The sequence below is a fragment of the Streptomyces sp. NPDC005784 genome, assembly GCF_042871525.1.
In the GTDB taxonomy this organism is placed as follows: Bacteria; Actinomycetota; Actinomycetes; order Streptomycetales; family Streptomycetaceae; genus Streptomyces.
In genome coordinates, this window is record NZ_JBIAIQ010000011.1 from 1 (window position 1) to 56731 (window position 56731).

At 70.5% G+C, this 56731-nt stretch carries 51 protein-coding genes, 1 rRNA gene and 1 pseudogene (1 of these 53 cut by a window edge); 28 read left to right on the forward strand and 25 right to left on the reverse strand.

Annotated elements, in window-relative coordinates; translation table 11 throughout:
* Positions 1-160: 160 nt before the first annotated feature.
* The 10 genes from rrf to ACFYR3_RS19365 all read left to right on the forward strand — a co-directional run bounded on the left by rrf (position 161) and on the right by ACFYR3_RS19365 (position 8527).
* Positions 161-277, forward strand: a 5S ribosomal RNA gene (rrf, locus tag ACFYR3_RS19320).
* Between the two features lie 68 nt (positions 278-345).
* On the forward strand, positions 346-990 hold the full coding sequence (locus tag ACFYR3_RS19325; protein ID WP_389283985.1) for an HAD family hydrolase: 645 nt from the start codon (positions 346-348) through the stop codon (positions 988-990).
* 134 nt (positions 991-1124) lie between these two features.
* Complete coding sequence (locus ACFYR3_RS19330; RefSeq protein ID WP_355840980.1) at positions 1125-1868, forward strand: VC0807 family protein; 744 nt, start codon at positions 1125-1127, stop codon at positions 1866-1868.
* 83 nt (positions 1869-1951) lie between these two features.
* The gene (locus tag ACFYR3_RS19335) at positions 1952-3175 is read left to right on the forward strand and encodes an MFS transporter (protein WP_355840978.1); all 1224 of its coding nucleotides are present in this window, start codon (positions 1952-1954) and stop codon (positions 3173-3175) included.
* Positions 3126-4298, forward strand: coding sequence for an acetoin utilization protein AcuC (locus ACFYR3_RS19340; protein ID WP_355840976.1), 1173 nt, complete (start codon positions 3126-3128; stop codon positions 4296-4298). The genes ACFYR3_RS19335 and ACFYR3_RS19340 overlap by 50 nt, the downstream gene beginning before the upstream one ends.
* Before the next feature lie 221 nt (positions 4299-4519).
* Positions 4520-5335, forward strand: a complete 816-nt coding sequence (locus ACFYR3_RS19345; RefSeq protein ID WP_355840974.1) for a phosphatase — start codon at positions 4520-4522, stop codon at positions 5333-5335.
* Between the two features lie 129 nt (positions 5336-5464).
* Positions 5465-5674 carry a helix-turn-helix domain-containing protein gene (locus tag ACFYR3_RS19350; RefSeq protein WP_093781815.1) on the forward strand — a complete coding sequence of 70 codons (210 nt, stop codon included), beginning with the start codon at positions 5465-5467 and terminating at the stop codon, positions 5672-5674.
* A gap of 142 nt (positions 5675-5816) precedes the next feature.
* Positions 5817-5915: a 30S ribosomal protein bS22 gene (locus tag ACFYR3_RS19355; RefSeq protein WP_003948845.1), complete on the forward strand. Its 99-nt coding sequence runs from the start codon at positions 5817-5819 to the stop codon at positions 5913-5915.
* Between the two features lie 483 nt (positions 5916-6398).
* Positions 6399-7460 carry an NAD-dependent epimerase/dehydratase family protein gene (locus tag ACFYR3_RS19360; RefSeq protein ID WP_261704804.1) on the forward strand — a complete coding sequence of 354 codons (1062 nt, stop codon included), beginning with the start codon at positions 6399-6401 and terminating at the stop codon, positions 7458-7460.
* A 14-nt stretch (positions 7461-7474) separates the two neighbouring features.
* On the forward strand, positions 7475-8527 hold the full coding sequence (locus ACFYR3_RS19365) for a lysophospholipid acyltransferase family protein (protein WP_355840972.1): 1053 nt from the start codon (positions 7475-7477) through the stop codon (positions 8525-8527).
* Positions 8528-8631: 104 nt separating this feature from the next.
* Here ACFYR3_RS19365 and ACFYR3_RS19370 read toward each other — a convergent pair whose 3' ends face one another.
* The 3 genes from ACFYR3_RS19370 to ACFYR3_RS19380 all read right to left on the reverse strand — a co-directional run bounded on the left by ACFYR3_RS19370 (position 8632) and on the right by ACFYR3_RS19380 (position 12500).
* Positions 8632-9861, reverse strand: a complete 1230-nt coding sequence (locus ACFYR3_RS19370) for a DUF5667 domain-containing protein (protein WP_389283989.1) — start codon at positions 9859-9861, stop codon at positions 8632-8634.
* A 254-nt stretch (positions 9862-10115) separates the two neighbouring features.
* Entirely contained in the window at positions 10116-10886 is a 771-nt protein-coding gene (locus tag ACFYR3_RS19375) for an ECF subfamily RNA polymerase sigma factor, BldN family (protein WP_355840968.1), read from the reverse strand.
* A gap of 672 nt (positions 10887-11558) precedes the next feature.
* A complete protein-coding gene (locus tag ACFYR3_RS19380) occupies positions 11559-12500 on the reverse strand; it encodes an HAD-IB family hydrolase (RefSeq protein WP_355840966.1) in 942 nt (313 codons plus the stop codon).
* Positions 12501-12686: 186 nt separating this feature from the next.
* On the opposite strand from ACFYR3_RS19380, the gene ACFYR3_RS19385 reads away from it, so the two are divergent.
* The 5 genes from ACFYR3_RS19385 to ACFYR3_RS19405 all read left to right on the forward strand — a co-directional run bounded on the left by ACFYR3_RS19385 (position 12687) and on the right by ACFYR3_RS19405 (position 18455).
* On the forward strand, positions 12687-12986 hold the full coding sequence (locus ACFYR3_RS19385; RefSeq protein ID WP_355840964.1) for a glutaredoxin family protein: 300 nt from the start codon (positions 12687-12689) through the stop codon (positions 12984-12986).
* Between the two features lie 342 nt (positions 12987-13328).
* Positions 13329-14087, forward strand: a complete 759-nt coding sequence (locus ACFYR3_RS19390) for a redox-sensing transcriptional repressor Rex (protein WP_328554170.1) — start codon at positions 13329-13331, stop codon at positions 14085-14087.
* A complete protein-coding gene (locus ACFYR3_RS19395) occupies positions 14084-15799 on the forward strand; it encodes a glutamyl-tRNA reductase (protein WP_355840962.1) in 1716 nt (571 codons plus the stop codon). Before ACFYR3_RS19390 ends, ACFYR3_RS19395 begins: the two co-directional genes overlap by 4 nt.
* Positions 15796-16755, forward strand: coding sequence for a hydroxymethylbilane synthase (hemC, locus tag ACFYR3_RS19400; RefSeq protein ID WP_355840960.1), 960 nt, complete (start codon positions 15796-15798; stop codon positions 16753-16755). The genes ACFYR3_RS19395 and hemC overlap by 4 nt, the downstream gene beginning before the upstream one ends.
* Entirely contained in the window at positions 16752-18455 is a 1704-nt protein-coding gene (locus tag ACFYR3_RS19405) for a uroporphyrinogen-III synthase (protein ID WP_389283993.1), read from the forward strand. Before hemC ends, ACFYR3_RS19405 begins: the two co-directional genes overlap by 4 nt.
* Before the next feature lie 65 nt (positions 18456-18520).
* Here the strand turns inward: ACFYR3_RS19405 and ACFYR3_RS19410 are convergent, their stop codons facing one another.
* Both ACFYR3_RS19410 and ACFYR3_RS19415 read right to left on the reverse strand, forming a co-directional pair.
* A complete protein-coding gene (locus ACFYR3_RS19410) occupies positions 18521-18772 on the reverse strand; it encodes a DUF397 domain-containing protein (RefSeq protein WP_355840956.1) in 252 nt (83 codons plus the stop codon).
* A pseudogene (locus ACFYR3_RS19415) lies at positions 18769-19602 on the reverse strand (helix-turn-helix transcriptional regulator). The gene ACFYR3_RS19410 and the pseudogene ACFYR3_RS19415 overlap by 4 nt, the downstream one beginning before the upstream one ends.
* A 151-nt stretch (positions 19603-19753) precedes the next feature.
* On the opposite strand from ACFYR3_RS19415, the gene ACFYR3_RS19420 reads away from it, so the two are divergent.
* The 4 genes from ACFYR3_RS19420 (at position 19754) to hemB (ending at position 23056) form a co-directional block, all read left to right on the forward strand.
* Entirely contained in the window at positions 19754-20188 is a 435-nt protein-coding gene (locus ACFYR3_RS19420) for an ATP-binding protein (protein WP_389284184.1), read from the forward strand.
* Positions 20189-20476: 288 nt separating this feature from the next.
* A complete protein-coding gene (locus ACFYR3_RS19425; RefSeq protein WP_389283995.1) occupies positions 20477-21508 on the forward strand; it encodes a helix-turn-helix domain-containing protein in 1032 nt (343 codons plus the stop codon).
* 20 nt (positions 21509-21528) lie between these two features.
* Positions 21529-21879 carry a hypothetical protein gene (locus ACFYR3_RS19430; protein WP_389283997.1) on the forward strand — a complete coding sequence of 117 codons (351 nt, stop codon included), beginning with the start codon at positions 21529-21531 and terminating at the stop codon, positions 21877-21879.
* A 184-nt stretch (positions 21880-22063) separates the two neighbouring features.
* Positions 22064-23056 (forward strand): porphobilinogen synthase, encoded by a 993-nt coding sequence (gene hemB, locus ACFYR3_RS19435; protein WP_389283999.1) that lies wholly within the window; start codon positions 22064-22066, stop codon positions 23054-23056.
* Positions 23057-23147: 91 nt separating this feature from the next.
* Here the strand turns inward: hemB and ACFYR3_RS19440 are convergent, their stop codons facing one another.
* The 4 genes from ACFYR3_RS19440 to ACFYR3_RS19455 all read right to left on the reverse strand — a co-directional run bounded on the left by ACFYR3_RS19440 (position 23148) and on the right by ACFYR3_RS19455 (position 26241).
* The gene (locus ACFYR3_RS19440; RefSeq protein ID WP_355840942.1) at positions 23148-23531 is read right to left on the reverse strand and encodes a hypothetical protein; all 384 of its coding nucleotides are present in this window, start codon (positions 23529-23531) and stop codon (positions 23148-23150) included.
* Between the two features lie 17 nt (positions 23532-23548).
* Entirely contained in the window at positions 23549-24412 is an 864-nt protein-coding gene (locus ACFYR3_RS19445) for a heavy metal-binding domain-containing protein (protein ID WP_389284001.1), read from the reverse strand.
* 1 nt (position 24413) lies between these two features.
* Positions 24414-25145, reverse strand: a complete 732-nt coding sequence (locus tag ACFYR3_RS19450) for a heavy metal-binding domain-containing protein (protein WP_355840938.1) — start codon at positions 25143-25145, stop codon at positions 24414-24416.
* A gap of 349 nt (positions 25146-25494) precedes the next feature.
* On the reverse strand, positions 25495-26241 hold the full coding sequence (locus ACFYR3_RS19455) for a DUF4232 domain-containing protein (protein WP_355840936.1): 747 nt from the start codon (positions 26239-26241) through the stop codon (positions 25495-25497).
* 209 nt (positions 26242-26450) lie between these two features.
* Between ACFYR3_RS19455 and ACFYR3_RS19460 the strand changes: the two genes are divergently transcribed.
* From ACFYR3_RS19460 to ACFYR3_RS19470, 3 genes are all read left to right on the forward strand, one after another.
* The gene (locus tag ACFYR3_RS19460) at positions 26451-27929 is read left to right on the forward strand and encodes a helix-turn-helix domain-containing protein (RefSeq protein WP_389284004.1); all 1479 of its coding nucleotides are present in this window, start codon (positions 26451-26453) and stop codon (positions 27927-27929) included.
* A gap of 75 nt (positions 27930-28004) precedes the next feature.
* A complete protein-coding gene (locus ACFYR3_RS19465; protein WP_355840932.1) occupies positions 28005-28907 on the forward strand; it encodes an SAM-dependent methyltransferase in 903 nt (300 codons plus the stop codon).
* Between the two features lie 141 nt (positions 28908-29048).
* Complete coding sequence (locus ACFYR3_RS19470; protein ID WP_389284006.1) at positions 29049-30257, forward strand: PLP-dependent aminotransferase family protein; 1209 nt, start codon at positions 29049-29051, stop codon at positions 30255-30257.
* A 39-nt stretch (positions 30258-30296) separates the two neighbouring features.
* Here ACFYR3_RS19470 and ACFYR3_RS19475 read toward each other — a convergent pair whose 3' ends face one another.
* Both ACFYR3_RS19475 and argS read right to left on the reverse strand, forming a co-directional pair.
* Positions 30297-31187: a DUF4253 domain-containing protein gene (locus ACFYR3_RS19475; protein ID WP_389284186.1), complete on the reverse strand. Its 891-nt coding sequence runs from the start codon at positions 31185-31187 to the stop codon at positions 30297-30299.
* 155 nt (positions 31188-31342) lie between these two features.
* Positions 31343-33112, reverse strand: a complete 1770-nt coding sequence (gene argS / locus ACFYR3_RS19480; RefSeq protein WP_355841002.1) for an arginine--tRNA ligase — start codon at positions 33110-33112, stop codon at positions 31343-31345.
* Positions 33113-33269: 157 nt separating this feature from the next.
* Between argS and lysS the strand changes: the two genes are divergently transcribed.
* The gene (gene lysS / locus ACFYR3_RS19485) at positions 33270-35033 is read left to right on the forward strand and encodes a lysine--tRNA ligase (protein ID WP_355840926.1); all 1764 of its coding nucleotides are present in this window, start codon (positions 33270-33272) and stop codon (positions 35031-35033) included.
* Between the two features lie 110 nt (positions 35034-35143).
* Here lysS and ACFYR3_RS19490 read toward each other — a convergent pair whose 3' ends face one another.
* The 3 genes from ACFYR3_RS19490 to ACFYR3_RS19500 form a co-directional block, all read right to left on the reverse strand.
* Positions 35144-36535: a DUF2637 domain-containing protein gene (locus ACFYR3_RS19490; RefSeq protein ID WP_389284008.1), complete on the reverse strand. Its 1392-nt coding sequence runs from the start codon at positions 36533-36535 to the stop codon at positions 35144-35146.
* Between the two features lie 190 nt (positions 36536-36725).
* Positions 36726-37646, reverse strand: coding sequence for a DUF3558 family protein (locus tag ACFYR3_RS19495; protein WP_355840922.1), 921 nt, complete (start codon positions 37644-37646; stop codon positions 36726-36728).
* Between the two features lie 146 nt (positions 37647-37792).
* Positions 37793-38653 carry a DUF3558 domain-containing protein gene (locus ACFYR3_RS19500; protein WP_389284010.1) on the reverse strand — a complete coding sequence of 287 codons (861 nt, stop codon included), beginning with the start codon at positions 38651-38653 and terminating at the stop codon, positions 37793-37795.
* A gap of 201 nt (positions 38654-38854) precedes the next feature.
* Between ACFYR3_RS19500 and ACFYR3_RS19505 the strand changes: the two genes are divergently transcribed.
* Positions 38855-40048: an RtcB family protein gene (locus ACFYR3_RS19505; protein WP_355840918.1), complete on the forward strand. Its 1194-nt coding sequence runs from the start codon at positions 38855-38857 to the stop codon at positions 40046-40048.
* 107 nt (positions 40049-40155) lie between these two features.
* Here ACFYR3_RS19505 and ACFYR3_RS19510 read toward each other — a convergent pair whose 3' ends face one another.
* The 3 genes from ACFYR3_RS19510 to ACFYR3_RS19520 all read right to left on the reverse strand — a co-directional run bounded on the left by ACFYR3_RS19510 (position 40156) and on the right by ACFYR3_RS19520 (position 41606).
* A complete protein-coding gene (locus tag ACFYR3_RS19510; protein WP_355840916.1) occupies positions 40156-40329 on the reverse strand; it encodes a hypothetical protein in 174 nt (57 codons plus the stop codon).
* Positions 40329-41096 (reverse strand): SDR family NAD(P)-dependent oxidoreductase, encoded by a 768-nt coding sequence (locus tag ACFYR3_RS19515; protein WP_355840914.1) that lies wholly within the window; start codon positions 41094-41096, stop codon positions 40329-40331. Before ACFYR3_RS19515 ends, ACFYR3_RS19510 begins: the two co-directional genes overlap by 1 nt.
* Before the next feature lie 171 nt (positions 41097-41267).
* A complete protein-coding gene (locus ACFYR3_RS19520) occupies positions 41268-41606 on the reverse strand; it encodes a YnfA family protein (protein WP_389284013.1) in 339 nt (112 codons plus the stop codon).
* A 345-nt stretch (positions 41607-41951) separates the two neighbouring features.
* Here ACFYR3_RS19520 and ACFYR3_RS19525 point away from each other — a divergent pair, with 345 nt between their 5' ends.
* Entirely contained in the window at positions 41952-42455 is a 504-nt protein-coding gene (locus tag ACFYR3_RS19525) for a MarR family winged helix-turn-helix transcriptional regulator (protein ID WP_389284015.1), read from the forward strand.
* On the opposite strand, the gene ACFYR3_RS19530 is transcribed toward ACFYR3_RS19525, so the two are convergent.
* Positions 42428-42841 carry a helix-turn-helix domain-containing protein gene (locus tag ACFYR3_RS19530; protein WP_355840908.1) on the reverse strand — a complete coding sequence of 138 codons (414 nt, stop codon included), beginning with the start codon at positions 42839-42841 and terminating at the stop codon, positions 42428-42430. The genes ACFYR3_RS19525 and ACFYR3_RS19530 overlap by 28 nt on opposite strands.
* A 122-nt stretch (positions 42842-42963) precedes the next feature.
* On the opposite strand from ACFYR3_RS19530, the gene ACFYR3_RS19535 reads away from it, so the two are divergent.
* Positions 42964-43854: an NADP-dependent oxidoreductase gene (locus tag ACFYR3_RS19535; protein ID WP_355840906.1), complete on the forward strand. Its 891-nt coding sequence runs from the start codon at positions 42964-42966 to the stop codon at positions 43852-43854.
* 574 nt (positions 43855-44428) lie between these two features.
* On the opposite strand, the gene ACFYR3_RS19540 is transcribed toward ACFYR3_RS19535, so the two are convergent.
* Entirely contained in the window at positions 44429-45847 is a 1419-nt protein-coding gene (locus tag ACFYR3_RS19540) for an MFS transporter (RefSeq protein WP_389284018.1), read from the reverse strand.
* 115 nt (positions 45848-45962) lie between these two features.
* Between ACFYR3_RS19540 and ACFYR3_RS19545 the strand changes: the two genes are divergently transcribed.
* Together ACFYR3_RS19545 and ACFYR3_RS19550 are read left to right on the forward strand one after the other, a co-directional pair.
* Entirely contained in the window at positions 45963-47054 is a 1092-nt protein-coding gene (locus ACFYR3_RS19545; protein ID WP_355840902.1) for an LLM class flavin-dependent oxidoreductase, read from the forward strand.
* Entirely contained in the window at positions 47051-47743 is a 693-nt protein-coding gene (locus ACFYR3_RS19550) for an FMN reductase (protein WP_355840900.1), read from the forward strand. Before ACFYR3_RS19545 ends, ACFYR3_RS19550 begins: the two co-directional genes overlap by 4 nt.
* A 166-nt stretch (positions 47744-47909) precedes the next feature.
* Here ACFYR3_RS19550 and ACFYR3_RS19555 read toward each other — a convergent pair whose 3' ends face one another.
* The 6 genes from ACFYR3_RS19555 to ACFYR3_RS19580 all read right to left on the reverse strand — a co-directional run.
* The gene (locus tag ACFYR3_RS19555) at positions 47910-49370 is read right to left on the reverse strand and encodes an ATP-binding protein (RefSeq protein ID WP_389284021.1); all 1461 of its coding nucleotides are present in this window, start codon (positions 49368-49370) and stop codon (positions 47910-47912) included.
* Positions 49371-50093, reverse strand: a complete 723-nt coding sequence (locus tag ACFYR3_RS19560; protein ID WP_355840896.1) for a response regulator transcription factor — start codon at positions 50091-50093, stop codon at positions 49371-49373.
* 203 nt (positions 50094-50296) lie between these two features.
* Positions 50297-52255, reverse strand: a complete 1959-nt coding sequence (locus tag ACFYR3_RS19565) for an amino acid transporter (protein ID WP_355840894.1) — start codon at positions 52253-52255, stop codon at positions 50297-50299.
* A 184-nt stretch (positions 52256-52439) separates the two neighbouring features.
* Complete coding sequence (locus ACFYR3_RS19570; protein ID WP_355840892.1) at positions 52440-54005, reverse strand: Na+/H+ antiporter; 1566 nt, start codon at positions 54003-54005, stop codon at positions 52440-52442.
* A gap of 205 nt (positions 54006-54210) precedes the next feature.
* Positions 54211-56190 (reverse strand): APC family permease, encoded by a 1980-nt coding sequence (locus ACFYR3_RS19575; RefSeq protein ID WP_355841000.1) that lies wholly within the window; start codon positions 56188-56190, stop codon positions 54211-54213.
* A gap of 93 nt (positions 56191-56283) precedes the next feature.
* Positions 56284-56731 carry the 3' portion of a hypothetical protein gene (locus ACFYR3_RS19580; protein WP_355840890.1) on the reverse strand. 104 nt of this gene lie beyond the right edge of the window, so 448 of the gene's 552 nt are visible here — the last part of the coding sequence; its start codon lies off the right edge, out of view; the stop codon is at positions 56284-56286.

Here is a 56731-nt window from a genome sequence, read left to right on the forward strand (position 1 = left end):
GGTTGATAGGCCAGATCTGGAAGGCGGGTAACCGCTGGAGGTGACTGGTACTAATAGGCCGAGGGCTTGTCCTCAGTTGCTCGCGTCCACTGTGTTGGTTCTGAAACCACGAACAACCGTCGTAGCTATGCCACGGCTCCGGTTGACAGTTTCATAGTGTTTCGGTGGTCATAGCGTGAGGGAAACGCCCGGTTACATTCCGAACCCGGAAGCTAAGCCTCACAGCGCCGATGGTACTGCAGGGGGGACCCTGTGGGAGAGTAGGACGCCGCCGAACAAATTTTGAAGAAAACCCCCGTACCGGGAAACCGGTAACGGGGGTTTTCTGCGTTTAGGCTCTTTGTTATGCGCTACGAACTGATTATTTTCGACAACGACGGTGTCCTCGTGGACAGTGAGCCGATCTCCAACACTCTTCTGGCCGCATATCTCACCGAGCTGGGACACCCCACTTCGTACGAGGACTCCCTGCGTGACTACATGGGCTCCGCCATGCACCGCATCCACGACCTGGTCCTGGAACGCACGGGTGAGCGACTGCCGGACGACTTCGACGACGTGTTCCACGCGCGGGTCTTCACGGCCTTCGAGCGGGAGCTGAAGCCGGTCCCCGGCGCCGGGCAGGTCCTGGAGAAGCTGGCCGCGGACGGCGTGCCGTACTGCGTGGCCTCCTCCGGGAGTCATGAGCGGATCCGGGTCGGACACCGGACGACCGGGCTCGACCGATGGTTCGACGACAGCCGGATCTTCAGCTCGCAGGATGTCGGGCGCGGCAAGCCGGCACCCGATCTGTTCCTCCACGCGGCCGAGCGCATGGGCGTCCGACCGGAGAAGTGTGCCGTCGTCGAGGACAGTCCGCTGGGAGTGCGGGCGGCCAACGCGGCGGGGATGGACGTGTACGGGTTCACGGCCATGACGCCGCCGGACAGGTTGGCCGGCGCCACCCAACTCTTCTCCGACATGGGGCAGTTGACTGACCTGCTGGTATGACGGCACCCATCGGCGGACGCTGACATTTGTCATGCCGAGCTCCGGACGATCGTTTCTGTCGGCGGGTGGGGTCCGACCGCGAAGCTGAGTACATCGAAACGGGACGTACACAGTGACGACGGAGGGACCCGATCATGAGCATCACCACCACCGGGATCAGCACCGGAGAGACCGCCACCGCTGCCGCGACGGTCACCACGAAGGCCACGGCCGCACCGGCGCGGACCGCCGGTCCCCGGCCGAGCTTCCTGCCGCTGATCGTGGACGTGGCGGTGCCCGTCGGGTCGTACTACCTGCTCAAGAACGGGTTCGGGATGAGCACGATGGCGGCACTCGGCTGGAGCAGCGTCGTGCCGGCCGTCCGGACCGTGTGGAGCGTGGTGAAGGAGCGCAAGGTCAACGCCCTGGCCGGGGTGATCCTGTTCGTCAACATCGTCGGGCTCGCCCTCAGCCTGGTCGCCGGTGACCCGCGGCTGATGCTGGCGAAGGACAGCGGGGTCAGCAGCGCGATCGGGATCGGTGTCCTGGTGTCCGTGAAGCTGGGGCGGCCGATGATGACGCAGGGGATGAAGCCGTTCCTCGTGAAGGGCGACGCGGCGCGGGCCGCGGCCTGGGACCGGCTGGTGGCCGGCTCCGAGCGGTTCCGGAAGGCCGAGCGGACCTTCTCGATGGTGTGGGGCACGGTGCTGCTCGGTGAGTGCGTCGCGCGGGTCGTGGGCGCCTACACGCTGCCGATCGACACCATGGTCTGGCTCGGCACGGTCGTCATGGTCGCCTCGATGGTCCTCGCCTTCCTGATCAGCGGGCGCTTCGCGGTCGTCCCGATGGAGAAGATGCTGGAGCGTGAGCTCGCCGCCGGGGCCCGGACGGACGGCTGAACGGCCCTTCTCCGAAGAGCTGAGCGAAATTCATCTTCGGCTTGATCTACCCACCGGTAAGCCGGGGCCCTACGCTCGCCGCCATGACAGATGTGCTGCGGCGCGGTAGGGCCTCTTTGGCGTTCAGCTTTTTCGCTCAGGGTGCCGCCTTCGCGCTGCTCGTGACGCGTATCCCGGCCATCCAGGACCGCTACGGGATCTCCGATGCCCTGCTGCCGGCGTTCCTGGCGGCCGTCCCGGTCCTCGCCGGGCTGGGCAGCGTCACCACCGAGCATCTGGTCAAGCGCATACGCCCCAGCCGCATCCTGCGGTGGTCGCAGCCGGTCGTGCTGCTGGCCCTGCTCGGTGTCGGCGCCGGTGACCAGCTCGTCGAGGTGGCGGTCGCCCTGGCCGCGTTCGGCCTCGCGGTCGGCGGTCTCGACGCCTCGATGAACATGCTCGGGGTGAGCCTCCAGCGGTCGTACGGGCGCAGCATCATGCTCGGTTTCCATGCCACGTACAGCCTGGGCGGGATCGTGGGCGCCTCGCTCGCGTGGGCCGGGGCGCACTGGCACATGCCGCTCTTCGTGTCGTATCTGCCGGTCGTGCTGGTGCTGCTGCCGCTCGCTCTGGTGGGGAGCCGGTGGTACGTCGACGGCGGCGGGGCCGCGGACGGCAAGGAGGACGTGGCAGCCGGCGCCGGTGCGGGTCCGCTCGTCTTCAAGCTGCTGCTGCCCCTGTGCCTGGTGATGACGTTCGCGTACATCGGTGACTCGACGGTCTCCAACTGGAGCGCGAAGTACCTGAAGGACGTGCTGGGCAGTTCGGAGCAGACGGCGACCGTTCCGTACAACGTCTACATGGTGATGACGCTGGTGGGACGGGCTGTCGGGGACTTCGGGGTGCGGCGGTTCGGGGCCGTCGCGGTGGTGCGGCTGGGTGCCGTGGTCGCCGCGCTCGGGTTCGGGGTGGTGGCTCTCGCGCCGGGGGCCGGGGTGGGCATGCTGGGGTTCACGCTGCTGGGGCTCGGGCTGTGCGTGATCGTGCCGCAGACCTTCGCGGCCGCGGGGAGGCTCTTCCCGGGGGCGTCGGACACGGCGATCGCGAGGCTGAACATCTTCAACTACGTCGGGTTCCTGATCGGGTCCCCGCTGGTGGGCGCGCTGGGTGACGCGTGGAACTACCGCGGGGCCATGCTCGTACCGATGGTGCTGGTCCTGGCGACCCTCGGGTATGCCCGTTCGTTCGCTCCCGAACCCGAGCGATACGGTGACGTGCATGAGCGGCCGCGGACAGCTGATGTGGGACGAGGCAGTAACGGGATATGACTTCGGTCCGGACCATCCGATGGATCCGGTCCGGCTCGCCCTGACCCGGGGACTCGTCGACGCCTTCGGGCTCGACCGGGACGTCGACGTCGTCGCGGCGAAGCCCGCAGGGGATTCGACCCTGCGGCTGGTGCACCGCGAGGACTATGTGGAGGCGGTCAGGGCCGCGTCCGCCGATCCCGAGTCGGCGGACCCGTCGTACGGCCTCGGAACCATGGACGATCCCGCGTTCACCGGGATGCACGAGGTGTCCGCCATGATCGCCGGGCAGTCCGTGGGGGCCGCGGAGGCGGTGTGGCGCGGGGAGGCGCTGCACGCGGTGAACTTCGCGGGCGGGCTGCATCACGCGATGCCCGGCGGCGCCTCCGGGTTCTGCATCTACAACGACGCGGCGCTGGCCATCGCCCGGCTGCTGGAGCTGGGTGCCGAGCGGGTCGCGTACATCGATGTCGACGTGCACCACGGTGACGGCGTCCAGGCGGCCTTCTGGGAGGACCCGAGAGTCCTGACGATCTCGCTGCACGAGCATCCGCGGACGCTGTTCCCGGGAACCGGGTGGCCCGAGGAGACCGGGGCCGGCAGCGCGGAGGGCACGGCCGTCAATGTCGCGCTGCCGGCCGGCACCGGGGACGCGGGCTGGCTGCGGGCCTTCCACTCCGTGGTGCCCGAGCTGATCGCCGACTTCAGGCCGCAGGTGCTGGTCACGCAGCATGGCGCGGACACCCACTTCGAGGACCCGCTCGCGCACCTCGCCGTCTCGCTCGACGCGCAGCGGGCCGTGCAGGTCGCCTGTCACGACCTGGCGCACGAGTACGCCGACGGGCGCTGGGTCGCGCTGGGGGGTGGCGGATACGCGGTGGTGGAGGTGGTGCCGCGCTCGTGGACGCATCTCGTGGCCGTGGCGGCCGGCCGTCCCATCGAGCCCGCGACGGCGATCCCGGAGAGCTGGCGGCAGGAGGTCTTCGCCCGCACCCGGCAACTGGCGCCGATGCGGATGACGGACGGGCGTTGGCCGGTGTCCTGGAAGGACTGGGAGTCGGGGTACGACCCGGCGGACCGCCTCGACCAGGCGATCGTGGCGACGCGCCGGGCGGTGTACCCGCTGCGGGGGATGCTGCCATAGACCCGACGGCGCGGGCTGCTGTTGGTAGCACCCCACGGTGGGGACTGCTGCCGTAGTTCCCAGGGCGGGGGCTGCTTTCATGGCCCCGAGGCTGGCGTTGTTCTCGTACCCCCAAGTGGGCGTTGCCGCCTGGCCCTACGGCCGGGGAACATTAGGCCAACTGTGGGGCATACTTCCCGTTTTGCGCATACGGTACGGCTGGATGCGTCAGCATCGCTGACGTGTTGAGCACCGGAGCTTTGCGTGCACATCTGCTGGCCGCCCGGCTGGCCGGGCCCGTGGCCACCTCGCGCGAGGAGAGCCTGCGCAGCTATCGGCTCTTCGCCGCCCGCGACCCCCGGCTGCTGCTCGGACTCGATCCCGAATGGACCTGGGGCCAGCGGGATTTGATCGAGTTGATGGCCGACAAATGTGGAGTTTCGGCCGACCTCTCGAACACTTCGGGGCATGATGTGATCGACCCTGAGCTGACGCTGGCGGCTCTCGACGCCTTCGCGGAACGGCTCGGCGAAGCCGCCCGCCATCGTCACCCTGTGCTTCTGGGTACGGGTCACCCGCACCGGCTGATCACCTTCTACGCCGCACTCGCGGACGCGCTGTCGTCGGCGGGATGTGCCGTTCTCACCCCCGCGCAGGGTAGCTCTATCGACATAACGACCCGGTTCGGTCTACGCACGTACAACCTTGACTACGTACAAGGTGTCGCGCTGGTGCGCGAACCCGAGGCTGGAGCCGCCGGTCGTGCGACCGGCGCACACACCCACTCGCCGCTCCCGGTTCGGACCGTTCTGGCGGCCGCGGCCGAGTCCGGAGGGCCCCTCCCGGAACTGGTCATCGGGGACCACGGATGGGTCTGCGGAGCAGGTCAGCTGGGGTTCGAGGCCATCGGTCTGGCCGATACGGACGATCCCGCGCTGTTCGTGGGAGAGGCAGAGGGGCGGGTGTCCGTCGTCGTTCCGCTTGATGACGCTGTGCGGTCTGATTACTACCGACCGCTTACTCGCTATGTACTCAATCGAGCGTGTCTGTCACAGTAGGCGGCCGATGGCATCCCCTCTTCCTCACTCGCATCACCCGCCCCTACATTGGGGAGTGAGCACGCAACGACGAAGAGTCACCGGAAGGGGAAGCCGGTGACCGTCGAGTGCGGAAGGTTCAGGTGTGTCATGGCTGCAGGCGAGAGGCCTCTGAACGAGGTTCAGTTCCTTACCGTGGCGGAAGTCGCCTCGGTGATGCGAGTGTCGAAGATGACCGTGTACCGCTTGGTGCACAGCGGTCATCTGCCGGCGATCCGGGTGGGGAGGTCCTTCCGGGTGCCGGAGCAAGCGGTTCACGAGTACCTCCGTGAGAGCTATGTGGGGGTGGAGACCGCCTGACGGCGTTCCGGGAGACCGTTCGCGATCTCCCGGAAACACCTCGATTACGACCTCGGCTCTCGGACGGGTAGGCTGGCCCCTCATAGGTCGTGTGGGCCCATGCAGCCCAGCACCGAGTAAAGAGAAGTGAGCGAGGGTAGTCGTGGGCTCTGTTATCAAGAAGCGGCGCAAGCGGATGGCGAAGAAGAAGCACCGCAAGCTGCTCAAGCGCACTCGCGTTCAGCGTCGCAACAAGAAGTAAGCGACGCCGCGGAAACGCGTACTGTGGCCTCTCACCAGCAGGTGGGGGGCCACAGGCATATCCGGCCGAGAAAAGCGAGAAAAGGCCACTCGACGGGTCGGCCGAGGAGCCGGCCGGGAGGGCGAGGAGCCGGCCGGGAGGGCGAGGAGCCGGCCGGGAGGTCGAGGAGCCGGCCGCGGGTCTGCCGGGGCCGCGACGGAGGTCTCGGCCGAGGCGTCGCGGCGACGACGGAGGACTCCGCCGCGACGGTGTCCGAGAAGAAGTACACCGAAAACCCGCTCGAATGTCGAACGTGTTCGGCCATGTGTGCCGCGTACGTCTGTGGGCCGAATGGCTGGGTCTGGTCGTACGTCCACGGCTGTCGTCACTTCGTGCATCGGGCGGTCATCACAGCGCAACATCGACCCGCTAAGTTGGCCGCACACGGGGAACGCGGCAGGTACGAGCGGAGCTACGTCCAGTTCTGGAAGGAAGGCGCTGATCTTGGGGAAGGTCGTGCTCGTGACCGGGGTGGCCCGGCAGCTGGGGGGCCGGTTCGTACGACGGATCCAGCGTGACCCGCAAGTGGACCGGGTGATCGCCGTGGACGCGGTGCCGCCCGAGCATCACATCGGGGGCGCCGACTTCGTACAGGCCGACATCCGGCAGCCCACCATCGCGCGGGTGCTCGCCGAGTACTCCGTCGACACGGTCGTGCACATGGATGTGACGGGCACGGCGCTGGGCTCCGGCAGCCGGACCACGGTCAAGGAGACCAACGTCATCGGCACCATGCAGCTGCTCGGTGCCTGCCAGAAGTCCCCGACGGTCAAGCGGCTCGTCGTGAAGTCCAGTACGAACGTCTACGGCTCGGCGCCGCGCGACCCCGCCGTCTTCACCGAGACCACCTCGCCCAAGTCGCTGCCCAGCGGGGGCTTCGCGAAGGACACGGTCGAGGTTGAGGGCTACGTTCGCGGCTTCGCGCGCCGCAGGCCCGATGTCGCCGTGTGCGTACTGCGGTTCGCCAACATCCTCGGCCCGAGCGCGGACTCGCCGCTCGCCTCGTACTTCTCGCTGCCGGTGCTGCCGACGGTGTTCGGCTACGACCCCCGGCTCCAGTTCGTCCACGAGGGCGACGTCATCGAGGTGCTGCGGCTGGCCTCGCACGAGCCGCAGCGGGGCACGCTCAACAGCGGCACGTTCAACATCGCCGGCGACGGCGTGCTGCTGCTCTCGCAGTGCGCGCGGCGGCTGGGGCGGCCCACGGTCCCGCTGCTGCTGCCGGCCCTCAGCTGGGCCGGTACGGCCGTGCGTACCCTGGGTGTGACGGACTTCTCGCCGGAGCAGCTGCGGCTGCTCACGCACGGCAGGGTGGTAGCGACGGTCCAGATGCGCGAAACCCTGGGTTACCAGCCGAAGTACACGACGGCGGAGACCTTCGCGGACTTCGCCCACAGCAGGGGCCCCGGACTTCTGCCCCCGGAGGCCGTTGCGGGGGTCGTGGACCGGATCGCCGCACTGTCTCTTCCGGGTGGCGGTCACCCCCCGACGCAGAGCGCCAACTGAGGAGCGCATCAACGATGGCGGACGCCAAGGTCATTCCGTTCGACGACGACCGCTCGCGCGGGGCTGCTGCGCAGCGCCCGCCGCGGCGCCGGGCCGCGGGGAGCCGGCGCAAGGGTGAGCCCGTGGTGGTACGCGAGGTCCAGCCCATGCCCGGACGGATCCTGCCGCAGGATGATGTTCCTGTGACGCATGAGGAACAGCCGCCCCAACAGCCCCAGCAGGGCGGTACGAGCCTGGAGAAGCGCATCGCGGGAGGCCTGGCCTTCCTGCGCCGCAGGCTCACGGGCGACTACGAGATCGACGAGTTCGGGTACGACCAGGAGCTGACCGACCAGGTCCTGATGTCGCTGATCCGGCCGATGTACGAGAAGTACTTCCGCGTCGAGGTGAAGGGCATCGAGAACATTCCGTCCGAGGGCGGCGCCCTGATCGTCGCCAACCACTCGGGCACCCTTCCGCTGGACGGCCTGATGATGCAGGTCGCCGTCCACGACAACCACCCCGAGAACCGTCACCTCCGGCTGCTCGCCGCCGACCTGGTCTTCATGCTGCCGGTCGTCAACGAGCTGGCCCGCAAGGCCGGTCACACCCTGGCCTGCGCCGAGGACGCCGAGCGGCTGCTGGAGCGGGGCGAACTGGTCGGTGTGATGCCGGAGGGCTTCAAGGGCATCGGCAAGCCGTTCAGCGAGCGCTACAAGCTCCAGCGGTTCGGCCGGGGCGGCTTCGTCTCGACGGCGCTGCGCGCGGGCACCCCGATCATTCCGTGCTCGATCGTCGGCGCGGAGGAGATCTACCCGATGATCGGCAACGCGAAGACCCTCGCGCGGCTGCTCGGATTCCCGTACTTCCCGATCACCCCGACGTTCCCCTGGCTGGGCCCGCTCGGCGCGATCCCGCTGCCCACCAAGTGGACGATCCAGTTCGGCGAGCCGATCCGTACGGACGGCTATCCGCCGGAGGCGGCCGAGGACCCGATGCTGATGTTCAACCTGACCGACCAGGTCAGGGAGCAGATCCAGCACACCCTGTACAAGCTGCTGGTGCAGCGCAGGTCCGTGTTCTTCTGATCATGCAGTTACGGTTCTGTTGATCATGTCCTGAAATGCCTGTACGTCGATGGGGGCGCCCTTCCCGAGGAGGGCGCCCCCATCGACGTACCGCGGTGGCCTGGTTAGTCGCTGTCCTGTGTGTCGATGCCGAGGCCCGGCAGGAGACCCGGCAGCAGGGGCGGCAGGGTGACGTCGGGTTCGCTCGTAGCGCTGCCCTTGCCGCTGCTGTTGGACGACGGGGAGGAGCTGGTGTCGTCCTGCGGCGGGTCGAGCAGGCCGCCGGTGTTGCCACCGAGCAGGCCCTCGGCGCTGCTGCCCGAACTGGACGGCCTGGGCTTGCCGCTGCCGTGGCTTCCGCTCGCGGAGCCACTGGTGGCGCTGGGCGCCGGGGTGTCCGTACCCGGCGAGCCGGTGGACTCCTCGCTCCTGCCCCGGTGACGGCCGGTGCCCTCGGGGGCGGGCGTCCTGGGCAGCAGCGAGCGCAGCGGGTCGACCTCTTCGTCTATGGCCTCGAAGACCGACGAGACCTGGTCACTGACGTCACCGAGCTGCACGGGCAGTCGGTCGCGCAGTGCGCCCCAGGCCTGGCGATGCGCCTGGGCGAAGGCGGACAGGGCCTGGATGGGGCCCAGCGAGCCGTCCCGCTCGTACGCCTCGTGCAGCAGCCGGTGGCCCTCGGAGGCGTCGTGCTGCATGCCGGACAGGGCTCGGCGGACCTCGCCCAGGGACTCGTGGTCGAGGTGTCCCGAGCGGCCCCGCTCCATCAGCCGACGGGCCTCGCTCATGCGGGTCGAGGCCTGGTCGAGATAGAGCTCGCCCCGGTCGCTGTCGCCGTGGGCGAGATCGAGCTTGATGTCCTCCATCCCGCGCTTGAGCCCGTAGAGCGAGTCGCCGGGCAGGGCGTCGGAGCTCGCGGCGGCCACACCGCCGAAGGCTCCGGCCGCCACACCGACGGTGAGCCCGCCCGCGGCGAGCCCCTTGGACAGCCGGGACCGGGGCCGCAGCTTCCCCAGTCCGGTCGCCCGGTGCGACCCCTTGGCCCGGGACCGCTCCCCGGGCAGAGCACGGTCCGGACCCTCGCCTCCGGCGGCGGTGCCTTCCAGCAGCATGGCCTCCATCGCGGCGACGAGCTGGGCTCGCTGCACGATCTTGACCTCGGGGTCCAGCTCCGGTTTGGGCAGCTCGCCGAGACCGGTGGCGAGGGCCAACAGCAGCCCTTGCCCGGTCTGTTCCGCAGCAGCCCGGGACGGTGCCGACCCATCGGGCTGCTCGGCCGCCGTGCCCTGGTCGAACTCCTCCAGGGCCTGGGCGAAGGCGTCCGCCCGCCGGTGTGCCGATACGTTCGCGATCACTGGCGGCACCTCCTCTCGTCATGACGGTCGACTCCCCAGGGGGTTCTGAGGGTTGCACCCCCTGGCCGTATCCACACGATCGGGTGATCGGCGATGGCCAAGGCGTGACCGCAGGGAGCCTGTATCCCGCACAACGAGCGTCACGGCACTTGGGTTACGGACGACGGATGATCGGACCGCGAAGTCAACAGACTTTTACAGAAGGTGAGTTGGGCGTCGCTGAACGTGTGGGACCACTGCGGTCGGTGGCGGGTTCAGCGGACGTCGTCGGGCAGGAGCCGGGCCAGGGTGCGGACGGCCCGGTACTGGAGGGTCTTGATTGCGCCCTCGTTCTTGCCCATCACCCGGGCGGTCTCGGCGACCGAGAGCCCCTGGAGGAAGCGGAGCGTCACACACTCCTGCTGCTGAGGGTTGAGCCGTTTCACGGCGTCAAGGAGCGCGGCGTTGGAAAGGGACTCCAGGACGGAGTCCTCGGGGGAGCGCTCGACCTCATTGGCGTCGAGCATCTCGCCGGTGGTCACTTCCAGCCGGAAGCGGCTGGACTTGAAATGGTCGGCCACCAGATTCCGGGCGATTGTCACGAGCCAGGCGCCGAAGTCGCGCCCCTGCCAGGTGAAGGTGCCGATCCGCCGCAGCGCCCGCAGAAAGGTCTCACTGGTGAGGTCCTCGGCGGTCGCCTTACCTCCAACCCGGTAGTAGATGTAGCGGTACACGGTGTCGCTGTACTGGTCGTAGAGCCGTCCGAAGGCGTCGGCCTCGCCGGCCTGGGCGCGCTCCACGAGATCCATCATCCGGGCGCTGTCACTGTCCGCGGCCGGACGGCGTGCGGTGGTGGCCGAGCCTGAGCGGCCCCGCCTGCCGACCGCCGCGTTGCCGTCGGCCAGGGCATAGCAAGGTCCGACGGGCGCGGGGAGGGCGAAGGCGGGGACGGCGTACGCGGTGGGGACGAAGCCGCGCAGACGGTCCAGGACCGTTGCGCGCAGCGTAGCCAGGCCCGAGGCGTCAACCCCGACGTGTGAGTACACGGGACTCCCAGAGGCAGAGCTTCCATCACGTGCAGTGCGGGACCTTTCTCCCGTCGTAGCGACGGAGGGGTACCGGTTTGCGTCTGAGGAGAATAACGCTTCGTACAGGCAGCACTACACCCAGTTGCTAAAATCATCGATTACGTCGCTTCCGATGCGAATCGATGTCTCTTCAAGTACCGCACAGTGACCGCTTGTTGATCGGATCGGTTCCGGTTCCGTCTGAGTGCGGAGCGTGTTGTGCCCGCGTGCGGAGGGGGTGACTGAGTCGCCCACGGCGTGGGTAAGACCATGTGATTGCCTCGCGGAGCAGCGCTCCCGCCCCAGGTCCGGACGGGTTTTCGCCCCCTCCGCCCCTACCCTCCCCCAAGGTCTCGGCTTCGCTCGGCCAGGGGGACCCCCATCGTCCCCGGGGCTCCGCCCCGGACCCCGCTCCTCGAACGCCGGAGGGGCTGAATTTCCCCGGCCGGGGGAAATAGCGGGCCGCCACGATGCGCCCGCGGCCGGGTACGCACGGGAGGGGACGTGCCGGTACGTCAGATGCCCGCAGGTCGGACGGATCATCACCGACGCCCACGTCGCAACGCCGGTGGGATCCGTTCGGATGCGGGCGGATGTACCGGCGCGGCCCCGACCCGCCCACCGGCCGGACCCGCGAAGGCCAGAGGCGAGCTAGCGGCGGCGACGGTGCAGCGCGATCGCGGCGGCCGTGCCGCCGGCCACCGCACCCACCCCGGCCGCGGCGGGAATCCCGACCTTCGCGGCCTTGCGCGCCGTGCGGTAGTCCCGCAGCCGCCAGTCGAAGTCCCGCGCGTGCCTGCGCAGTTTCGAGTCCGGGTTGATCGCGTACGGGTGCCCGACCAGCGAGAGCATCGGGATGTCGTTGTGCGAGTCGCTGTACGCGGCGCAGCGGGACAGGTCCAGGCTCTCCGCGGACGCCAGCGCCCGTACGGCCTCCGCCTTCGCCGGACCGTGCAGGGGTTCGCCGACCAGCTTGCCGGTGTAGATCCCGTCCACCGATTCCGCGACCGTGCCCAGGGCGCCCGTGAGGCCGAGCCGCCGTGCGATCACCGTGGCGATCTCCACCGGCGCCGCCGTGACGAGCCACACCTTCTGGCCTGCGTCCAGGTGCGCCTGGGCGAGCGCGCGGGTGCCGGGCCAGATCCGTTCGGCCATGTACTCGTCGTAGATCTCCTCGCCGATCGACATCAGCTCGGAGACCCGGTGGCCCTTCACGATCGACAACGCGGAGTCACGTGCTTCCTGCATGTGCTCCGGGTCCTCGACACCGGCCAGCCTGAACCACGCCTGCTGCCAGGCGAACCGTGCGAGGTCGCGGGTCTCGAAGAACTTCCGCTTGTACAGCCCCCGTCCGAAGTGGAAGAGGGCAGCACCTTGCATCACGGTGTTGTCCAGGTCGAAGAACGCGGCGGCCTTGTCGTCGCCGAGCACCGGGAAGTCGGGTTCGTCCGCGGCGTCCGGGGGCGCCAGTTCTTCCAGTTCCTGCAGTTCCTGCGAGGACTTGCGCGCTGCCTCTGCCGAGGCCTCGCCTGCCAACACGCTCCGCGCGGTGGCGGAGCGCCTACGGGGAGTGAGCCATCCGAGAGCCGCCATGTCGTGAGCATAGCCAGTCTGTTCGGTGCTTCCGGAGTCGAGAGGATTCGGCGCTGTGAACTCTCCGCGACCACGCCGTTAAAGGACCGGTCCGATTCGTCGTCGCCGCGGCGCGTCGGCCCCGTGCGAGGGCCTGTTGTCACGTAAAGCGCGGAGCGCGCCCACCCTGGCGTCCGGGGCGGGAGAATGGCGCGTATGAGCCCCATGTTCCGGCGCAGCGACCGCCGTACGGAGAGGAAGGCGCCCGAGGAGCGTCTGGTCACGTTGATCAGGAAGCCCGGGTGTCATCTGTGTGATGACGCACAGGAAGTGATCGAGAAGGTGTGTGCCGATCTCGGGGTCCCCTGGGAGGGGAAGGACATCACCGAGGACGAGGAGCTGCACCGCCAGTACTGGGAGCAGATCCCGGTCGTGCTGGTGGACGGCGCGCAGCACACCTTCTGGCGCGTGAACGAGGAACGCCTTCGCAAAGCCCTCACGCGGTGAGTTGTGCGCGGGGACGCCCACCGCGTCCGTGATGTGTCCCGACTTGTGACCTGACCGAGCAGCCCAAGGGGCCGGGAAAGTCGCCTAGGATCGGCGGCGATTGGTCTCGGGGGTGGGATTCGTTGAGGAGAGTGTGCGGTTTTGCCCCCTTCAAGTACGGAACAAAGCCGTCTGCGCGCCGGTTCCATACGGGCGCGCCGGGCATGCGTGACCCCGGTCACGTTGGCCGGGCAAATCGGACACTGTCTTTGTGCACGCGTTCACAAAGACATAGCCTGCATGCGACGGGGCGGTCTAGGTACGTGTGACCGCCTAAAGCCCCGCTCTACCCGCAGGAGCACCGTGGCAACTGGCCGAACTCACCGACCGGCGACCCGCAGCCGAGGAATTCCCGAGGCCACCGTCGCCCGGCTTCCGCTGTACCTCCGAGCCCTCACCGCACTGTCGGAGCGCTCGGTACCCACGGTCTCATCCGAGGAACTCGCGGCCGCGGCGGGGGTCAACTCCGCGAAGCTGCGCAAGGACTTCTCCTACCTCGGCTCCTACGGGACGCGTGGTGTGGGCTACGACGTCGAGTATCTCGTGTACCAGATCTCCCGCGAACTGGGGCTCACCCAGGACTGGCCGGTCGTCATCGTCGGTATCGGCAACCTCGGTGCGGCACTGGCCAATTACGGAGGGTTCGCCTCCCGCGGATTCCGGGTGGCGGCGCTCATCGACGCCGATCCCGCGATGGCCGGCAAGCCCGTCGCCGGGATCCCGGTCCAGCACACGGACGAGCTGGAAAAGATCATCGACGAGAACGGTGTCTCGATCGGTGTCATCGCCACCCCGGCCGGAGCCGCCCAGCAGGTCTGCGACCGCCTGGTGGCCGCCGGGGTCACCTCCATCCTGAACTTCGCGCCGACCGTCCTGACCGTCCCGGACGGCGTCGACGTGCGCAAGGTCGATCTCTCCATCGAGCTCCAGATCCTCGCCTTCCACGAGCAGCGCAAGGCCGGCGAGGAGGCCGAGGCGCAGGCCGGTGCCGCCGCCCCGGCCGAGCGGGAGAACAACGGCAAAGGGCCCGACGGGGATGTTCCCGCCGTGATGCCGGCATGAGTCTCCTCGTCGTCGGACTGAGCCACCGCAGCGCCCCGGTCAGCGTCCTCGAGCGGGCCGCGCTCTCCCCGGACGCCCAGGTCAAGCTGCTCCAGGACACCCTCGCCGCCGAGCCGGCCGCCGAGGGTGCGGTGCTCGCCACCTGCAACCGCATCGAGCTGTACGCCGACGTGGACAAGTTCCACGCGGGCGTCGCCGAGCTGTCCACGCTCCTCGCCCAGCACAGCGGCGTCGGCCTGGAGGAGCTCACCCCCTACTTGTACGTGCACTACGAGGACCGGGCCGTCCACCACCTCTTCTCGGTGGCCTGCGGCCTGGACTCGATGGTCGTCGGCGAGGGCCAGATCCTCGGCCAGATCAAGGACGGGCTCGCCACCGCGCAGGAACTGCACACCGCGGGCCGTCTCCTCAACGATCTCTTCCAGCAGGCACTGCGGGTCGGCAAGCGCGCCCACTCCGAGACCGGTATCGACCGCGCCGGACAGTCCCTGGTCACCTTCGGCCTGGAGCAGCTGTCCGCCGGACGGGCGGTCGAGGCCTGGGCCAAGGGCAAGAAGGCCCTCGTCATCGGCGCGGGCTCGATGTCCTCGCTGGCCGCCGCGACGCTCGCGCGTGTCGGCGTCGGCGAGATCGTGATCGCCAACCGCACCCCCGACCGCGCCGAGCGCCTCGCCGAGATCCTCAACGGCGGCGACGACACGGACGTGCTGGCCCGCGCGGTACCGATGGCCTCGGTGCCGGTCGAGCTGACACGTGCCGACATCGCCGTCTCCTGCACCGGAGCGACCGGGATCGTCCTGACGGCCGAGACCGTCGCGGCCGCCGTCGAAGGACGTACGGGAACACCCGCGGCGCTGCGCGAGACGTCGGCCGGTCCGGCCGGTCACCTCGCTCCCGCAGGTGCCGGTACCGAGGACGCCTGCCCGCTGGACCTGTCCGCCGTGCAGGGCGCCACCGGCTTCTCCGTGATGGGCGAGGCGGCCGTCGCCGGCATGGACGCCGCCACCCTGGAGCAGCACGCTGCCTGGGTGGACAAGGGCACCGGAACCGTCGAGCGCCGCGACAGCCGTCGTACGCCCGATGAAGAGGCCGGCGCCGACGCCGACCTCATCGCCGCGCTGGCCGCCACCGTCGCCACGGTCGGCCGCATCCCCGAGCGTCGCAGGCCCGAACCCGTCGCCGAGGCCCCGCGCCCCGCGCCGGTGCTGGCGCTGCTCGACCTCGCGATGCCCCGTGACATCGACGCAGCCGTGCACCGGCTGCTCGGTGTGCGGCTCGTCGACCTCGAATCGCTGGCCGAGGCCTCCGCGGACGCGCCGATGGCCGCCGACGTGGACCAGGTCCGCCGGATCGTCTCCGACGAGGTGGCCGCGTTCGGCGCCGCCCAGCGCGCCGCGCACATCACCCCCACCGTCGTGGCGCTGCGCGCCATGGCCGCCGACGTCGTCGCGAACGAGATCTCCCGGCTGGACGGACGGCTGCCGGACCTCGACGACAAGCAGCGCGGCGAGATCACCCAGACCGTGCGGCGCGTCGTCGACAAGCTGCTGCACGCGCCGACCGTACGGGTCAAGCAACTCGCCGCCGAGCCCGGCGGTGCCGGGTACGCGGACGCGCTGCGGACCCTGTTCGACCTGGACCCGGAGACGGTCGCCGCCGTCTCGCGGGCCGAGAACAACACCGAGAACGCCAAGAACCGAGGGCGAGCATGAGTGAGCAGGCTTTGAGGCTCGGGACCAGGCGCAGCAAACTCGCCATGGCCCAGTCCGGGCAGGTGGCGGATGCCGTGAGCAAGGTGACCGGACGGCCCGTCGAGCTCGTTGAGATCACGACGTACGGCGACGTTTCCCGCGAGAACCTCGCGCAGATCGGCGGCACGGGCGTCTTCGTGACCGCGCTGCGGGAGGCATTGTTGCGCGGGGAGGTCGACTTCGCCGTGCACTCCCTCAAGGATCTGCCGACCGCGCAGCCGGAGGGCCTCGCGCTGGCCGCCGTGCCGGTGCGCGAGGACGCGCGCGACGTACTCGTCGCCCGCGACGGGCTGACCTTCGAGGAGCTGCCGGACGGCGCCCGCGTCGGCACCGGCTCGCCGCGCCGTATGGCCCAGCTGAACGCGTACGCGCGCAACCACGGCATGACGATCGAGACGGTCGCCATCCGGGGGAACGTCGACACCCGCATCGGGTACGTCCACGCCGGGGAGCTCGACGCCGTCGTGCTCGCCGCCGCCGGACTCAACCGGATCGGCCGGATCGACGAGGTCACCGACTTCCTGTCGGTCGACACCGTTTTGCCCGCCCCCGGCCAGGGGGCACTGGCGATCGAGTGTGCCGCGTCCAACGCGGACCTCGTCGCCGCGCTCGGAGAGCTCGACGACCCGTTCACCCGGGCCGCCGTGACCGCCGAGCGATCCCTGCTTGCCGCCCTGGAGGCCGGCTGCAGCGCACCTGTGGGCGCGTTCGCCGACCTTCTGGCCGACGAGCAGGTTGTCAAGGAGATGCGCCTGCGCGGCGTCGTCGGTACGACCGACGGCTCGACGCTGGTGCAGCTGTCCACCACCGGTCCCGTGCCCGAGACACATGACCAAGCGATGACGCTCGGCCGTGAACTCGCCGCCGAGATGCTTGCCAAGGGCGCGGCCGGTCTGATGGGGGAGCGAGCACTGTGAGCCCCACCAACTTTCCCGCCGGTCCGGTCCACGGGCACGTCACCTTCCTGGGTGCCGGACCCGGAGATCCAGGGCTGCTGACACTGCGCGCCGTCGAGGCGCTGGCGAACGCGGACGTCCTCGTCGCCGAGCACGATGTGCTCGACGTAGTACGTGTTCATGCCAGACAAGGCGTCGCCGTTCTGAACACGGATCCGGACACTTCGCCGGCTCCGTACCAGGGCACAGGCACGCCTCAGCTGACGGTTGTTGACAGCACGTCAACAACCGTTGGTGACCCCGCGTCGAGGGACGCTGCCAATCTTGTCATGACGGCCGCGCGGGGCGGCAAGCGGGTCGTGCGTGCCGTGTCCGGTGACCCCGGGCTCGACACGTACGCGGCCGAGGAGATGCTGGCCTGCGCCCGCGCGGGTGTTCCGTTCGAGGTGGTGCCCGGCATCGCGGCCGCCGTCGGTGTGCCCGCGTACGCGGGTGTGCCGCTGCGGGACGCGCAGGGCGCGGACGTACGGTTCGTCGACGCGCGGACCGCGTCGAACCGCTGCTGGAGCGAGGTCGGCGCCTCCGACGGCACCGTCGTGGTGTCGGCGACGCTCGACTCCGTGGCAGCGGCCGCGGGTGAGCTGGTGGCCTCCGGCCGCAAGCCCGACACCCCGATGTCGGTGACGATCGCCGGTACGACGACCCGTCAGCGCACCTGGTCGGCGACCCTCGGCACGATCGCGCAGACGCTGAAGCAGGCGAAGGTGCTGCCGTCCCCGGACGGTGGCCGCCCGGTGATAGCCGTGGTCGGTGAGCGTTCCGCCGCCGCCCAGCGCGACCAGTTGTCGTGGTTCGAGTCCAAGCCGCTGTTCGGCTGGAAGGTGCTCGTGCCGCGTACGAAGGAGCAGGCGGCGTCGCTCTCCGACCAGCTGCGGTCGTACGGGGCCGTGCCGTACGAGGTGCCGACGATCGCCGTCGAACCTCCGCGCACACCCCAGCAGATGGAGCGCGCGGTCAAGGGCCTGGTGACGGGCCGCTACGAGTGGATCGCCTTCACCTCGGTGAACGCGGTCAAGGCCGTGCGGGAGAAGTTCGAGGAGTACGGGCTCGACGCCCGTGCCTTCGCGGGCATCAAGGTCGCGGCGGTCGGCGAGTCGACCGCGAAGGCGCTCATCGCCTTCGGCGTGAAGCCGGACCTGGTGCCGAGCGGCGAGCAGTCGGCCGCGGGTCTCCTGGACGACTGGCCGCCCTACGACCCGGTCTTCGACCCGATCGACCGTGTCTTCCTGCCCCGGGCCGACATCGCCACGGAGACCCTCGTCGCCGGGCTCATCGAGCTGGGCTGGGAGGTCGACGACGTCACGGCGTACCGCACCGTGCGCGCGTCGCCGCCGCCGGCGGACACCCGCGAGGCGATCAAGGGCGGCGGCTTCGACGCGGTGCTCTTCACCTCGTCGTCGACCGTGCGGAACCTGGTCGGTATCGCCGGCAAGCCGCACAACGTGACGGTGATCGCCTGCATCGGTCCCGCGACGGCCAAGACGGCCGAGGAGCACGGGCTGCGGGTCGACGTGATGGCTCCGGAGCCTTCCGTGCACAAGCTGGCGGAGGCCCTGGCGGACTTCGGTCTGCGCCGCCGCGCCGCCGCGCTGGACGCCGGTGACCCGGTCACCCGGCCGAGCGAGCGGCGTCCGGGATCGCGCAGGCGCCGGACCACCTGAAACAGGTGAGCACGCCCCGCCGCCTCCTACGGGAGACGGCGGGGCGTTCTTCGTCGTACGCCCGGTCAGACGGACGGCAGGAAGGCCGCCCAGGCGGTCGGGGTGAGGGCGAGGCGGGGGCCGGCGGGGTTCTTCGAGTCACGGATGAGGATGCGGACGTGGGCCGCGGCCACCTCGACGCAGTCGGGACCATCAGCCGTGCTGTAGCTGCTCTTCCTCCAGGCCACTTCGACGCAGTCGGGGCCGTCAGGAGTGCTGTAGCTGCTCTTTATCCACTCCAGAGCCGGTCCGTCTTCCTGTGCAGGTTTGCGGGTCATGTCTCTCCCAGCACCGTTTCGATGAAGGCCACTGAATCCCGAGGGGCGAGAGCCTGTGCCCGGATGATTCCATAGCGAATGTCCAGGATCTGAACCTCCTTGGGGTCGGTGATCACCCGGCTGATGAGCTGAACCTCGTTGTGGCCGACGGTGCTTCCGTCCCGCAGCCTGAGCAGTCTGAACGAGCCTGCCAAGCCGGCGTTGTCCTCGCGATTCAGCGGCAGTACTTGCAGGTCGACGTTGCTCAACTTGGCTACCGCCAGCAGGTGTTCGAGCTGCCTTCGCATCACCATTCTGCCGCTGATAGGACGTCGTAGCGTCGATTCGCACTGTACGAAACTGAAGACGCGCGGTGTCTGCTCGCTGAAGATGCCCTGGCGGGCCACACGGGCGGCCACGTGCAGGTCAAGGGCGTCCTCCGAGAACGGAGGGCGCCGGGTGGCGACCGAGGCCCGGATGTAGTCCTCGGTCTGCAACAACCCATGAATCACGGAGTTGTTGTAGGCGCCGAGCTCGATCGCGTCCGCCTCAAGCCGCTTCAGGTCTCGTACCTTCTTCGGGTAGCGGACCTCCGCCAAGTCCTCCTTCAGGGCCGCGAGTCGGCCGCCCGCCGACAGGATCTCGTCCGCGCGGTCCAGTTATTCGGGCCGGGGGATGCGCCGCCCCCGTTCGACGGAGGAGACCAGTTCCTCCCCGTACCCGATGGCCGCGCCGAACTCGGCCTGGGTGAGGCCGGCGGACTCCCGCCACAGCTTCAACTGGCGCTGGACGGTTCTCATCACCGCCCCGGCCTCTTCGTCGTCCTCCGGCCCCGCGTCCCATGCGCTCATGCCCGTCGCCCTCCAGCCGCGCACTTCCCCGCCCAACCCCGCCACCGGCTCCCCGGTCACCCCGTACAGCCGGGACAGAACCGGACGCCACCCGGACAGACACCGTCCGCACGGGCTGCCGCACTTCACAGGGTACGTACGACCGAACACGCTGAGTGACGTGAATCAACGAACTGCGCACGCTCCGCTCCATCACTTCTCGGTGCCGCTGTCCGCCACGCGGAGAGGTGCTCGCCTGGCGCGACTGCTCGCGGCGGAGCAACTGCACGCCTGGGGGCTGCCGTTGGACCCGGCCCGGCTCGTCGTCGCCGAACTCGCCATGAATGCAGTCCTGCACGGACGCGTCCCCGGCCGGAGTTTCCGTCTCACCCTCTCCGTCCTCGCTCCCCGGGCACTGTGCGTGGAGGTCGCCGACGCCCGGGGCGAACGGTGGCCCACCCGGGTGAGGGGCGGGGCTGAGACGCGGTCCGAATCGGGCTACGGGCTGCTGCTGGTGGAGGAGTTCGCGGACCGCTGGGGTGTTCGGCAGGGGCCGGTGCCGTGCAAGACGGTGTGGGCGGAACTCGATCTCGGGCCTTGCCGGTGACGTCCGAACCGGAGCCCGGTGAGGCGTCCTTCGGTGACGCGAGGCCCGGGGCGGCGGGCGGTAAGAGGAGTAAAGAACCCGGGGAAATCCCTTCCAACCAACCAAACCGGGCCCATGTCACACGGGCGGGTGAATCGGGCCGGTACGGGTGGCGCGCGGGCGGTCCGGACCTGCACGCTCGCCGCAGGCAACGTCCACAACTCCACATGCCCACACATGCTTCGGCCCCCGCCGGGACGGCAATCCCAGTGCGAGGGCCTGACCAACGAGGAAGCAGAGACCTTCCCCATGGCTGTGACCCAGCTTATCGATGCGCTGCTCCCGAAGCAGCGAGTACGGCGCAACGCCACCCACTCCGGTGTCACGCACGTACGTGAGTACCAGCCCGACCGGTACACGATCGTCGGCAACCATCTCGCCCAGCACCGAGGGCTCTCCGCGACCGCGATCGGGATCGCCGTGCACATCCTGTCGCTGCCCGAGGGTGCGCGGGTCGACATCCGCAGCCTTGCCGAGCGGTTCCCCGAGGGGCGGGCCCGGATCGCCTGCGCACTACGGGAGTTGGAGGCTCGCGGCTATGTCGAGCGGGTCCGGGAACGGCTCCCCTCCGGGCAGATGATCACCCGTACGTACGCCTTCCACGCCCCCGCGCTCACCCGGGCCCGGCGGGAGGGAGAACCGGAAACGGCCGCCGCCCCGGCAACCCCGCCGATGAAGGCTGCCCCGCCCCCGAACCGAGCGGCCCCGGACCTCCCCGCCTCCGGCGGCTTGCCCTGCGACACCGTGCCCGAGCCGCTCATGGCACCCGACGTCGTACCCGACACCGCACACGTCGGCGCATCGGCCACCGAAGCCGAGAACGCCGAGCCCTCGAAGCCGTCCCGCGACGAGCACCACGACAAGGCGGAGGCGCTGCTCGCCGGGCTGCGCCGGACCGACACCCGGTTGACGCTGTCCGGGCGGGAGGTACGGCGGCTGGCTCCGCTGGTCGTCGCCTGGTTCGAGAACGGTCTCGGCGGAGCGTCGGTGGTCTACGCCCTGACCGAGGATCTTCCCCTTCATGTGCGGCACCCGGCCGGCTTCCTCCGCAACCGTCTGCTGGATTTGCTCCCACCGGCGCTGCCGTCCCCTCCGGGGGCCGGTGAGGGCGGGCCGTTCCCGAGTCGGCCGCTGCCCCCTCCGCCCGCCATGGTGACCTGCGAAGGCGGCTGCGACAGGGGCTTCAGAGCACCGTTCCAGGGAGCGTGGTGCCGTGACTGCCGTGCCGCCCGGCCCGGCGAAGCTCCCGTGGCTCCGGTGGACGTGCCGGCCCTCGTCTGAGTCTCCCGAGAGGAACGACCATGCACGTACATGCGACCCACTCCGCCTACGTGGACGTCTACCACGACCTGCTCCGGGCCTCCAGCGCCCTCGACGCCCTGCGAAATGCCGGTACCGGTGACGACCCAGGCGTCGAGCCGTACGCGGGGGCTGCCATGTGGGGAGTCCGGTTCGCCCTGGCCATGCTCCACCGCGAGCTGCCCTGTCAGCCATCCCCGCCCGACGGCAACCGGACCCCCGAGGAGCTTCTGGCCCTCTGCGCCAATTGGCGCGAGGCCGCCCTGGAGATCGGCCAGTTGGCACCGGAGCCCGACCTGCGGCTCGTCACTGGGGAGACGGGAGCGGCGGCCGCTCCCACGCGGGAGGCGTAGGAGGGGCGGGGTCACATCGAGCAGGCGCGGCTTCGGCGATTCGCCTGGGATGTCTGCCTGTCGCGCCCCTGGAGTCACGGCTGACGGACTCCGATCGCCCGGCGCGGCCTCCGCCCCGGAGGCCCGTCGGGCTCCGACGCCGAGTCGGTAAAGGTGCCCCCGTGACGGGCGTAGCGTAGACGGTATGACGAAGTACGGATCCTTCCCCGGTACGCGTCCGCGGCGGTTGCGCACCACGCCCGCCATGCGCCGGATGGTCGCCGAGACCCGGCTGCACCCGGCCGACTTCATCCTCCCCGCGTTCGTCCGCGAGGGTGTGAGCGAGCCGGTGCCGATCAGCTCGATGCCCGGGGTCGTGCAGCACACGCGGGACAGCCTGAAGAAGGCGGCCGTGGAGGCGCTGGAGGCCGGGGTCGCCGGGATCATGCTGTTCGGGGTTCCCGAGGAGGCGAAGAAGGACGCCTTCGGGACGCCCGGCACCGACCCCGACGGGATTCTGCAGGTCGCCCTGCGCGACGTCCGCGCCGAGGTCGGCGACGAACTGCTCGTGATGTCCGACCTGTGCCTCGACGAGACCACCGACCACGGACACTGCGGTGTGCTCGACGACCAGGGGCGGGTCGACAACGACGCGACCCTGGAGCGGTACGCCGAGATGGCCCAGGTGCAGGCCGACGCGGGCGCCCACATCGTGGGCCCCAGCGGGATGATGGACGGCCAGATCGGCGTCATCCGGGACGCCCTCGACCAGATCGGCCGCGAGGACGTGGCCATCCTGGCGTACACCGTCAAGTACTCCTCCGCCTTCTTCGGCCCCTTCCGGGAGGCCGTCGGCTCCTCGCTCAAGGGCGACCGCAAGACGTACCAGCAGGACCCGGCCAACGCCCGGGAGTCCCTGCGGGAGTTGGCGCTCGACCTGGAGGAGGGTGCCGACATGGTCATGGTGAAGCCCGCGGGCCCCTACCTCGACATCCTCGCCCGCGTCGCCGACGCGTCGGACGTGCCGGTCGCCGCCTACCAGATCTCCGGCGAGTACTCGATGATCGAGGCCGCCGCCGAGAAGGGCTGGATCGACCGCGACAAGGCGATCCTGGAGACGCTGACCGGCATCAAGCGCGCCGGCGCGCAGAACATCCTCACGTACTGGGCGACCGAGGTCGCGCGGAACCTGCGCTAGCGACCGGCCCGGGCTGTCCGCCGGTGTCGGTCCCGGCAGTCGGCCCGGCGCTGCGTCGGACCGGCCGCCGAGTGTGCGGTGGCCGGGCCGGTCAGCCCAGGAAGCGTTCGACGGCCGCGCGGGCGCGGGCGTTCGAGGCCGCGGCGTCGGCCAGCGACTGGGCCAGGGCGTCGACCCATTCGTCCAGGCCCACCGTGCGCCGCGAGAGCACGATGCCCCGGACCTCGTGGCGGATCTCCCCGGTCACCGGACCCCGGTCCATCCGCAGCGAGAGCCGCTGCTCTCCGAGCGCGATGTCCAGCTCGGCGACCGTACCCTCGCGCCCGGCCAGCCGGTCGGCGACGGAACGCCTGCGCCCCACCCGGACGGCGCCGGGCGGCAGCGAGTCCGTCAGGGTCTCCGACAGGACCCGGGCGTACAGGTTCAGGTCCGCGCTGTCCCGGCGCAGCGCCGCCGCGAGCAGTTCCACATCCATCTCAGGCATCTTCCGTCTCAGGCATCGAGGCTCAGCACCATCGTCGGACGTTCGATGACGTGGTCGTCGCGGAGCGGGCGCACCGCCGTCCCGATGGCGAAGAACTCGGTGGTGTGCGATCCCCAGGTGTGCGAGTGCTGGGTCAGCTGGACCGCCACGATCCCCTCGGCCTCCAGGGCCTGACCCTCCGCCTGCATACGGCTCATCGCCAGCTCGCGTGCGGAGTAGAGAGCCTGGGTGAACTGCTCGATCTCGACGTTGCGGCCCGCGGTGCTGAGCACCTGACCGAAGCGCTGGTGGGCCACGTGGTAGACGCACGAGCCCATGACCATGTCCAGCGGCGCGTAGCCGGCCCGGATCAGGGTCCAGAAATCCTGGCCGGACAGGTCCGAGGTGAAGGGCTTGCCCTTGTTGTTGAGCCAGGTTCCGCCCGGTCCCGGGTCCGCGCCGTCGGCCTTCACCGCCGTGCCGACCGCGATGAACTCGGCGATGTCCGACCCGAACTCCTTGAACTCGATGTCCAGCCGTACACCCACGATCCCGTCCGCCCCCAGCGCGCTCGCCTCCGCCTCCATCCGGCTCATCGCCAGCTCACGCGCGCTGTACATGGCCTGGGACAGCTTCGTCAGTTCCTGGTTGCTCGACCAGCGGCCGAGCTGGATGCCGACGTGGTACACGGAGGAGCCGAGAACCAGTCCGAGCGGACGGAAGCCGGCCTCGCGGACCAGCACAAACTCGTTCACCGTCAGGTCCGAGGTGAAGAGCGAGCCTTTCTCCCCGGGTGCGAGCCGGGCAAGTCGCCGCATCGCGTCCTCGGGCAGACTCCCGGCGGTCGGTTGTGCGGCCTGTCCGGTCGGCTGCCGCCCTGTTCGCTCGGTCATGTCAGCGCTCGCGCTCCAGTCTCATGATGGTCAGGGGCCGGGGCCCGGTGGATCGCCGCGGGCGGTCGAACCGGACGACGGAGGTGCCGACGAAGACCGCCTCCGCGTCGAGGTCGCGGGTCTCTCCGTAGGTGGTGGTGCACTCGCTCTCACGCACCCGCAGTTCGATCCTGTCGACGACCACCCCGTCACCGCCCTGCTTCGCGGCGTCGAGGGCCAGCTGGTTCCGGGCCTCCTGGCGGACATGGCCGATCAGTTGGGTGTAGCCGTCGACCTCCTGGTTCCCCGCGGTCCAGGAGATCCGGCGTGAGGTCCGCCAGTCGTCGTGCCGGGTGGCGAGCGCGATACCGAAGGCGAGTCCGGCGGGAACCCATCCGGCGTGGATGAGCTTGGCGAAGTCCTGGCCGTTCAGGTGCGACGTGAACGGCTGGCGCGGGCGGATCCGCGAGCGGGCCCGGACCGCGGTGCCCAGCAGGGTGAACTCCAGTCCCCCCGCGGGGAATTCGTCGACCCGCAGTCGCACCGCGACGATTCCGTCGCCGGCGAGCGCGCGGCACTCGGCCACCGCCCGGGACAGTGCCAGCCTGCGCGCCGCGTACATCGTCCTCACCAACGGCGCGAACGACGACGACCACGGTGAGGACGGTACGGGCTTGCCGTCGGTGACCGACCACGCGCCCGGGCAGCCCCAGACGCCGGTGTATCCGATGTTGAAGACGGCCGTGCCGAGCACCTTTCCGACCGGTTCGAACCCGGCACCCTTGATCGCGGCGAACTCCTCCGACGACAGTCCCGAGTTCCACGTGTCAGCGGGCCTGACATCTGCCGACCTGTCGCCAGGAGCGCCGGCCGGACCGGCATCTCGTCGGTGTGACGTCGGTTCCTGTGCCATCGACCTCTCGGCTCACGGTGCGGTTCGGCTCATTGCGTCGCCTTTCGGCAGCGTATGCCATGGGAAGGATCGGCGAAACGGTGATCACCGGCACCAACGACTCTGCTCGGCGAAGGCCTTTGGGCATGGGAACCCAGCCGCTGGGGGCGTCGTGCCCACGTCCGCGGCTGGGTCCGCCTGCGTGCCGCGCTCAGTAGGAGAGCGCGGTGTCCAGGTCCTGCTGCCAGTACGTCACCGTGAGCTTGTCGTCGACGTAGACGCCCTTCGCGGGGAGGGCCGGGGTCGCGCCGCGGCCCTTGTCGAAGCCGACCTCCAGGGTCTTGGCGGTGTAGCCGTTGCCCCCGCTGCCGTCGGCCGCCGACAGCAGCACACCCGCGTAGCCGGACTCGCCGGGAGCGAGGGTGACGACCGCCTGCGGGTGGGTCTCCTCCGCGACCGGCGGGACGGACTGGGCCTCGCCGAAGCGGGCGATCGGATAGCCGGTCAGGTCGCAGTTCCTCGTGCCGGTGTTGGTGACGGTGAGCAGCAGGTGGTTGAGCGGACGGGACACCGCGGTCGCGGTCGTCTTGGTCGTGGAGCCGTCGCAGGCCACGTTCCTGGAGCCGGTCCCCCCGGTGGAACCGGTCTTGGAGCCGGTGCCGTTCTTCTTGCCGGAGCCCTGTGTGGACCCGGCGGCCGTGGACGTGCTCTTCGAGCCGCCCGTCGAGCCGCCCGTGGAGCTCGCGGTGCCGTTGGCCGCGGGCTTCGCCGTCGTGCTCGCGTCGGCCGCCGGTCCGCTCTGCTGTGCCGAGGAAGCGGACGTGTCGGACGGGCCTTCGCCGCGTACGCCGTTGCCGTCGTTGCACGCCGTCAGAGTCAGCGCGGCGAGTGCGACCGCCGTGGCGGCGAGGAAGCGGGTACGGGCAGTACGGGTGGTCCGGGTGGTGCGTGCGGACATGGTGATCCCCCTGGGGTGTCGCTGGTTGGTCGGCCGCTCGACCGGTCGGCGGGAGCGGCGTGCTTGGATGACCGAAGCTTGTGCGGTGTTCCGTCCCGGCCACCACCATCGCCGGGGTATTCGGGAAGCCGGAACGTTCGCACAGGGTCTGAGCTGGGAAAACAGTGTCGGCCTGGAACGCGGTCCGGGACGCGGGGGATGGAGGAACGGTGGCGGGGGACGAGTTCGCGGGACTGCTGAGGGAGTTGAAGGCACGGTCCGGGCTCAGTTACGGGGCGCTCGCCAAACGGCTGCACGTGAGTACGTCCACGTTGCACCGGTACGTCAACGGGGATGCCGTACCGACTGATTACGCGCCCGTGGAGCGCCTCGCGCGCATGTGCCGGGCGACTCCGGAGGAGCTGATCGAGCTGCACCGGAGCTGGGTCCTCGCGGACGCGCTGCGGAGGCAGAAGACCCCGGGCGCGGGGACCCCGCCGGGAGCGGCGGGCGCAGCGGTAGTGAGATCGGCGGCGGTGACGGTCGCGGTCGCGGAAGGTGACAGTGACCGTGACGGCGCCGAGACGGTGGGCGGGAGCGCGGGGGCCGACTCCGGTCCGGGTGGCGGGGCGGCCGGGAGCCCGACGGGGGCCGGGAACCTGCCGGGTTCGGTGTCGAGGGCGGGGCAGGAGGCCGTGGGTTCGGCTGCGGCTGCGGCTCCGGCTCCGGCTTCGGTGCCCGAGCCGGTGCCGGTGCCGGTACCGGTATCGGGGCCGGTGAAGCGGAGCCGACGGGCTCTGCTGCTCGCCGGTGCCGTCGCTGTCGTGGTGACCGCGATCGTGTCCACCACGCTGGCCTTGCACTTCGGGTCCGACGGAGGTGACGACGCCTCCAAGGGAAAGGCCGTGGCCCTGGGAATACCGCCCGCGACGGGCACGCGTGGCACCGGTACGACACCCGCCCACCACGGGTCGGCCTCGCCGTCCGCCTCGCACAGCGGCAGGCCCAAGGTGTCCAGCTCGACGATCGGCGGTGCCGTCGACGGGAACGGTGTGGTCGGGAGCGGTGCGGCCGGGAAGGCCGGGGACGGCACGGCCGAGGACGGCGCCGGAGCGCCGGCCGTCGTCGCCGACGGGTACAAGTGGGACGGACCGTGCGGCCAGCACTACTTGGTCAACCGGGACGCCGCACAGGTGCCCCCGCCGCCGCCGAACGAGTCGGACGCGCGCGGCTGGGTCACCGCGCTCGGCGGGGTCGCGAGCGGGGAACAGATGGTCGCGCTGACCGTGCAGGGCACCGGCAGGGCGACCGTCGTCCTGGAGGCGCTGCACGTGCGGGTGGTGCAGAAGGACGTGCCGCTCCTCTGGAACGACTACGCGATGGGCGTGGGCTGCGGCAGCGGGATGCAGACGAAGGCGTTCACCGTGGATCTCGACGCGGGGCAGCCCGTGACCGCGCTCAAGAACGGGCAGCGGGACTTCCCGTACAAGGTCAGCGAGTCCGACCCCGAGGTCTTCTACGTGGTCGCGGACGCACGGGCGCACGACGTGAGCTGGTACCTGGAACTCGACTGGTCCAGCGGGACGAAGAGCGGCACGGTCCGCGTCGACGACCACGGGAAGCCGTTCCGGACGAGCGGGAACACGGGCCGACCCGCCTACGACCATCCGCTGGGCGGCAGCGAGTGGGTATCGGCTCCCACCGGGTGATCGGGGCACGATCAAGTCCCTTCAGGAGTTAGGTTGTTGGCCGTTGAATGACGCGACCCTCCAGGGAGATGCCCCATGTCCGGTGACGCCCTCAGCCAGGACCCCGCGGAGCTGAGAAGGAGGATCGACACCACCAAGGCGCACCCCGCCCGGGTCTACGACGTCCTGCTCGGCGGCAAGGACCACTACCCGGTCGACCGGAACGCGGCCGCCGCCGCGCTCGCCGCCAACCCCCGGGGCTACCTCGACGTCCGGCACAACCGCGACTTCCTGCGCCGTGCCGTGACCGCGCTGACCGCCGAGAACGGCATCCGGCAGTTCCTGGACATCGGCACCGGACTGCCCACGCAGGAGAACGTCCACCAGATCGCCCAGCGGATCACCCCGGACGCGCGGGTCGTGTACGTCGACAACGACCCGGTGGTCCTCGCCCACGCGCGCGCCCTGCTCACCAGCGGGCCCGAGGGCCGTACGGACTACATCGACGCGGACCTGAAGGAACCCGGGCAGATCCTCGAACAGGCCGCCAAGACCATCGACTTCGACCAGCCGCTCGCCCTGGTGCTGGTCGCGGTTCTGCACTTCGTCGAGGACGCGGAGGCGTACCCGATCGTGCGGGGACTCGTCGACGCGCTGCCGTCCGGCAGTCGGCTCGTCCTCAGCCACCTCACCGAGGACCTGAACGCAGAGAACATCCGCGCGGTCCAACGGACCTTCACCGAGCGGGGGTTCACCTTCGTCCTGCGCTCGAAGGCGGAGGTCGAGCGCTTCTTCACGGAGAACGGCCTGGTACTGGACGGGCCCGGTGTCGTCCCCGCGCACCACTGGCGCCCCGACGGCAACGCCCCGGCCCCCGAGGCCGCCGACCCCGCCTTCCTGGCCACGTTCGACGACATCGAAAAGGTCCGCTACCGCGACATCAACGACGTCACGGACGCGGACATCAACGTGTACGTCGCGACGGGCGTCAAACCCTAGACGCCGTCGGCGAGTTGCTGTCCGTCCGTATGTCCGTATCCCGGAATTGACGGGTGTGGGCGACACACACCGGCCTAGGGTGCGGGCACGAGCCGGCCCCTGCGCGACGGGGCCCCCCGCAAGGACAAGGAGCCGTCACCCGTGACCGTCACCGACCGTGCAGCCGCGACCGCCCCCGTGCCCCCGCTCGCCGCGAGGGCCACCGCGATCGGCGGTTCGCCGGTACGGGACATCCTCGCGGTCACGGCCCGCCCCGAGGTCATCAACTTCGCGGGCGGCCTGCCCGCCCCGGAACTGTTCGACGCGGTCGGCATCGCGGCCGCGTACCGCGACGTCCTCGCCGAGCAGCCCCAACGGGCCCTGCAGTACTCGACGACCGAGGGCGAACCGGCGCTGCGGGCGGCCCTCGCCGGGCGGACGAGCGCGCGCGGGCTGCCGACCGGGCCGGACGACGTCCTCGTCACCACCGGCTCGCAGCAGGCGCTGTCGCTGCTCGCCACCGCCCTGCTGGACCCCGGCGACACCGTCCTCGTCGAAAGTCCCTGCTATCTGGCGGCACTTCAGGCGTTCGCCTTCGCGGGGGCGCGGGTGCTGGCCGTGCCCGGCGACGACGACGGCATCGACCCCGAGGCCCTCGACGAACTGGTGGCCCGGGAACGCCCGAAGCTCCTCTACACCGTGCCCACCTTCCAGAATCCGACCGGGCGCACCCTGCCGGCCGAGCGGCGGGCCGCCGTCGCCCGCGTCGCCGCCGCGCGCGGGCTGTGGATCGTCGAGGACGACCCGTACGGCGAGCTGCGCTTCGAGGGCGAGCGTGTCCCGTGGATCACCTCTTACGAGGGTGCCGGGGACCGGACCGTGCTCCTCGGGTCCTTCTCCAAGGTGATGGCACCCGGCATGCGGCTGGGCTGGCTGCGGGCGCCCGCGGCACTGCGGCGCGCCTGCGCCGTCGCCAAGCAGGCCGCCGATCTGCACACCCCGACCGTCAACCAGCTCGCCGCCGTACGGTACTTGGCCGACCGGGACCTCGACGTCCACGTGGCACGGGTCGCGGCCGTCTACCGCGACCGCCGCGACGCGATGCTCGCCGGAATCGGCGACGCCCTCCCGGCCGGGTCGACCTGGACCCGCCCGGAAGGCGGCATGTTCCTCTGGGCCCGCCTGCCCGAGCCGTACGACACCACGGCCCTGCTCCGCCGCGTGGTGGACCAGGGCGTGGCATACGTCCCCGGCGCCCCCTTCTACGCGGGCACGCCGGAGACGTCGACCCTGCGCCTGTGCTTCGTCACGCAGACCCCGGACGAGATCGCGGAGGGGCTGCGCCGACTGGGGACGGGGCTGCGCGGCTGACCTCGGCCGGTCCCCGCCAGGGGCGCGTCCCGACGCCGGTCAGTCCCACCAGAAGGACCACACCCGCTCGTTCAGCACCTCCTGCTCGGCGTACTCCCGCAGGGTCGTGTGGTGGCCCTGGGTGATGTTGTCCGGGCAGAACGCGAAGTGCTCCGCCGCGACCGCCTCGGCCTCCGCCATCGTGGTCGGCGGGGCCGCCACGGAGAGCATCAACCGGTCGAAGGTGAGGGCCACCACGCGTATGCCGAAGCGGTCCTCCCAGGATCGGAGCACGGCGCACAGACGCGCCACGTCGTTCTCGTGGTTCAGCGGGCCCGACCAGCCGAGTACCGCCGGGATGTCGGCGCTGCGGCGCGCCGGGACGAGGGCCAGCCGGGGCTCCTTCAGCCACGAGCCGTGGCCCGCGAGGGAGTCGGCGACCTCGGCGGCGCGGGCGTCCGGATCCGCCTCCGGCGTGGTGGCGGCGGCCAGGCCCGGCCAGAGGGGCCCGTACGGCGCGATCGTCTCGTCGAGGGCCGGCTGCTCCCCGAAGATCTCGACGACCTTCTCCTTGCCGGGGTAGTCCTGGTCCGCGTCGAGTTCTTCCGCCGCGTACTCCTCCCAGAACTCGGCCAGCACCTCGTCGGCGTCGTGGTCCCCGGGGTAGGACACCTCGTCGGGCATCAACTCCCAGTCCTCCGGGCCGCTCTGCGTGCCGCCCACGTCCACCAGCACCGGCAGCAGACCGGAGGCCCTGGCCGGGGCCAGCGCCGCCCAGGACCCGGGAGCCGCCCGGTCCTCGGCGTGCCACAGCAGCGGCTCGTGCCACGGGCCGTCGTTCTCCCCCACTGCCTCAAGGGCGTGGGAGGTACCCCCAGCGTCGATCAGTCTCCCGGGCGGGAGTTCGAGCCCGAGCGCGCGCCCGCTCGGGTCTGCCGTCAGCCGCGGCAGCGGATTGGGAAGATGCCGGAGACTGTAGGACCCGCCACTGACAAAGACCGGGGCGCGGTGCCCGGCGGCCGGCAGAACCGCCCCCGGACAGCGAAGAGCCCCGCTGTCCGGGGCGCCCGGACAGCGGGGCTTCTCGTGGAGCCGTGGATCCGAGGTCAGAGCCGCTCGGGCGTCCTGATGCCCAGCAGGGTCATGCCCTGGTGGAGCGTGCGGGCCGTCAGGTCGCAGAGGAACAGGCGGTTCTCCGCGATCTCTTGCGGCGGCGCCGGCTTGATGACCGGGCACTGGTCGTAGAACGTCGTGTAGAGCGAGGCCAGTTGGTACAGGTACGCCGCCAGCTTGTGCGGGGCGTACTCGGCGGCGACCTCCTCCAGCGTCTCGCCGAACCGGTCCAGGTGCAGACCGAGCGCCCGCTCCGCGGGGGCCAGTTCGAGCTCCGGGTGGGCCAGCGGCGCACGGTCACCGGCCTTGCCGAAGATCGACCGGATACGGGCGTACGCGTACTGGAGGTACACGGACGTGTCACCGTTCAGCGAGACCATCTGGTCCAGGTCGAACTTGTAGTCCCGGACGGCGGAGGTGGAGAGGTCCGCGTACTTCACGGCGCCGATGCCGACGTACCGGCCGTTCTCCTCGATCTCCCGCTCGCTCAGGCCCACCTTCTCGGCCTTCTCCCGCACGACGGCCGTCGCCCGGTCGATCGCCTCGTCGAGCAGGTCGACCAGCCGGACCGTCTCGCCCTCACGCGTCTTGAACGGCTTGCCGTCCTTGCCCAGCACCGTGCCGAAGGCGAGCTGGTGGGCCTTGACGTCGTCGTTCAGCCAGCCGGCCCTGCGCGCGGTCTCGAAGACCATCTTGAAGTGCAGGGACTGCCGGGCGTCCACCACGTAGATCAGGCTGTCGGCCTTCAGGTTGACGACCCGGTCACGGATGGCGGAGAGGTCGGTGGCCGCGTAGCCGTAGCCGCCGTCCGACTTCTTCACGATCAGCGGGACCGGGTTGCCGTCCGGGCCCTTCACATCGTCGAAGAACACGCAGAGCGCGCCGTCCGAGCGGACCGCCACGCCCGACTCCTCCAGGATGCGGCACGTCTCGTCCAGCATGTCGTTGTAGCCGGACTCGCCCACCACGTCGGCGTCGCGGATCTCCATGTCCAGCTTGTCGAAGACCGAGTAGAAGTAGATCTTCGACTCGTCCACGAACTTCTGCCACATGGCCAGCGTCTCGGGTTCACCCGCCTGGAGGTCCACCACCCGGCGCCGCGCCCGCGTCTTGAACTCCTCGTCGGAGTCGAAGACGGTCCGCGCCGCCTTGTAGAGCCGGTTCAGGTTCGACATGGCCTCCTCGCCGGAGACCTCGCCGCCCTTGTGGTCCAGCTCGTGCGGGTGCTCGATCAGGTACTGGATGAGCATGCCGAACTGGGTGCCCCAGTCGCCGATGTGGTGCCGGCGCACGACGGACTCGCCGGTGAACTCCAGGATCTGGACCACCGCGTCGCCGATGACCGCGGACCGCAGGTGACCGACGTGCATCTCCTTGGCCACGTTCGGCTGCGCGTAGTCGATCACCGTCGTGCCCGGGTGCTCCGCGAGGGGCACCCCGAGGCGCTCACCGTCCGCGTACCGCTCCGCCAGGGTCTCGACGATCGCCCGGTCGGTGATCGTGATGTTCAGGAAGCCGGGCCCGGAGACCTCGATGTCCTTGATCACGTCACCCGACTCGACCCGGGACACGACCTGCGTCGCCAGCTCGCGCGGGTTCGCCTTCGCCTTCTTGGCGAGGGCCAGGATCCCGTTGGCCTGGAAGTCGGCCCGGTCGCTTCGGCGCAGCAGCGGGTCCGCGGAACCGGCCTCCGGCAGGGCTGCCGAGAGGGCGTCCGCGAGGCGCTGATGGACGGAAGCGGTGAGGGACGTGACCGAGGCCATGGAGTGGCTGCCGTTCTGCTCGGGTTCCGGAGTTTCCAAGTACAAGGTGAGTACAAGGAAAGCCAGTATCCCACGCGGTGAAAAGCCGTTTTCGCGGTTGAGGCCCGAGCTGGGAGAATGGACGCGTCAGCCGTACTCGCGTATGAGAAAGAAGGACGTGCCGATCGTGGCTCAGAGCACCGAGACCACCGACTGGGTCTCCCGTTTCGCGGATGAGGTCATCGAGGAGTCGGAGCGTCGGGCCCCGGGCGCGAAAGACTCTGGCGCCACCGCACCGGTCGTCGTCGCGTCCGGCCTCTCCCCGTCCGGCCCGATCCACCTCGGCAACCTCCGCGAGGTCATGACCCCGCACCTCGTCGCCGACGAGATCCGCCGCCGCGGGTACACCGTGCGCCACCTGATCTCCTGGGACGACTACGACCGCTACCGCAAGGTTCCGGCGGGCGTCGCGGGCGTCGACGAGTCCTGGGCCGAGCACATCGGCAAGCCGCTGACCTCCGTCCCGGCCCCCGCCGGTTCGGCGTACCCGAACTGGGCCGAGCACTTCAAGGCCGCCATGACAGCGGCGCTGGACGAGCTCGGCGTCGAGTACGACGGGATCAGCCAGACCGAGCAGTACACCGCGGGCACCTACCGCGAGCAGATCCTGTTCGCGATGAAGCACCGCGGCGACATCGACGCGATCCTCGACCAGTACCGGACCAAGAAGGCCCCCGCCAAGAAGCAGCAGGGCCAGAAGCCGGTCGACGAGGCCGAACTCGAAGCCGCCGAGGGATCCGGCGCCGCCGCCGAGGACGACGGCAGCTCCACCTCCGGGTACTACCCGTACAAGCCCTACTGCGGGCAGTGCGAGAAGGACCTCACCACCGTCACGGCCTACGACGACACGACGACCGAGCTGTCGTACACCTGCTCCGCCTGCGGCTTCACCGAGACCGTCCTGCTCAGCGAGTTCAACCGCGGCAAGCTGGTCTGGAAGGTCGACTGGCCCATGCGCTGGGCCTACGAAGGCGTCGTCTTCGAGCCGAGCGGCGTCGACCACTCCTCCCCGGGATCCTCCTTCCAGGTCGGCGGCCAGATCGTCGGGATCTTCGGCGGCAAGCAGCCCATCGGACCGATGTACGCCTTCGTCGGCATCTCCGGCATGGCCAAGATGTCCAGCAGCAAGGGCGGGGTCCCCACCCCGGCCGACGCGCTCCAGATCATGGAGCCGCAGCTGCTGCGCTGGCTGTACGCCCGCCGCCGCCCCAACCAGTCCTTCAAGATCGCCTTCGACCAGGAGATCCAGCGGCTCTACGACGAGTGGGACAAGCTCGCCGGCAAGGTCGCCGACGGCTCCGTGCTGGCCGCGGACGCCGCCGCGTACACCCGCGCCGTCGGCACCGCCGCCGGGGACCTGCCCAGGACCCCCCGCCCGATGGCGTACCGCACCCTCGCCTCCGTCGCCGACATCACCGCCGGCGCCGAGGACCAGACCCTGCGCATCCTGAGCGAGCTCGACCCCGAGAACCCGCTCACCTCCCTCGACGAGGTCCGCCCCCGCCTCGACAAGGCCGAGACCTGGATCAACACCCAGGTCCCCGCCGAGGAGCGCACCGTCGTCCGCGACGAGCCCGACGTCGAGCTCCTGAAGTCCCTCGACGATCAGGGTCGCGAGTCGCTGCGCCTGCTCCTCGACGGACTGGAGCGGAACTGGTCCCTGGACGGCCTCACCCACCTCGTCTACGGCGTTCCCAAGGTCCAGGCGGGCTTCTCCGCCGACGCCACCGCCAAGGAACTCCCCGCCGAGATCAAGGTCGCCCAGCGCACCTTCTTCGCCCGGCTCTACCACCTGCTCGTCGGCCGCGACACCGGGCCGCGCCTGCCCACGCTGCTGCTCGCCGTCGGACAGGACCGGGTGCGCAAGCTGCTCAGCGCCTGACCAGGCACCGCACGGCGGTACGAGGAAGGGGCTCACGGTGATCACCGTGAGCCCCTTCCTCGTACTCCGTACGGCGTCCACACCGGCACGCTCGCGCGCCGACGTGCCCGCTACGCGATGTGGTCCTCCTGGAGCTCCGCCGTGTGGCGATTGGTGAAGCGGTGGACCATGCGGTCGGCCTCGCGCTGCGGGAGCGTGAGGCGGTACGTCGCCTCCACGTCACCCCTGAACTGGCCAGCGGTCGGGTAGCTACCGTCTATCGACTTCTTGAAGACCAGGTAGTAGTCCTCCTCGGTCGGCTCCGCGCTGCCGCCCGAACCCATCCCGCGGGTACGTCCCGGGCCGGACGGGATCGGGAAGGTGCCGGTGTCCTCCGAAGAGGGCTCCGGGGCGGGCTCGGGTGCGGGGGTCGGCAGCGCCTCATACTGCTGCGCGAACCGCCGCTGCTCCTCGAACCTCTGCTGTTCCTCGAACCTTTGTTCTTCTTGGAACTGCTGCTGGGACCGGAACTGCTGCTGCGACTGGAACTGCTTTTGTTCCTGGAACTGTTGCTGTTCCTGGAACAGCTCGGCCTGCTGCTGCTCCGCGAACCACTCCCGGTACGCCGATTCCGGGTCGTAGTCGCCCTGGTACTCGATGGACTGGGGGTCCCGCGCCTGGAGCCACGGATTCTGCGGCTCGGCGTAGTCCGGCGACTCGGGGCGTTCGCTGTCCTCGGGAGCGGGGCGCTGCTCGACCGGCTGGAGCTGACGAGCCGCCGCGGGCTCGGGGGTGCGACCGCTCGTGGACGCGTCGGCCGGCGCCAGGGCGGGCGCCGGAGCCGGCGGCAGCAGCGCGGGCTCGATGCCAGCCGCCGCCAGACCCGCCGGGGCCGTCTCCGACAGGGGGATGCCGTAGCGCGCCAGGCGCAGCGGCATCAGGGACTCCACGGGGGCCTTGCGGCGCCAGGCGCGGCCGAAGCGGGAGTTCAGGCGGGCCTGGTAGACGAGACGTTCCTGCTCCAGCTTGATGACCTGCTCGTAGGAGCGCAGTTCCCACAGCTTCATCCGGCGCCACAGCAGGAACGTGGGGACCGGGGAGAGCAGCCAGCGGGTGAGGCGGACGCCCTCCATGTGCTTGTCGGCGGTGATGTCCGCTATTCGGCCGGTCGCGTGCCGGGCCGCCTCGACCGAGACCACGAACAGGACCGGGATGACGGCGTGCATGCCGACACCCAGCGGGTCCGGCCAGGCCGCCGCGCCGTTGAACGCGATCGTCGCCACCGTCAGCACCCACGCCGTCTGGCGCAGCAGGGGGAACGGGATGCGGATCCAGGTCAGCAGCAGGTCCAGAGCGAGCAGGACGCAGATACCGGCGTCGATGCCGATCGGGAACACGTACGAGAAGTTCCCGAAGCCCTTCTTGATCGCCAGCTCACGGACCGCCGCGTACGAGCCGGCGAAGCCGATTCCGGCGATGACGAGCGCCCCGGCGACGACCACGCCGATGAGAATTTTGTGCATCCGTGTCAGCTGTATGGGCGCGGCCACCTGTACTCCCCTCCCCTTGCGTGTTGTTGCGCGCAACAGAGTGGCACATGTGTGTGGCGTACGGATGCGCGGTATGGGTGGAGCCCGGTCCCCGAGAGAACCGGGCCCCCTCAACTGTCCTGCCGGAGCCGTGACTTGAGCCCCGGACCCGGTCGAAACCGGGTCAGTTCTTCGTTGTCGCCGACTGCGACGGCGAGGCGCTCCCGGAGCCCGCCTTGGCGGCGGTCTTGGACGTGCTCTTACTGGCGCTCTTGGACGGCGAGGCCGACGGAGCCTTGGAGGCGGACGGCGCCTTCGACGACGAGGAGGCCGGATCCGGCGAGGCCGTGCTCGCCGCGCCGCCGTCGCCGTTCGCGGCGGCCACCGCGGCCACCGCCTGCTTCGTGGCCTTCTCGGCGGCCTTCAGCAGGCCGGCCACGTCCGGGGTCTTCTCACCTGCGAGACCGGCACCGTTGTAGTCGACCGTGACGACCACGTTCTCCACGCGCGCCACGATCGTCTGCTGCTTGAAGGAGCCTTCCTTCTTCTTCAGGCCGTACCGCACGGCCGTCGCCTCGTCGCCCGTCCCGGCGACCTGCTCCGCCTTGGTGCCCAGCGCGCCCGTCACCGACTGCGCGCCGGCGACCTGCTTCTGGAAGTAATCGTGCGCCTGCTCGTTGCCCGTGCCGCGCGCGTCCGAATCGAAACGCAGCAGCGCCACGTTCAGCCAGCGGAACTGAGAGCCCTTGACCCCGTTGTTGTCGAGGCTGCTCCAGTTGCAGTTGCCGCGCTGTGCCGGTTCGTCCAACTTGCCCGACTTGCCCGCCTTGGAGCCCTTCGGGACCAGTTCGTCCAGTGTCTTCTTCGGCAGCACCGAGCACGGCTTGGGGAGCGTCGCGTACGCGGCGGGCTGGACGGCGGGGGCCGAAGAACTCGCCGGCACCGTCGCTCCCGGGGCCGCGCTCGCGCTCTTCTGCGCGTCGTCGCCGGAGCCGGAGTCCGAGGAACAGCCCGCGGCGACGAGCATCACCGGGACGGCTGCTGCGCTGACAAGGATGCGGGTGAGTCGCGGTTCTCGGCCTACTCGCTGTACTGGTCGGTGCATGGTTCCTTCACTCGTGGCGCTCGTGGTACGGCCGCACATGGGGCGTGCGACCGGTCGGGTCCGAGGGGCCACGGTACGCGGTGGGGCGCCTGGGCGGTTCCCGTTCGGGGGGTTTGCGCCCAGGTGCCCCAGGTGCCTTGAGGCCGCTAGCCGTTGAGCTTGTCGGCCAGCTTCCGGGCCAGTTTCCGCGCCCTGTCCTGCATTTCCTCGCTGTTCGGGGTGTTCGCGGAAGCCGTCGGCTGCTCGGCGTATTCGATCGTCACGATCACGTTCGACGTGCGGAACACCACAGTCACCGTGCGCTGCTGGGCCGTCGACGAGCCGGTGCTCAGCTTGTCGTCGATGAACGCCTCGTCGCCGAGGTCGTCGAGAACGCGCGGCTGGAGAGCGGCCGGGGTCTCCGAGGCGGACGCGGAGGCGGTGGGGGCGGAAGGGGCACCGGAGGCGGTGCCGTTGTCGCCGCCGGCACCGGTGTTGCCGTCGGCCGGGGCGGTGGCGCTGCCGCTCGGACTCGGACTGGCGTCGCCGGAAGCAGAGGCGGACGTGGACGTGGCCGGCTCCGGAAGGTCGGCCGCCGTCTGCTTGGCGCCGTAGAGCTCCTCGGCCTTGCTGTCGTCGCTCACCGCGTTGTCGTACGAGACCACGCGCTCGAAGTCGACGAAGAGGCGATCGGTGCCTGAGGCGGACTCCACCTTCCAGTTGCAGCCGTCGCGCCGGTCCGTGTCGTACGTGAGCGTGGCGTCGCCCTCGTACTCCTTCTCCTGCTGCGTCTCGTCGGTGATCTGCTGGATGCCGGGCAGCAGCGAGTCGAGCGTGTCGTGATCGGCCGCGCCGCACGCCTCCGGGAGGGTGCGGTACTTGCCCGGCTGGGCGGCCGGGGCCGTGGTGCCGGTGTCGCCGCCCTTGGAGTCCGGGGCCGAACTCCCCACGCCCGAACCGCCCGAGCAGCCCGCCAGCAATGCCGCGAGGAGCACGGCGGCGCCAGATACGTACGCCTTCCGCTGCACGGTCAGGCTCCTCTCGACGGTCCCGACGGCGCTTCGGCCCGGGTGTCCTGTGGTTATTGGGTTGCCGCACGGGGGCGACCCCTGGAGACAATGTGTATCGCACGCACGGCCGTGGACGCCGGTCCGTTGTCCCATACGTCGACCTAGGCGCCGGTTTTGCGATTTAAGACTTCTGTTGTTTTTCTGGGGATCGAGGACGATATGTCGTACGTAGAGGTGCCGGGGGCGAAGGTTCCCATCCGCATGTGGGCCGACCCGGCGTCGGTCGAGGACGTCGCACTCCGCCAGCTCCAGAACGTGGCGACCCTGCCCTGGATCAAGGGGCTCGCCGTCATGCCGGACGTCCACTACGGCAAGGGCGCGACGGTCGGCTCCGTCATCGCGATGCAGGACGCGGTGTGCCCGGCGGCGGTCGGCGTCGACATCGGTTGCGGAATGTCCGCGGTCAAGACCTCCCTCACCGCCAACGACCTGCCGGGCGACCTCTCGCGCCTCCGCTCGAAGATCGAGGAGGCGATCCCGGTGGGCCGCGGGATGCACGACTCCCCGGTCACCCCGGACGGCTTCCACGGACTGGCCACGGCCGGGTGGAACGACTTCTGGGGGCGGTTCGACGGGGTGGCCGAGGCGGTCAAGTTCCGTCAGGATCGGGCAGTCAAGCAGATGGGGACGCTCGGTGGGGGGAATCATTTTGTCGAGGTTTGCACGGATTCGACCGGTTCCATCTGGCTGATGCTGCACTCCGGGTCGCGGAACATCGGCAAGGAGCTGGCCGAGCACCACATCGGTGTCGCCCAAAAGCTCCCGCACAACCAGGGTCTGGTCGACCGTGACCTCGCCGTCTTCGTCGCGGACACACCCCAGATGGCGGCGTACCGCAATGACCTGTTCTGGGCCCAGGAGTACGCGAAGCACAACCGCACGCTCATGATGGCGCTCCTGAAGGACGTGGTCCGCAAGGAGTTCAAGAAGGCGAAGCCGACCTTCGAGCCGGAGGTCAGCTGCCATCACAACTACGTCAACATCGAGCGCTACGACGGCATGGACCTGCTCGTCACGCGCAAGGGAGCCATCAGCGCGCGGGCCGGAGAGTTCGGCATCATTCCGGGCTCGATGGGGACCGGGTCGTACATCGTGAAGGGCCTCGGCAACGAGATGTCCTTCAACTCGGCCTCGCACGGCGCGGGTCGGCGCATGAGCCGCAACGCGGCGAAGCGGCGCTTCTCGACGAAGGACCTGGAGGACCAGACGCAGGGCGTGGAGTGCCGCAAGGACTCCGGCGTCGTGGACGAGATCCCGGGCGCCTACAAGCCGATCGAGCAGGTCATCGAGCAGCAGCGCGACCTCGTGGAGGTCGTGGCGAAGCTGAAGCAGGTCGTCTGCGTGAAGGGCTGAAGCGCGCACGGACTGAACTGCCCGAAGGGTCCGAGCCGTTGACGGCTCGGACCCTTACGCGTGGGTGCTGACGAGCGGCGCCTGGGACCGCCCGCGGCTCCGGGCGCTCACTTCGCGTGCAGGACCGCGTAGATCATGACGAAGGCCACGATGTGGATGCCGAAGAGGAAGTACGCGAGGTAGTACCAGACGTAGCGTTCGCGCTTCTTCTCCAGGGCCAGGCGGGCCTGTTCGCCGTCCGGGGGAGTCGGCTGCTCCGGAGGTGACGCCGGGTCGGGCATCACAGCTCCCGGTGGATCTTCGTGTTGGACGCCTGGGCGCGGGGGCGGACGACGAGGAGGTCGATGTTCACGTGGCTGGGTCGGGTGACGGCCCACGTGATGGTGTCGGCGACGTCGTCGGCGCTGAGGGGCTGGGCGACGCCCGCGTAGACCTTGGCGGCCTTCTCGGCGTCGCCGCCGAAGCGGGTCAGGGCGAACTCGTCGGTCTTGACCATGCCGGGGGCGACCTCGATGACCCGTACGGGCGTTCCGACGATCTCCAGTCGCAGCGTCTCCGCGAGGACGTGCTCGGCGTACTTGGCGGCGACGTAGCCACCGCCGCCCTCGTACGTGCTGTGGCCCGCCGTGGAGGTGAGCACGACGACCGTGCCGTCGCCGCTGGCCGTCAGCGCTGGGAGGAGGGCCTGGGTGACGTTCAGGGTGCCGATGACGTTCGTCTCGTACATCTGGCGCCACTGGGCCGGGTCGCCCGTCGCGATGGGGTCGGCGCCGAGCGCGCCGCCGGCGTTGTTGACCAGCACGCCGATCGTCTTGAACGCCGTCGCGAACTCGTCGACCGCCGTGCGGTCCGTGACGTCCAGGGCGTACGCGGTCGCCTGGCCGCCCGCCGCGGTGATCTCCTCCGCCAGTGCCTCGATGCGGTCCTTGCGGCGGGCGGTGAGGACGACGCGGTAGCCCTCGGCGGCGAGCTGGCGGGCCGTCGCGGCGCCGATTCCGCTGCTTGCACCGGTGATGACGGCGATACGGGACGCGGCGGCGGGGGTCATACGGCTGCTCCTTGGCGGTGTGGCGGCGGTGGCTGCGATGTCTCCGGCAAGGATAGGCGGGACAGGTCGGCGGGGGACGGCGGTGTCCGGGCGGTGGATGGCCTTCGGCCGGGGGCGAGGGTGGGGGTGTCCGGGCGGTGGTGTGGTCGGCGGTGCGTCGCCGGTGGTGGGTCAGCTGCCGCCTCGGGGGGCGTACATGATCACGGCCGCTCCGGCCAGGCAGATCAGGGCGCCGGTGATGTCCCAGCGGTCGGGGCGGTAGCCGTCCGCGACGACGCCCCAGGCGAGGGAGCCGGCCACGAAGACTCCGCCGTACGCGGCGAGGACGCGGCCGAACGCGGCGTCCGGCTGGAGGGTGGCCACGAAGCCGTACACGCCGAGGGCCATCACGCCTGCTCCGATCCAGAGGGCACCTCGGTGCTCGCGCACGCCTTGCCAGACGAGCCAGGCGCCGCCGATCTCCAGGAGTGCGGCCAGGACGAACAGGAGAGCGGAGCGGGCGATCAACATGCGGTCACTGTGTCAGGACGCGGTCCGGCCGGTGGGTGGGTCGGGGCCGCGCCGGTACATCCGCCCGCATCCGAACGGATCTCAGCAGCGTTTCGAGGTGCGCGTGGGCGCTGATCCGTCCGGCCTGCGGGCATTTGATGTACCGGCACGTCCCCTTCCGTGCGTACCCCTTGCGGGTGCGAGATCCAGCCCCTCCGGCGTTTCAGGAGCGGGGTCTGGGGCGGAGCCCCAGGGGTGGGAAGGGGAGGGGCGGAGGGGCGCAAGAACGCTGGTGGGGCGCGGCGCCGGTCGAGGGGTTCGGGGCGTGCGGCGTACGATTTGGCTGGGCTGGTGGAAGGGGGCCGTATGGCCACGGCTGGGGAAGCGCGGGAGCGGCTGCTCGGGGAGCTGGCGGTCGTGTCGCGGCGGTACATGGCCTCGTACGCGCTGTTCAACCAGGCCCTCGCCGACCACGTCGGGCTGCATCCGACGGATGTGCAGTGTGTGAACCTGCTCAGCCTGGAGGCGGGGCCGGTGACCACCGGGCGGATCGCCGAGATGACGGGGCTGACGACCGGGTCGGCCACGCGGCTGGTGGATCGGCTGGAGAAGGCCGGCTATGTCGTGCGGGAGCGCGATGTGGTCGACCGGCGGCGCGTCCTGGTGGCGACCGTGCCCGAGAAGATCGCCGAGTTCGGGCGGATGTGGGAGCGGCTGGGCGGCGGTTGGTACGGCCTGTTCGACGGGCTCGACGACGCCGAGGTCGCCCTGATCATCGGGCACATGCGGCGCACGGTCGACTTCAGCGCCGAGCAGATCGCGCGCCTGCGGTCCGGGGACGTTCAGGAGGGCTCGGACGAGGCGTCGTAACGCTCGCGGGCTTCGGCGACCTCCTCGATGTGGTACTCGGCCCAGTCCTTGACGGCGGTGAGCAGGCAGCTCAAGTTCGTTCCCAGCGGCGTGAGTTCGTAGTCGACGCGGACCGGCACGGACGGGGTGACCGTGCGGGAGACGATGCCGTCGCGCTCCAGTGAACGCAGGGTCTGCGTCAGCATTTTGGGGCTGACACCGGCGATCTTGCGGCCGAGGCCGCTGTACCGCATCGGGCCGCCCGCGCCGGCGAGCGCGCTCACGATCAGGCTGACCCACTTGTCGCTGATGCGGTCCAGGAGCTGGTTGGTGGGGCAGTTCTTGAGGAACGCGTCGTACTCGACGCGGGCCTGCTGGCGCCGCTCGGCCGCCGTCGTGGTCGCCATGACGCACCTCCGGGTGACGTACGCACCTTCAGGTGCCTACTTACCAATGGATAGTAACTCTTCCTAGGGTTGTTGCAGCGGAAAAGAGACCCGTGAACGACCTACTGATGGGGTGAGCTGCTATGCGTGCTGCGGTGGTGACGGAGTTCGGCGGCCCGGAAGTTGTCGAGATCGTCGAGGTCGCCGTGCCGGAGCCGGGGGCCCGGCAGGTGCGGATCAAGGTGGCGGCCGCGGGGGTCAATCCCGTGGACGCCGGAGTGCGGGCGGGCGTCTTCGGGGGCGCGGGTCAGCGGCTGGGGCTCGGCTGGGACGTGGCCGGGGTCGTGGACGCGGCCGGGGCAACCTCGGGGTGGAACGTGGGCGACGAGGTGGTGGCGCTGGCGTACGGGCCGGTCAAGCCTCTCGGTACACACGCCGATCACGTGGTGGTCGACGCCGAGGCGGTGGCCGGGGCGCCCCGCTCGCTCGACGCGGTGCATGCGGCGAGCCTGCCGCTGAACGCCCTGGCAGCCGCCCAGGCCCTGGACGGGCTGGCCCTGGAGCCGGGGCGGAGTCTGCTGGTCACCGGGGCCGCGGGGGCGGTCGGCGGGTACGCCGTGCAGCTCGCCGCCCGGCTCGGCGTGCACGTGACCGCGCTGGCCAGGGAGGGCGACGAGGAGCTCGTACGGTCCCTGGGGGCGGACCGGTTCGTGTCGGACGGGGTGGCTCCGGGGAGCGTGGACGCGGTGCTGGACGCGGCGATCCTGGGCGCGGACGCGCTGGAGTGGGTGCGGGACGGGGGCGCCTTCATGGGGGTCATTCCGGGAGCCCATCCGGCGTCCGTGCGCGGGGTGCGGACCGGCGCGGTTGAGGTCGCCGCCGACGGGGCGCGGCTCGCGGAGCTGGTGGCGCTCGTCGACGCGGGGGCGCTGACGACCCGGGTCGCCGAGACGTACGCGCTCGACGAGGCCGTCAAGGCGCACGCGCGGCTTGCGCAGGGCGGACTGCGGGGCCGGCTGGTCCTCGTTCCCTAGTGGCCGGGGCTGGCCCGGCTGGCCCAGGTGGTGCAGGTGGTGCAGGTGGTGCAAGGGGACAAGGTGGCTCTTGCGGTCCGCGTGGCTCGGGTGGCTTTGGCGGCTCTGGCAGGCCTGGCGGCCCCAGCGGCCCCGGATGCTTTGGTGGTCCCAGCGGCTTCAGCGGCCTGGGTGGCCTGGCTGGGCCGGGTGGCCCGGGTGGCCCAGGTGGTGCAAGGGCACAAGGTGGCTCTGGCGGCCCGCGCGGCTCTCTGGCAGGCCCGGTGGCTCCAGCGTCCCGGATGCATTGGTGGTCCCCGCGGCTCTAGCGGCCCGGCAGGGCGGTGGCGAGGGCGGTCGTGCAGGCGGCGAGGGTCGAAAGACGGGGTCGGGGTGGCCCGGGTGGCCCGGCTGGCCCAGGTGGTGCAAGGACAAGGTGGCTCTGGCGGCCCGGGCGGCTCTGGCAGGCCCGGTGGCCCCAGCGGCCCCGGATGCCTTGGTGGTCCCCGCGGCTTCAGCCGCTTCAGCGGTCCCAGCAGCCACAGCAGTCCCAGTGACCCCAGCAGTCCCCAGAGTCCCCGCGGTCCCAACGGCCCTAGTGGTGCTGCTCCGGTGCCTTGAGTGGCAGCAGGCGTACGAGGGGGCAGCACAGGAGGGTGATGGCGGCCACGACGGCGAGGCTCACGGTGGTGGCGTGGGTCTCGCCGCCGTCGGTGCGGAAGTAGACGGTGGTGACGGCGGCTGCTCCGATCGCGTTGGCGAGCTGCTGGACCGCGCCCAGTGAGCCGCCCGCGCTGCCGGCCTCCTCGGGTGCGATGTCGCCGATGGTGACGTCGTAGAGCGAGCCGAAGCAGGCGCCCATGCCGAGGCCGATGACGAGCAGCGGGGGGACCAGGGCCCAGCTTCCGGTGTCCGTGCCGGAGACGGCGACCAGGGTCAGGAGGTGGGCCGTTCCGGCGAGCGTGACGAGGAAGCCGATGAGGACGAGGCGGCGGCCCAGGCGGGCGATCAGGCGGTAGCAGGCGATCGAGGCGATGACGATGCCCGCGGACAGGGGCATCAGGGCGAGCGCGGCAGCCGCGGGGGAGCGGCCGAGGCCCTGCTGGAGGAAGAGGGAGACGACGTAGAGGAGGCCGGCGACCGCGGCGAAGAAGACGACGCCGATGACCAGTCCCGAGGTGAAGCCGCGGTTGTGCAGGAGGGAGGGCCGGATCAGGGGGTTGGGCGCGGTGCGCTGGCGGTGGCAGAACGCCGCGAAGAGGGCGACGCCGGCGAGCAGGAGGAGGACGGGGAGCACGCTCCAGCCGTGGGCCGAGCCCTCGATGAGGCCGGTGAGCAGGGCGAGCATGGTGGCGCCGAGGAGGGCGGAACCGGGGATGTCGACGGTGGTCGTACGGTCGCCGGTGTCGCGGGGGAGCAGGCGGGCGGCGGCGAGGAGCGCGGCGCCGCCGAGGGCGATGTTGATGAGGAACATCGGGCGCCAGCCGAGGCCGGCGATGTCGGCGTCGATGAGGAGTCCGGCGAGGATCGGGCCGCCGACGGCGGACAGGCCCATCACCGGTCCGAACAGGCTGTACGCCTTGCCGATCTGGTCCCGGGGCCAGGTCGCGCCGAGGATGCCGAAGCCCTGCGGGATGACGAGCGCGCCGGAGGCGCCCTGGGCGAGGCGGGCGGCGACGAGGGTTCCCGGTGTCGGGGCGAGGCCGCAGGCGACGGAGGCGGCGGTGAAGCCGGCGAGGCCGGTCAGGAAGAGCCGGCGGCGGCCGTACTTGTCGCCGAGCCGTCCGCCGAGGACGAGCAGGACGCCGAGCGCGAGGGCGTAGGACGCGCCGAGCCACTGGATGAGGGCGGTGCCGCCGCCGAGGTCGTGGCTGATGGTCGGGGCGGCGATGTTCGTGATGGTGCCGTCGAGGAGGTCAAGGACGTCGGCGGCCAGGACGACGCCGAGGATCGCCCAGCGGGTGCGGGCGGGAGGGTGCGATGCTTCCTGTGTGTCGTGCAGTGTCTGTGTCACGCAGACAAATGTCGGGCATGGAGTGGGGTGCGGTCAAGGGGTAGCGGAATACCTGGGGCGGGATGGTGGTTCGAGGGTGTAGTTGAACAAGCAACAACTTGGAGGGTGAGCGACCATGCAGTTCGGGATCTTCAGCGTCGGCGATGTGACTCCGGACCCGACCACGGGCCGGGAGCCGAGCGAGCACGAGCGCATCAAGGCCATGGTCGCCATCGCGCTGAAGGCCGAGGAGGTCGGCCTCGACGTCTTCGCGACCGGCGAGCACCACAACCCGCCGTTCGTGCCGTCGTCCCCGACCACCATGCTCGGCTACATCGCGGCGCGCACCGAGAAGCTCGTGCTGTCCACGTCCACGACCCTGATCACCACCAACGACCCGGTGAAGATCGCCGAGGACTTCGCGATGCTCCAGCATCTCGCGGACGGCCGGGTCGACCTGATGATGGGCCGCGGCAACACCGGGCCCGTCTACCCGTGGTTCGGGCAGGACATCCGGCAGGGCGTCAACCTCGCCGTCGAGAACTACGCGCTGCTGCACCGGCTTTGGCGCGAGGACGTGGTGACGTGGGAGGGCAAGTTCCGTACGCCGCTGCAGTCGTTCACGGCGACGCCCCGCCCGCTGGACGGTGTCGCGCCGTTCGTCTGGCATGGCTCCATCCGCTCGCCGGAGATCGCCGAGCAAGCCGCGTACTACGGCGACGGCTTCTTCCACAACAACATCTTCTGGCCCGCCGACCACACCAAGAAGATGGTCGAGCTCTACCGCGAGCGGTACGCGCACTACGGGCACGGCACGGCCGAGCAGGCGATCGTCGGCCTCGGCGGCCAGGTCTTCATGCGGCCCAACTCGCAGGACGCAGTGCGGGAGTTCCGGCCGTACTTCGACAACGCGCCGGTCTACGGGCACGGGCCGTCGCTGGAGGACTTCACCGAGCAGACCCCGCTGACCGTCGGCTCGCCGCAGCAGGTCATCGAGAAGACGCTGGCGTTCCGCGAGTACGCCGGTGACTACCAGCGCCAGCTGTTCCTGATGGACCACGCCGGGCTGCCGCTCAAGACCGTCCTGGAGCAGCTCGACCTCCTCGGCGAGCAGGTCGTGCCGGTGCTGCGCGAGGAGTTCGCCAAGGGGCGGCCGGCCGAGGTGCCGGACGCGCCGACCCATGCGGCCCGGGTGGCCGCCGCCAAGGAGGAGGTGACCGCCGTATGAAGCTCGTCGTCGTCTCGGCGGGGCTGAGCGTTCCGTCGTCCACGCGGCTGCTGGCCGACCGGCTGGCGGCCGCGACCGCCGGCCGGGCGCCCGGCGCGGTGGACCTGCGGGTCGTCGAACTGCGCGACCTCGCCGTCGAGATCGCCCACAACTTCACCAACGGCTTCCCCGGGCGGGCGCTGTCCGCCGCGATCGACGACGTGACCTCCGCGGACGGGCTGATCGTCGTGACGCCGGTGTTCTCCGCGTCCTACAGCGGCCTGTTCAAGTCCTTCTTCGACGTGCTCGACAAGGACGCGCTGGCGGGCAAGCCGGTGCTGATCGCGGCGACCGGGGGGACCGGGCGGCACTCGCTCGTCCTCGAACACGCGCTGCGGCCGCTGTTCGCGTATCTGCGGGCGGTGATCGTGCCGACCGGGGTGTACGCGGCGTCGGAGGACTGGGGGGCGGAGGGGCTCGCCGAGCGGATCGAGCGGGCGGCGGGCGAACTCGCGGCCCTGATGACCGCCCTGACCGGCCCCTCGTCGTCCAGCGCATCGGCCTCGACTTCGGCTGCGGTCCCGGCTGTGGCCTCGACTTCGGCCCAGGAGGAGCCGGAGGCGGCTGTCCCTGCCCAGGGCGTGTCCGGGCGGGGGGACGGTTTCAACGTGGTCCCGTTCGAGGAGCGGCTCGCGGCGCTGCGGGTGTAGTGGGTGCAGGGGGTGGGGGGTGGAGGGTGAAGCGGTTTTCGCCCCTCCGCCCCTGCCCTGCCCGTACCTGGGGCTCCGCCCCGGACCCGCTCCTCAAACGCCGGAGGGGCTGAATATTGGCCCCGCGGTCGAAGGGTGGGCCGAGGGGCTGGATGTTCTGCCCGGTCTAGCTCTCCACCGTGAAGCCGATCACCGTGCCGCCGCCCTTCCTCGGGTAGGCGAACGGGGTGCCTCCGTGGGCTGTGGAGACCTCGCGGACGATCGAGAGGCCGAGGCCCGAACCGGGGAGGCTGCGGGCGTCGGCGGCGCGGTAGAAGCGGTCGAAGACGCGCACGAGGTCGTCGTCGCCGATGCCGGGGCCTCGGTCGAGCACCTCGACGCGGACCGGCCCGCGATGGCCGCCCGAGCTCGCGGCGACGCCGGAGTCAGCGGAGTGCCCGCCGCCGGACTGCGGGGCGGGGCCCGTCACCACGACCTCGATCGGAGCCGTTCCGCCGCGGTCGAACTTGGTGGCGTTCTCCACGAGGTTGGAGACCGCGCGCTGGAGGGCGCTCGGGCGGCCGTCGACCTCGGTGTCGCCGGTGGCCCGGACGGTGACGTCCCGGCCGGTTCGGCGGCGCGCGACGATCGCGACGTCCTCGGCGAGGTCGGCGAGGTCGAGTGGCCGCACGGGCTCGGTGTCCGACTGGCCGGCCGCGAGGGCGACCAGTTCGTTGACCAGGTCGGTCAGTTCCCGGGACTCCAGGGCCAGGTCGGCGACGATCTCCTCACGGGCGTCGGGCGGCAGTTCGTCGATCCGGCGGAGCATGGAGATGTTCGTACGCAGGGAGGTCAGCGGCGTACGGAGTTCGTGTCCGGCGTCCTGGACCAGGCGGCGCTGGTCCTCCTCGGACTGGGCGAGGCGGCCGAGCATCCGGTCGAAGGACCGGCCGAGCCGGGCCACTTCGTCGTACCCGGTGACCGGCACCTGGATGCCGAGACGACCCGTGCGCGCCACGTCCTCGGCGGCCCCGGCGAGCCGCACCAGGCGTCGGGTGATGCGCCGGGCCAGCCACCAGCCGAAGAGCCCGGCGGCGATCACGACGGCCCCGACGAGCAGCACGGTCCGCTGCTGGAGCTCCCGGAGCAGATCCTCCGTGTCGCTGAACTGCTGGGCGACCTGCACCGCGCCCCGTCCGCTGCCGAGCGCGACGGTCGCCAGCCGGTAGCGGTCGCCGGCCACGTTGACGTCCTTGTGCTGCTCCAGCCTGCCCGCCGTGCCGTCGTCGGCGATTGCCCGGTCGTGGCTGTCCACGGGCAGGGGCGGAACGCCCGGGTCGACGATCGCGCCCTTGGGCCCGAGCACCTGAACGTCGGTGCGGCTCGGCCGGATGATGTCGTCGAGGGGGCCGTCGTGGTCGGGGTCGGAGGACGCGAAGTCGTTCGTGTGCAGCGCGTGCTCACGCACCTGGTCGCGCAGGTCCTGCACCACTTCGGCGAAGACCGTCTGCTGGTCGACCCGTACCAGCCGGGCGGCGGCGTCGTAGCTCAGGAACCCGACCAGGACCGTGACGGCGGCGGCGACGGCCGCGAAGGAGACGGTGAAGGTGGTCCGCAGGGACGACACCTGCCGCAGCCGTCGTTGCACTCAGTCCTCCCTCAGGACGTACCCCACGCCCCGCACGGTGTGGATCAGCGCCGGTCCGCCGGGCTCGTCGAGCTTGCGCCGCAGATAGCCCACGTACACGGCGAGGTTCTTGGAGCCGGGGCCGAAGTCGTAGCCCCAGATCCGGTCGTAGATGGTGGAGTGGTCGAGGACGATGCCCGCGTTGCGGACGAGCAGTTCGAGGAGCTCGAACTCGGTCCGGGTCAGCTCCAGCTCGCGCTGTCCGCGCCAGGCCCGGCGCGCCTGGATGTCCATGCGCAGCCCGGCCGCGGAGATCTGCGCGCTGGACGTCTGGGGTTCCCGGGGCGCGGTCGTCGGTACGTCGTCGAAGGCGCCGTTCCCGGTGCGGCGCAGCAGGGCGCGGAGCCGGGCGAAGACCTCCTCGACGTCGAACGGCTTGACCACGTAGTCGTCGGCGCCCGCGTCGAGGCCGGCGATACGGTCGGCGGTCTCGACGAGCGCGGTGAGCATCAGGATCGGGGTGCGGTCGCCCTCGGCGCGCAGGACGCGGCACACCTGGAGGCCGTCGATGCCGGGCATCATGACGTCGAGGACGAGGACGTCCGGTGGGGTGCGGTGGGCCTGGGCCAGCGCTTCCACCCCGTCGGCCACGGCCGTCACCTGGTAGCCCTCCAGTGTCAGTGCCCTTTCCAGGGCATGGCGGATGGCGCGGTCGTCCTCGGCGAGCAGTACATTCTGGGGCACCCGACCAGTCTGCCAAGCCGTTGGCGGCATGCGACCTGGTGAGCGGGTCCGTGACCGGCCTTCTTACCGGCCTCTCACCCCTTTCCGGTGTGTCGGACGTGCCCGGAAAGGTCCCGGGTCTCCGGCCGCCGGGGTCGAGCCGGGGTCGAGCCGGGGTCGGGCAGGGGTCGGGCCGGGGTCGGGCCAGGGTGGTCGAGGATCGGTCAGCCGACGTGCACCCGCGGCCGTCGTGCGCGGTCGGGTTCGGCCTCGCGCAGGACTTCCCGGGTGACCGGGGCGACCTCGCCCTGACCGAAGAGGAAGAAGCGCAGGAAGTTGGTGAAGGGGTTGCCCTCGGTCCACTCGAAGTAGATGTGAGGGATGCGGTCCGTGGTGTCGCGGACGTACAGCAGCAGGGCGGCGAGGGCGTTGGGGATGGAGGCGGACTCCAGGGTGAGGACGCGGTAGCGGCCGTGCAGCACTTCGCCGCGTACGGTCATCACCGACTCGAACTCCGAGGGGTCGCCCACGGTGACCTCCAAGAAGACGAAGTCCTCCTGGGCCGGGAGGTCGTGGTCGGCGCGGATCTGCTCGATCTTCTCGCGGTACTCGGCGACGTCGCGCTTGTCGGGCTCGTTGGCGATGAACCGGATCCGTCGGCTCGCGATGTCCCGTACGAACCGCTCGGCCATGTCGTCCATGGTCATGCTGGTCACCCGTAGCTCGAAGGCGCGGGCGAGCCGGGAGAGCAGGGAGACGAGGATGATGCCGGCGATGAAGCAGGCGCCGATCTTCACACCGTCGGGGCGTTCGATGACGTTGACGACGGTCGTGTAGAGGAAGACGGCCGAGATGACGGCGAAGCCGATGGTCCAGTGTTTCTGGCCGGCCTTGTGGGCGGCGATGGTGACGGCGATGGCGGCGGAGCTGATCAGGACGAGGACACCGGTCGCGTACGCGCCGCCCTGCGCGTCGACGTCGGCGTCGAAGATCCAGGTGACCAGGAACGCGATCAGGGTGAAGACGATCACCATGGGGCGGACGGCGCGGGCCCAGTGCGGGGCCATGCCGTAGCGCGGGAGATAGCGCGGCATGAGGTTGAGGAGCCCGGCCATGGCGGAGGCGCCGGCGAACCACAGGATGGCGATCGTGGAGACGTCGTAGACCGTGCCGAAGGCGTTGCCGAGGTACTCGTGGGCCAGATAGGCGAGGGCGCGGCCGTTGGCCTGGCCGCCCGGCTGGAACTCCTTCGGCGGGATCAGCACGGTGGTGATGAAGCTGGTGACGATCAGGAAGACGCTCATGATCACGGCGGCGGTGGTCAGCAGCTTCTTCGCGCCGCGGATCCGCCCGGTCGGCTTCTCCTCGGTGTCGCTGGCCTCGCCCTCGACGTGCGGCATGACCGCGACTCCGGTCTCGAAGCCGGACAGGCCGAGCGCGAGTTTCGGGAAGACCAGCAGGGACACCCCGATCATGGCCAGGACGTTCCCGTGTTCGGCGGTCAGCGCGGTGGTCCAGTCCGTGACGAGGTGCTCGTGGGTGATCACCTCCCAGAGTCCCGAGACGGCGACCACGACGTTGAGGGCGAGGTAGATGCCCACCAGCACCACCGCGACGCCGATCGCCTCCAGGAAGCCCTTGAGGAAGACCGCGCCCAGCAGGGCCACCAGGAACAGGGTGATCACCATCTGCTTGTCGTGCAGCGCGTCGTTCAGATGGGGGTTCTCCACCAGGTGGGTGGAGGCGTCGGCCGCCGAGAGGGTGATGGTGATCAGGAAGTCGGTGGCGGCGAAGCCCAGCAGGGTGAGGACGAACAGCTTGCCCTTCCAGAAGGAGAGCAGGCGTTCCAGCATCGCGATGGAGCCCTCGCCGTGCGGGCTCTCCTCGGCGACGCGGCGGTAGACGGGCAGTGCGCCCGCGAGGGTGACGATGACGAGCACGACGGTCGCCACGGGGGACAGCAGTCCGGCCGCGAGGGCGGCGATGCCCGGCTGGTAGCCGAGGGTGGAGAAGTAGTCGACACCGGTCAGGCACATGACGCGCCACCAGCGCTGCCCCTTGTGCACGGGCGCGGGCGCCGCCGGGCCGGGCAGCCGGCGGCCCTTGGTCTTGCCCATGTCGGACAGGCCTTCCAGCATCCACGCCCGCAATCGGCTCGGCGGGGCGGGCTCGGTGCTGGCCATCGGTGACTCTCCTGACGTACGGCTCTTCGAACGGTTCCGGCCATCGAGGAGACGGCGCCCATCAGCGTATGCAGAGAGTGATCCCCGGGCCCACGCGTCCAGGGGCCCCAGGCGTCAAGCTTGCGTTAAGACCGGCTGGTCGCGCATCACGGGAGCGCCAAGAGGCGGAGTCGTGGGCTCCGGTTCAGGCGTCGGTCAGCCTGGCCTCCTCCAGGTCCAGGGACCGCCGCAACCGCCTGCGGGTGGTGTCGCTGATGCGGTGTTCGTCGTACAGGGTCTGGAGTTCGGCGCCCTCGACGGCGATCAGGTCGCGGCGCAACTGCCGGTAGACGACGTCGGCGGACTCGGTGCCGGTGGTGGCGCCGTTGCCGTCGTCGGGTTCGGCGAGGCGGTCGCGGGCGTCGTCGAGACGGGCCGTCAGGCCCCGGCGCAGCCGGTCGAGGACGACGTCGGGAACGGCCTCCAGTTCCGACAGTTCGTCCAGCCGGCCCAGTCCGGCGTTGGCCAGCCGGCAGCGCGCCGAGGCTTCCTCGCGTTCCGTGTGCGCGGGTTCCAGGGCGATGCCCGAACGCCGGACGACGGAGGCGAGGCTGAAGCCCTGGACGACGAGCGTGACGACCACGACAGAGGTGGTCAGCACCAGGATCAGCGGACGTCCGGCGAGCGACTCAGGTACCGACAGGGCCGCCGCCAGCGGGACCACACCCCGGGTGCCCGCCCAGGTGAGCACCAGCGGGACCCGCCAGTTCATGCGGCCGGTGCCGCCCTCGCGCTGCACCACCGCCGACAGCGGCACCAGCCACAGCAGCCGTACGGCGACGAGGGTGCCCGCCACCGCGAGCGCGTACAGCGGCCAGGCCCGGTCGGTGTCGGACAGCGCCCGCACCTGGGCCGGCAGGGCGAGTCCGATGAGGCTGAAGACGACGCTCTCCAGGAGGAAGACCACCGTGCCGTAGACGGCGTGCAGCTGGAGGCGGATGCGCGCGTTGGTGAGGCGGTCGCCGCGGCCGCCGAGGACGACTCCGGCGACCACGACCGAGGTGACGCCCGAGGTGTGCGCGCCCTCGGCCAGGACGTACGCCGCGTACGGGGTGACCAGGGCGATCACGGTCTCCAGGACGGGGTCCTCGGTACGCCGCCGGATCAGCGCGACGACGGCGGCGACGGCCGCGCCGATGACCGTGCCACCGCCCGCGAGCAGCAGGAACTCCCCGCCCGCGGCGCCCGGGCCCGTGGCGGCGGCCGCCACCGCGATGCTCACCGCCACCCGGAAGAGCACCAGCGACGTGGCGTCGTTGAAGAGGCTCTCCGCCTGGACGAGGACCTGCACCTTGGGCGGCAGCGCGAGCCGTCTGCCGAGGGCGGTGACCGCCACCGGGTCGGTGCTGGCGAGGACCGCGCCCAGCACGAAGGCCGTCGGCCACGACAGCGGTGTGACGAGGGAGGCCACCCAGGCCACCGCCGCCGCCGAGGCCAGCACCAGCCCCGTGGACAGGACTCCGACCGGCTTCCATACCGCGCGCAGTTCCCGCCAGGAGAGTTCCTCGGCGCTCGCGTACAGCAGCGGCGGCAGGACGACGAGCCCGATGATCCCGGGATTGATCTCGATCTGCGGGGTGCCGGGCAGCAGGGCGACGGCGAGGCCCGCGACGACGAGCAGGGAGGGAGCGGGGATGCGCCACCGGCGGGCGAACGTCGCCACCAGGGTGGCGAGTACGACCAGAGCCAAGACTGTTCCCACACTGCGCATGCCGTCCCCCTGGTCATTCGGGGAAACCCTCGGGGTTCCCCGAGGAGTCCGTGTGACTCCCCGCCGACCAGACTTCCCGGCACACCTCTTTCACCCTATCGGGCCAGGGCCCGTCAAGGCAGTGTCAATGTCCCGGCGGTGTCCGGGCGCTGTCGTGGGTCCCGGCCGGGGTGATGGACGCCTATGCCTTCGACCGGGCCCGCGGCTACCGGCTCCGCGGCCGCGGAGGCACCGGCGGTGGCTCTCCCCGGCGGACGGACCCCGCCGCCCGGGCCGCCGGCCGGTCGGCGTGGGCCGAGGAGGAGAGCTGCCAGGGCACGCTCGTCACCATCACGCCCGGGGTGAAGAGCAGCCGGCTCTTGAGCCACAGGGCGGACTGGTTGTGGAGGAGGTTCTCCCACCAGTGGCCGACGACGTACTCGGGGACGAAGACGGCGACGATGTCGCGCGGGCTGTCGCGGCGCACCGCGCGGACGTAGCCGACGACCGGCTTCGTGATCTCGCGGTAGGGGGAGTCGACGATCTTCAGCGGTACGTCGATGCCGTACTCCTCCCAGCGCCTGCGCAGATCGGTCGTCTCGTCCGGGTCGACGGAGACCGTCAGTGCCTCCAACCGGTCGGGGCGGGTGGCGTGCGCGTAGGCGAGGGCCCGCAGCGTCGGCTTGTGCAGCGTGGACACGAGCACGATCGCGAACACCCGGCTGGGCGGTACGAGTTCATCGCGGGGGTCGGTCACCGCCAGCTCCGCCGCCGTCGTGTCGTAATGGCGCCTGATCGCGCGCATCGTCACCCACAGCACGGCCGCCGCGAGGACGGCCAGCCACGCGCCCTGGGTGAACTTGGTGGTCAGGACGATGAGGAGGACGAGTCCGGTGACGACCGCGCCCACCGCGTTGATCGTGCGCGCTGTCTGGTGACGCCGGCGCACGGTCACGTCGGGTTCGCCGCGCAGTGCACGGTTCCAGTGCCGCACCATGCCGAGCTGGGAGAGCGTGAAAGCGGTGAACACGCCGAGGATGTAGAGGTGGATGAGGCTGGTGACGTTGGCCTTGTAGCCCCACAGCAGCAGGCCCGCGACGATCGCGAGGGCCAGGATGCCGTTGGAGAAGGCCAGTCGGTCGCCCCGGTTGTGCAACTGGCGTGGCAGATAGCGGTGTTGGGCGAGGATCGAGGACAGTGAGGGGAAGCCGTTGAAGGCCGTGTTCGCGGCCAGGACCAGGACGAGAGCCGTCGCCGCCTGGATGAAGTAGAAGCCGAAGCTGTGCTCCCCGCCGAACACGGCCGCCGCGACCTGTGCGATGACCGTGCGCTGTGTGTAGGAGGCGCAGTCGCCGCTCAGCCCGGTGAGCCGGCACGCGTCGTCGGTGATGTGCACTTTCGAGACCAGCGCCAGCGTGGTGACGCCGACGAACATGACGATCGCGAGACTGCCCATCGCCGCCAGCGTGGTGGCCGCGTTGCGAGACTTGGGCTTGCGGAACGCCGGTACGCCGTTGGAGATCGCCTCAACGCCGGTCAGCGCCGTACAGCCGGAGGAGAACGCGCGCAGCACCAGCATCACCAGGGCCAGGCCCGTCAGGTGCGCGTCGGCGGGGTCCGGCGTGACGCCGTAGGCGGCGCTCTCGGCGACCGGTGCGTCCCCGAGGGCGTACCGGATCATGCCGGTGACCACCATGACCAGCACACCGCCGATGAACAGGTACGTCGGCGCGGCGAAGGCCCGTCCCGACTCGCGCACCCCGCGCAGGTTGACGGCCGCGAGGAGGGCCACGAAGACGAGCGCCATCGGGACGCGTTCGTGGGCGAGTCCGGGGATCGCCGAGATGATGTTGTCGACGCCGGAGGCGACCGAGACGGCGACCGTCATGACGTAGTCGACCAGGAGCGAGGCGGCGACGACGAGACCGGTCGAGGGGCCCAGGTTCGTCGACGCCACCTCGAAGGAGCCGCCGCCGCTCGGATAGGCGTGCACCACCTGCCGGTACGACAGCACCACGATGGCCATCAGTGCCACCACCGCGCCCGCGATCCACGGCGTGAAGTGCAGATACGCCAGTCCGCCGAGGGTGAGGACGAGCAGGATCTCCTGCGTCGCGTACGCCACGGACGACAGCGGGTCGGAGGCGAAGATCGGCAGGGCCAGCCGTTTGGGCAGCAGCGTCTCGGTCAGTTCCTCGCTGCGCATCGCCCGGCCGATCACCAGGCGTTTGAGGATCTCCGTCACCTTGAGCACGGGCGGAGGCTAAGCCCGAGGAGGAGGGGCGGGCGGCTCCGACACTCAGTCCAGCCCCGACACCTTGAACACCGTCAGCGCCGTCTCACGGTCGATCCGCTCCGAGACGCGGCGCAGCGCCGTCTCCCCGCAGACGAGGGAGCCGCGCAGCGCGGAGACCCGGGCGTCCTCGTCCAGGCGGTGCCACAGCGCCGGGCTGGCGACCAGGACGCGCGGGTCGATCTCCAGCCGTGCGCCGAGGGTGTCGCGCAGCACGAGCCGCTGTCCGACGCCGTCCAGGCAGCGCACGGACACCAGACGGTCGGTCCGTACCCGCCGGGTGCCGAGCGGCCCGCGCGCGGTCAGCCAGCCCTCGCCCGCGGCGATCCGGGTGGGGCACAGGACCAGGAAGAGCAGCGCCGCGAGCGTGAACCACAGCAGGGCGCGCAGGTCGGTGAGGGTGCCGGCCGCCCCGTCGATCAGTACGAGGAGGGCGAGGAGCGCGCCCGCGCAG

Bases quoted from the DNA above. Each gene is read 5' to 3' on its own strand.
- ACFYR3_RS19380 (WP_355840966.1), bottom strand. From the start codon at position 12,500: ATGGCGGCTCTCGGATGGCTCACTCCCCGTAGGCGCTCCGCCACCGCG.
- ACFYR3_RS19495 (WP_355840922.1), bottom strand. From the start codon at position 37,646: ATGCACCGACCAGTACAGCGAGTAGGCCGAGAACCGCGACTCACCCGC.
- ACFYR3_RS19570 (WP_355840892.1), bottom strand. From the start codon at position 54,005: ATGCGCAGTGTGGGAACAGTCTTGGCTCTGGTCGTACTCGCCACCCTG.
- ACFYR3_RS19515 (WP_355840914.1), bottom strand. From the start codon at position 41,096: ATGACCCCCGCCGCCGCGTCCCGTATCGCCGTCATCACCGGTGCAAGC.
- argS (WP_355841002.1), bottom strand. From the start codon at position 33,112: ATGGCCTCGGTCACGTCCCTCACCGCTTCCGTCCATCAGCGCCTCGCG.
- ACFYR3_RS19565 (WP_355840894.1), bottom strand. From the start codon at position 52,255: ATGGCCAGCACCGAGCCCGCCCCGCCGAGCCGATTGCGGGCGTGGATG.
- ACFYR3_RS19340 (WP_355840976.1), top strand. From the start codon at position 3,126: ATGAGCGGCCGCGGACAGCTGATGTGGGACGAGGCAGTAACGGGATAT.
- hemC (WP_355840960.1), top strand. From the start codon at position 15,796: ATGAGTGAGCAGGCTTTGAGGCTCGGGACCAGGCGCAGCAAACTCGCC.
- ACFYR3_RS19550 (WP_355840900.1), top strand. From the start codon at position 47,051: ATGAAGCTCGTCGTCGTCTCGGCGGGGCTGAGCGTTCCGTCGTCCACG.
- ACFYR3_RS19535 (WP_355840906.1), top strand. From the start codon at position 42,964: ATGCGTGCTGCGGTGGTGACGGAGTTCGGCGGCCCGGAAGTTGTCGAG.
- ACFYR3_RS19425 (WP_389283995.1), top strand. From the start codon at position 20,477: ATGGCTGTGACCCAGCTTATCGATGCGCTGCTCCCGAAGCAGCGAGTA.
- ACFYR3_RS19510 (WP_355840916.1), bottom strand. From the start codon at position 40,329: ATGCCCGACCCGGCGTCACCTCCGGAGCAGCCGACTCCCCCGGACGGC.
- ACFYR3_RS19365 (WP_355840972.1), top strand. From the start codon at position 7,475: ATGGCGGACGCCAAGGTCATTCCGTTCGACGACGACCGCTCGCGCGGG.
- ACFYR3_RS19530 (WP_355840908.1), bottom strand. From the start codon at position 42,841: ATGGCGACCACGACGGCGGCCGAGCGGCGCCAGCAGGCCCGCGTCGAG.
- ACFYR3_RS19575 (WP_355841000.1), bottom strand. From the start codon at position 56,190: ATGCGCAGCGAGGAACTGACCGAGACGCTGCTGCCCAAACGGCTGGCC.
- ACFYR3_RS19335 (WP_355840978.1), top strand. From the start codon at position 1,952: ATGACAGATGTGCTGCGGCGCGGTAGGGCCTCTTTGGCGTTCAGCTTT.
- hemB (WP_389283999.1), top strand. From the start codon at position 22,064: ATGACGAAGTACGGATCCTTCCCCGGTACGCGTCCGCGGCGGTTGCGC.
- ACFYR3_RS19525 (WP_389284015.1), top strand. From the start codon at position 41,952: ATGGCCACGGCTGGGGAAGCGCGGGAGCGGCTGCTCGGGGAGCTGGCG.
- ACFYR3_RS19505 (WP_355840918.1), top strand. From the start codon at position 38,855: ATGTCGTACGTAGAGGTGCCGGGGGCGAAGGTTCCCATCCGCATGTGG.
- ACFYR3_RS19445 (WP_389284001.1), bottom strand. From the start codon at position 24,412: ATGACCGAGCGAACAGGGCGGCAGCCGACCGGACAGGCCGCACAACCG.
- ACFYR3_RS19395 (WP_355840962.1), top strand. From the start codon at position 14,084: ATGAGTCTCCTCGTCGTCGGACTGAGCCACCGCAGCGCCCCGGTCAGC.
- ACFYR3_RS19330 (WP_355840980.1), top strand. From the start codon at position 1,125: ATGAGCATCACCACCACCGGGATCAGCACCGGAGAGACCGCCACCGCT.
- ACFYR3_RS19455 (WP_355840936.1), bottom strand. From the start codon at position 26,241: ATGTCCGCACGCACCACCCGGACCACCCGTACTGCCCGTACCCGCTTC.
- ACFYR3_RS19490 (WP_389284008.1), bottom strand. From the start codon at position 36,535: ATGCACAAAATTCTCATCGGCGTGGTCGTCGCCGGGGCGCTCGTCATC.
- ACFYR3_RS19430 (WP_389283997.1), top strand. From the start codon at position 21,529: ATGCACGTACATGCGACCCACTCCGCCTACGTGGACGTCTACCACGAC.
- ACFYR3_RS19385 (WP_355840964.1), top strand. From the start codon at position 12,687: ATGGCGCGTATGAGCCCCATGTTCCGGCGCAGCGACCGCCGTACGGAG.
- ACFYR3_RS19410 (WP_355840956.1), bottom strand. From the start codon at position 18,772: ATGACCCGCAAACCTGCACAGGAAGACGGACCGGCTCTGGAGTGGATA.
- ACFYR3_RS19325 (WP_389283985.1), top strand. From the start codon at position 346: ATGCGCTACGAACTGATTATTTTCGACAACGACGGTGTCCTCGTGGAC.
- ACFYR3_RS19545 (WP_355840902.1), top strand. From the start codon at position 45,963: ATGCAGTTCGGGATCTTCAGCGTCGGCGATGTGACTCCGGACCCGACC.
- ACFYR3_RS19520 (WP_389284013.1), bottom strand. From the start codon at position 41,606: ATGTTGATCGCCCGCTCCGCTCTCCTGTTCGTCCTGGCCGCACTCCTG.
- ACFYR3_RS19440 (WP_355840942.1), bottom strand. From the start codon at position 23,531: ATGGATGTGGAACTGCTCGCGGCGGCGCTGCGCCGGGACAGCGCGGAC.
- ACFYR3_RS19465 (WP_355840932.1), top strand. From the start codon at position 28,005: ATGTCCGGTGACGCCCTCAGCCAGGACCCCGCGGAGCTGAGAAGGAGG.
- ACFYR3_RS19350 (WP_093781815.1), top strand. From the start codon at position 5,465: ATGGCTGCAGGCGAGAGGCCTCTGAACGAGGTTCAGTTCCTTACCGTG.